The organism is Streptomyces sp. NPDC087845, from assembly GCF_044742755.1.
Lineage (GTDB): Bacteria > Actinomycetota > Actinomycetes > Streptomycetales > Streptomycetaceae > Streptomyces.
The window spans coordinates 1-57154 of record NZ_JBIUVC010000011.1; the positions used below are offsets into that span (position 1 = coordinate 1).

At 71.8% G+C, this 57154-nt stretch carries 46 protein-coding genes, 1 tRNA gene and 2 pseudogenes (1 of these 49 cut by a window edge); 26 read left to right on the plus strand and 23 right to left on the minus strand.

What is annotated here, in order from left to right; all coding sequences use genetic code 11:
• Positions 1-191: 191 nt before the first annotated feature.
• Positions 192-1163, minus strand: a complete 972-nt coding sequence (locus ACIOMQ_RS26605) for an EamA family transporter (protein WP_362208349.1) — start codon at positions 1161-1163, stop codon at positions 192-194.
• Between the two features lie 127 nt (positions 1164-1290).
• Between ACIOMQ_RS26605 and ACIOMQ_RS26610 the strand changes: the two genes are divergently transcribed.
• Both ACIOMQ_RS26610 and ACIOMQ_RS26615 read left to right on the plus strand, forming a co-directional pair.
• Positions 1291-2199 (plus strand): LysR family transcriptional regulator, encoded by a 909-nt coding sequence (locus tag ACIOMQ_RS26610; protein ID WP_362208346.1) that lies wholly within the window; start codon positions 1291-1293, stop codon positions 2197-2199.
• A gap of 175 nt (positions 2200-2374) precedes the next feature.
• The gene (locus ACIOMQ_RS26615) at positions 2375-4240 is read left to right on the plus strand and encodes a glycoside hydrolase family 3 protein (RefSeq protein WP_402190680.1); all 1866 of its coding nucleotides are present in this window, start codon (positions 2375-2377) and stop codon (positions 4238-4240) included.
• Positions 4241-4373: 133 nt separating this feature from the next.
• Here the strand turns inward: ACIOMQ_RS26615 and ACIOMQ_RS26620 are convergent, their stop codons facing one another.
• On the minus strand, positions 4374-5843 hold the full coding sequence (locus ACIOMQ_RS26620) for a S28 family serine protease (protein WP_402190683.1): 1470 nt from the start codon (positions 5841-5843) through the stop codon (positions 4374-4376).
• Positions 5844-5941: 98 nt separating this feature from the next.
• Complete coding sequence (locus ACIOMQ_RS26625; protein ID WP_362208336.1) at positions 5942-6367, minus strand: hypothetical protein; 426 nt, start codon at positions 6365-6367, stop codon at positions 5942-5944.
• Between the two features lie 175 nt (positions 6368-6542).
• Here ACIOMQ_RS26625 and ACIOMQ_RS26630 point away from each other — a divergent pair, with 175 nt between their 5' ends.
• The gene (locus tag ACIOMQ_RS26630; protein ID WP_402190686.1) at positions 6543-7046 is read left to right on the plus strand and encodes a hypothetical protein; all 504 of its coding nucleotides are present in this window, start codon (positions 6543-6545) and stop codon (positions 7044-7046) included.
• Between the two features lie 21 nt (positions 7047-7067).
• On the opposite strand, the gene ACIOMQ_RS26635 is transcribed toward ACIOMQ_RS26630, so the two are convergent.
• Both ACIOMQ_RS26635 and ACIOMQ_RS26640 read right to left on the minus strand, forming a co-directional pair.
• Positions 7068-10880: an ABC transporter ATP-binding protein gene (locus ACIOMQ_RS26635; protein ID WP_402190689.1), complete on the minus strand. Its 3813-nt coding sequence runs from the start codon at positions 10878-10880 to the stop codon at positions 7068-7070.
• Positions 10881-11113: 233 nt separating this feature from the next.
• On the minus strand, positions 11114-12061 hold the full coding sequence (locus ACIOMQ_RS26640; RefSeq protein ID WP_362208329.1) for a serine hydrolase: 948 nt from the start codon (positions 12059-12061) through the stop codon (positions 11114-11116).
• Positions 12062-12270: 209 nt separating this feature from the next.
• Here ACIOMQ_RS26640 and ACIOMQ_RS26645 point away from each other — a divergent pair, with 209 nt between their 5' ends.
• On the plus strand, positions 12271-12642 hold the full coding sequence (locus ACIOMQ_RS26645) for a hypothetical protein (protein ID WP_401941132.1): 372 nt from the start codon (positions 12271-12273) through the stop codon (positions 12640-12642).
• Between the two features lie 88 nt (positions 12643-12730).
• Here the strand turns inward: ACIOMQ_RS26645 and ACIOMQ_RS26650 are convergent, their stop codons facing one another.
• The 3 genes from ACIOMQ_RS26650 to ACIOMQ_RS26660 form a co-directional block, all read right to left on the minus strand.
• On the minus strand, positions 12731-14416 hold the full coding sequence (locus tag ACIOMQ_RS26650; RefSeq protein WP_402190691.1) for a thiamine pyrophosphate-binding protein: 1686 nt from the start codon (positions 14414-14416) through the stop codon (positions 12731-12733).
• The gene (gene speB / locus ACIOMQ_RS26655) at positions 14413-15381 is read right to left on the minus strand and encodes an agmatinase (protein ID WP_362208320.1); all 969 of its coding nucleotides are present in this window, start codon (positions 15379-15381) and stop codon (positions 14413-14415) included. Before speB ends, ACIOMQ_RS26650 begins: the two co-directional genes overlap by 4 nt.
• Before the next feature lie 78 nt (positions 15382-15459).
• Complete coding sequence (locus tag ACIOMQ_RS26660; RefSeq protein WP_401987965.1) at positions 15460-16935, minus strand: sodium:solute symporter; 1476 nt, start codon at positions 16933-16935, stop codon at positions 15460-15462.
• A gap of 121 nt (positions 16936-17056) precedes the next feature.
• On the opposite strand from ACIOMQ_RS26660, the gene ACIOMQ_RS26665 reads away from it, so the two are divergent.
• On the plus strand, positions 17057-18550 hold the full coding sequence (locus ACIOMQ_RS26665) for a PucR family transcriptional regulator (protein ID WP_401268155.1): 1494 nt from the start codon (positions 17057-17059) through the stop codon (positions 18548-18550).
• Positions 18551-18607: 57 nt separating this feature from the next.
• Here ACIOMQ_RS26665 and ACIOMQ_RS26670 read toward each other — a convergent pair whose 3' ends face one another.
• From ACIOMQ_RS26670 to ACIOMQ_RS26690, 5 genes are all read right to left on the minus strand, one after another.
• Positions 18608-19828, minus strand: coding sequence for a lanthionine synthetase LanC family protein (locus ACIOMQ_RS26670; RefSeq protein ID WP_402190694.1), 1221 nt, complete (start codon positions 19826-19828; stop codon positions 18608-18610).
• Between the two features lie 102 nt (positions 19829-19930).
• Positions 19931-20074 (minus strand): hypothetical protein, encoded by a 144-nt coding sequence (locus ACIOMQ_RS26675; RefSeq protein ID WP_362208310.1) that lies wholly within the window; start codon positions 20072-20074, stop codon positions 19931-19933.
• Positions 20038-22908 (minus strand): lantibiotic dehydratase, encoded by a 2871-nt coding sequence (locus ACIOMQ_RS26680; protein WP_402190697.1) that lies wholly within the window; start codon positions 22906-22908, stop codon positions 20038-20040. The genes ACIOMQ_RS26675 and ACIOMQ_RS26680 overlap by 37 nt, the downstream gene beginning before the upstream one ends.
• A complete protein-coding gene (locus ACIOMQ_RS26685) occupies positions 22909-23742 on the minus strand; it encodes a thiopeptide-type bacteriocin biosynthesis protein (RefSeq protein WP_362208305.1) in 834 nt (277 codons plus the stop codon). It lies immediately after the preceding gene.
• A 478-nt stretch (positions 23743-24220) separates the two neighbouring features.
• Positions 24221-24580 carry a VOC family protein gene (locus tag ACIOMQ_RS26690; protein WP_401756971.1) on the minus strand — a complete coding sequence of 120 codons (360 nt, stop codon included), beginning with the start codon at positions 24578-24580 and terminating at the stop codon, positions 24221-24223.
• Between the two features lie 264 nt (positions 24581-24844).
• Between ACIOMQ_RS26690 and ACIOMQ_RS26695 the strand changes: the two genes are divergently transcribed.
• From ACIOMQ_RS26695 to ACIOMQ_RS26710, 4 genes and pseudogenes are all read left to right on the plus strand, one after another.
• Positions 24845-25249: a peptidase inhibitor family I36 protein gene (locus ACIOMQ_RS26695; RefSeq protein WP_402190699.1), complete on the plus strand. Its 405-nt coding sequence runs from the start codon at positions 24845-24847 to the stop codon at positions 25247-25249.
• A 264-nt stretch (positions 25250-25513) separates the two neighbouring features.
• Positions 25514-26671 (plus strand): acyl-CoA dehydrogenase family protein, encoded by a 1158-nt coding sequence (locus tag ACIOMQ_RS26700; RefSeq protein ID WP_401268165.1) that lies wholly within the window; start codon positions 25514-25516, stop codon positions 26669-26671.
• A 19-nt stretch (positions 26672-26690) separates the two neighbouring features.
• Positions 26691-27605: an acyl-CoA thioesterase II gene (locus ACIOMQ_RS26705; RefSeq protein ID WP_362208295.1), complete on the plus strand. Its 915-nt coding sequence runs from the start codon at positions 26691-26693 to the stop codon at positions 27603-27605.
• A gap of 108 nt (positions 27606-27713) precedes the next feature.
• A pseudogene (locus ACIOMQ_RS26710) lies at positions 27714-27851 on the plus strand (cation transporter); the annotation flags it as partial.
• Between the two features lie 40 nt (positions 27852-27891).
• Here the strand turns inward: ACIOMQ_RS26710 and ACIOMQ_RS26715 are convergent.
• The 5 genes from ACIOMQ_RS26715 to ACIOMQ_RS26735 all read right to left on the minus strand — a co-directional run bounded on the left by ACIOMQ_RS26715 (position 27892) and on the right by ACIOMQ_RS26735 (position 34181).
• Entirely contained in the window at positions 27892-28671 is a 780-nt protein-coding gene (locus tag ACIOMQ_RS26715; protein ID WP_362208291.1) for a phosphatase, read from the minus strand.
• Positions 28672-28751: 80 nt separating this feature from the next.
• Entirely contained in the window at positions 28752-30266 is a 1515-nt protein-coding gene (locus ACIOMQ_RS26720) for a DUF6056 family protein (RefSeq protein ID WP_362208288.1), read from the minus strand.
• A gap of 64 nt (positions 30267-30330) precedes the next feature.
• On the minus strand, positions 30331-31800 hold the full coding sequence (locus ACIOMQ_RS26725; protein ID WP_362208285.1) for a glycosyltransferase: 1470 nt from the start codon (positions 31798-31800) through the stop codon (positions 30331-30333).
• Positions 31801-31995: 195 nt separating this feature from the next.
• A complete protein-coding gene (locus tag ACIOMQ_RS26730) occupies positions 31996-32601 on the minus strand; it encodes a TetR/AcrR family transcriptional regulator (protein ID WP_362208283.1) in 606 nt (201 codons plus the stop codon).
• A 299-nt stretch (positions 32602-32900) separates the two neighbouring features.
• Positions 32901-34181: a bifunctional GNAT family N-acetyltransferase/ATP-binding protein gene (locus ACIOMQ_RS26735; RefSeq protein WP_362208280.1), complete on the minus strand. Its 1281-nt coding sequence runs from the start codon at positions 34179-34181 to the stop codon at positions 32901-32903.
• A gap of 360 nt (positions 34182-34541) precedes the next feature.
• Between ACIOMQ_RS26735 and ACIOMQ_RS26740 the strand changes: the two genes are divergently transcribed.
• The 5 genes from ACIOMQ_RS26740 to uppS all read left to right on the plus strand — a co-directional run bounded on the left by ACIOMQ_RS26740 (position 34542) and on the right by uppS (position 41426).
• Positions 34542-36149 carry a carboxyl transferase domain-containing protein gene (locus ACIOMQ_RS26740; protein WP_401268173.1) on the plus strand — a complete coding sequence of 536 codons (1608 nt, stop codon included), beginning with the start codon at positions 34542-34544 and terminating at the stop codon, positions 36147-36149.
• A gap of 13 nt (positions 36150-36162) precedes the next feature.
• Positions 36163-38241: an acetyl-CoA carboxylase biotin carboxylase subunit gene (locus ACIOMQ_RS26745; protein WP_401988093.1), complete on the plus strand. Its 2079-nt coding sequence runs from the start codon at positions 36163-36165 to the stop codon at positions 38239-38241.
• Positions 38238-39176, plus strand: a complete 939-nt coding sequence (locus ACIOMQ_RS26750; RefSeq protein ID WP_362208273.1) for a hydroxymethylglutaryl-CoA lyase — start codon at positions 38238-38240, stop codon at positions 39174-39176. Before ACIOMQ_RS26745 ends, ACIOMQ_RS26750 begins: the two co-directional genes overlap by 4 nt.
• A 29-nt stretch (positions 39177-39205) precedes the next feature.
• On the plus strand, positions 39206-40372 hold the full coding sequence (locus ACIOMQ_RS26755) for an acyl-CoA dehydrogenase family protein (RefSeq protein ID WP_362208271.1): 1167 nt from the start codon (positions 39206-39208) through the stop codon (positions 40370-40372).
• 277 nt (positions 40373-40649) lie between these two features.
• On the plus strand, positions 40650-41426 hold the full coding sequence (gene uppS / locus ACIOMQ_RS26760) for a polyprenyl diphosphate synthase (protein WP_401268177.1): 777 nt from the start codon (positions 40650-40652) through the stop codon (positions 41424-41426).
• A 158-nt stretch (positions 41427-41584) separates the two neighbouring features.
• Here the strand turns inward: uppS and ACIOMQ_RS26765 are convergent, their stop codons facing one another.
• Together ACIOMQ_RS26765 and ACIOMQ_RS26770 are read right to left on the minus strand one after the other, a co-directional pair.
• Positions 41585-41824 (minus strand): hypothetical protein, encoded by a 240-nt coding sequence (locus ACIOMQ_RS26765; protein WP_401268180.1) that lies wholly within the window; start codon positions 41822-41824, stop codon positions 41585-41587.
• Positions 41825-42291: 467 nt separating this feature from the next.
• On the minus strand, positions 42292-43071 hold the full coding sequence (locus ACIOMQ_RS26770) for a GntR family transcriptional regulator (protein ID WP_401268182.1): 780 nt from the start codon (positions 43069-43071) through the stop codon (positions 42292-42294).
• 58 nt (positions 43072-43129) lie between these two features.
• On the opposite strand from ACIOMQ_RS26770, the gene ACIOMQ_RS26775 reads away from it, so the two are divergent.
• The 6 genes and pseudogenes from ACIOMQ_RS26775 (at position 43130) to ACIOMQ_RS26800 (ending at position 47645) form a co-directional block, all read left to right on the plus strand.
• Entirely contained in the window at positions 43130-43546 is a 417-nt protein-coding gene (locus ACIOMQ_RS26775; RefSeq protein ID WP_401268185.1) for an NUDIX hydrolase, read from the plus strand.
• Between the two features lie 202 nt (positions 43547-43748).
• On the plus strand, positions 43749-43916 hold the full coding sequence (locus tag ACIOMQ_RS26780; protein WP_401268188.1) for a hypothetical protein: 168 nt from the start codon (positions 43749-43751) through the stop codon (positions 43914-43916).
• Positions 43917-44137: 221 nt separating this feature from the next.
• Complete coding sequence (locus ACIOMQ_RS26785; RefSeq protein ID WP_402190703.1) at positions 44138-46111, plus strand: Ig-like domain repeat protein; 1974 nt, start codon at positions 44138-44140, stop codon at positions 46109-46111.
• Between the two features lie 79 nt (positions 46112-46190).
• Positions 46191-46313, plus strand: a pseudogene (locus tag ACIOMQ_RS26790) (GNAT family N-acetyltransferase); the annotation flags it as partial.
• Positions 46310-46669 (plus strand): hypothetical protein, encoded by a 360-nt coding sequence (locus ACIOMQ_RS26795; protein ID WP_402190706.1) that lies wholly within the window; start codon positions 46310-46312, stop codon positions 46667-46669. The pseudogene ACIOMQ_RS26790 and the gene ACIOMQ_RS26795, both read left to right, overlap by 4 nt.
• A gap of 109 nt (positions 46670-46778) precedes the next feature.
• A complete protein-coding gene (locus tag ACIOMQ_RS26800; RefSeq protein ID WP_401268197.1) occupies positions 46779-47645 on the plus strand; it encodes a siderophore-interacting protein in 867 nt (288 codons plus the stop codon).
• A 94-nt stretch (positions 47646-47739) separates the two neighbouring features.
• On the opposite strand, the gene ACIOMQ_RS26805 is transcribed toward ACIOMQ_RS26800, so the two are convergent.
• On the minus strand, positions 47740-49374 hold the full coding sequence (locus ACIOMQ_RS26805) for a beta-N-acetylhexosaminidase (RefSeq protein ID WP_362208259.1): 1635 nt from the start codon (positions 49372-49374) through the stop codon (positions 47740-47742).
• Positions 49375-49505: 131 nt separating this feature from the next.
• On the opposite strand from ACIOMQ_RS26805, the gene ACIOMQ_RS26810 reads away from it, so the two are divergent.
• The 3 genes from ACIOMQ_RS26810 (at position 49506) to glmS (ending at position 52727) form a co-directional block, all read left to right on the plus strand.
• A complete protein-coding gene (locus ACIOMQ_RS26810; protein WP_402190709.1) occupies positions 49506-50408 on the plus strand; it encodes a DUF4429 domain-containing protein in 903 nt (300 codons plus the stop codon).
• Positions 50409-50578: 170 nt separating this feature from the next.
• Positions 50579-50854 carry a hypothetical protein gene (locus ACIOMQ_RS26815; protein ID WP_072489218.1) on the plus strand — a complete coding sequence of 92 codons (276 nt, stop codon included), beginning with the start codon at positions 50579-50581 and terminating at the stop codon, positions 50852-50854.
• 43 nt (positions 50855-50897) lie between these two features.
• Positions 50898-52727, plus strand: a complete 1830-nt coding sequence (glmS, locus tag ACIOMQ_RS26820) for a glutamine--fructose-6-phosphate transaminase (isomerizing) (protein ID WP_362208255.1) — start codon at positions 50898-50900, stop codon at positions 52725-52727.
• Positions 52728-53171: 444 nt separating this feature from the next.
• Here the strand turns inward: glmS and ACIOMQ_RS26825 are convergent, their stop codons facing one another.
• Positions 53172-53693: a universal stress protein gene (locus ACIOMQ_RS26825; protein WP_362208252.1), complete on the minus strand. Its 522-nt coding sequence runs from the start codon at positions 53691-53693 to the stop codon at positions 53172-53174.
• Between the two features lie 982 nt (positions 53694-54675).
• On the opposite strand from ACIOMQ_RS26825, the gene ACIOMQ_RS26830 reads away from it, so the two are divergent.
• The 3 genes from ACIOMQ_RS26830 to ACIOMQ_RS26840 all read left to right on the plus strand — a co-directional run bounded on the left by ACIOMQ_RS26830 (position 54676) and on the right by ACIOMQ_RS26840 (position 56716).
• Positions 54676-55905 carry a helix-turn-helix domain-containing protein gene (locus ACIOMQ_RS26830; protein WP_362208249.1) on the plus strand — a complete coding sequence of 410 codons (1230 nt, stop codon included), beginning with the start codon at positions 54676-54678 and terminating at the stop codon, positions 55903-55905.
• Positions 55906-55914: 9 nt separating this feature from the next.
• Positions 55915-56517, plus strand: a complete 603-nt coding sequence (gene orn, locus ACIOMQ_RS26835) for an oligoribonuclease (RefSeq protein ID WP_362208246.1) — start codon at positions 55915-55917, stop codon at positions 56515-56517.
• 126 nt (positions 56518-56643) lie between these two features.
• Positions 56644-56716 (plus strand) — tRNA-His (locus tag ACIOMQ_RS26840).
• 80 nt (positions 56717-56796) lie between these two features.
• Here the strand turns inward: ACIOMQ_RS26840 and ACIOMQ_RS26845 are convergent.
• Positions 56797-57154, minus strand: partial view of a LacI family DNA-binding transcriptional regulator gene (locus tag ACIOMQ_RS26845; protein WP_362208243.1) — the 3' portion only. It continues 674 nt past the right edge of the window; the window shows 358 of its 1032 coding nt (coding positions 675-1032); its start codon lies off the right edge, out of view; the stop codon is at positions 56797-56799.

Consider the following 57154-nt stretch of genomic DNA (forward strand, 5'->3'; position numbering starts at 1 on the left):
ACCGGCGCGTTCGTCGCCTTCCTGGCGCTGACCGGCCGACTCCAGCCATCCTTCTACGCGGCCCGGACCGTCCCTCACCCCGCATCGACCCGCAGACTGTAAGTGCGTGTTCTGCGGGCCCGACCACGGGCCGAGCCACCAAGGCCCGGACCGGGGGCGCCGATCGGGGTCCGGCGGTGCGCCTGCGCCTGTCACCGGCCGGCCGCACCGGACCCGTGGTCTCCCGCGGCCGCCAGTGCGCCGGCCTTCGGGCCCGCATCCGCGTCAACCGCCGCGTCCGGCTGCGGCGTCGCCGTCGCACCGGCCCGGCGCGCCCCGGCGAGCGAGGTGAGGGCCACCCCGCCCACCAGCAGCGCCGCCGCGCACCACCGCAGCGGGCTCACCGACTCGCCGAGCAGGAGCGCGGCCGAGGACATCCCGAAGACCGGGACGAGCAGGGTGAACGGGGCCACCGAGGAGGCCGGGTGGTGGCGCAGCAGGAAGCCCCAGGCGCCGAAGCCGAAGACGGTGGTGATCCAGGCGACGTAGACGATGATGCCGACGCCGCTCCAGTCGAGGGCGGCAAGGGCGTCGGCGTCGCGGTCCCAGCCCTCGAAGAGGAGGGACAGGCCGAGCAGTGGCAGCACCGGCACGGTCGACACCCAGACCATGAAGTTGAGGGAGTCGGGCGGGGATGCCTTGCGGGTCAGCACGTTGGACACGCCCCAGCAGGCCGCGGCCACCAGCACCAGGACGAAGGCGAGCACCGGCCCGCCCGCGCCCTCGTCGATCGCGGCCACCCCGATCCCCGCGAGCGCCACGCCCATCCCCCACACCCGTGTCCTTCCCGGACGTTCGCCGAGCGCCAGGGCCGCGAAGAGGGCGGTGAAGACCGCCTGGACCTGGAGCACGAGGGAGGAGAGGCCGGCGGGCATGCCGCGGTCCATGCCGATGAAGAGCAGCCCGAACTTCGCCACTCCGAGGACCAGCCCGACGCCCGCGATCCACTTCCAGGCGACCTTGGGCCGGCCGACGAAGAAGACCGCGGGCAACGCGGCGACCAGGAAGCGCAGGGCGGAGAAGAGGAGCGGCGGGAAGTGCCCGAGACCGACCTCGATGACGACGAAATTGACACCCCAGACGGCGGCGACCAGCGCGGCCAGGGCGATGTGGAGGGGACGCATGCACCGAGGATCACCCGCCCCGACCATGTAGCACCAGCACGGTTTTCTTCATGGTGGAATTGAGCATCGCTAACGAATCACCAAGGGGTCCACGCGGGATCGGCCCCTCGCCCTCCGGGAGGTTCCGGTGCTCGATCTGTCCCGGCTGCGCGCCCTGCACGCGGTCTTCGTCCACGGTTCCGTGGCGGGCGCCGCCGCGGCGCTCGGCTACACCCCGTCGGCGGTCTCGCAGCAGATCACCAAGCTGGAGCGGGAGACGCGCACGACCCTGCTGGAGCGGCAGGGGCGCGGTGTCGCACTGACCGAGGAGGCGCTCCATCTCGCCGCCACGGCCCAGCAGTTGCTGGCGATCGTGGAGCGTGCGGAGACCACACTGGAGGAGCGCCGGGGGCTGCCGACGGGACGGCTCTCGATCGGCGCGTTCGCGTCGGCGGCGCGCGGGCTGCTGCCCGGTGTGCTGGCCGGGCTGGATCGGGAGCACCCGGCTCTGGACGTGCGGATGACCGAGGTCGACCCCCACCTCTCGGTCGACCTGGTGGCCAAGGGCGTGATCGATGTGGCGGTCGCGCACGACTGGGACATCGCCCCGCTGCCCGCCCCCCAGGGCGTGGCGCAGGCGGTGATCGGTGACGACCGGTGCGATCTGCTGGTGCCCGAGGGCCACCGGCTCGCGGGGCGGGACGCGGTGCGGCGGGAGGAGCTGGCCGAGGAGCGGTGGATCTGCCAGCCGCCGGGCACGGTCTGCCACGACTGGCTCGTACGGACGCTGCGCGCGGCGGGTTACGAGCCCGACATCCGGCACCAGGCGGAGGAGAACCACACCCAACTGGCCCTGCTCGCCGCCGGACTCGGGGTCGCGATGATCCCCCGGCTGGGGCGGGGGCCGCTGCCCGTGGGGGTGGTGGCGGTGCCGCTCGATCCGGTACCGGTGCGCCGGCTGTACGCGCTGTGGCGCACCGGGGCGGCGCGGCGGCCCGCGATCACGGCGGCGGTGTCGGCGCTCCAGGCGCGCGGGGCCGCGGTGGGACTGGGGTAAGGGCTGTCCCGGATTCGCCCGCTCGCCCGGACTGGGCCGCGTGGCGCATGCGGGCCGCACGGCCCCGAAACGGTCCGGACCCTTGACCGGAAGTTATTTTCTGTATATCCGTGCTCCTTGGAAGTTTCTTTCACCACCCCCCTCTCGTCCCCCGAGTACGGCCGAAGGAGCTCACGTGCACCACCGCACCTCCAGACGCACCCTCCTCACCGCCACCGCCGCGACCGCCGCAGCCGCCGTCACGGGCGGGGTCCTCGCCCCCGGCGCCGTCGCCGCCCAGAGGTCCGCCGGCAGCGGGCCCGGTGCCGGGCACCACACCTCAGCCGCCACCACCAGGCGCCTCAAGCGGCTCATCTCCCGGATGAGCCTGGAGGAGAAGGTCGGGCAGCTCTTCGTGATGCGGGTGTACGGACACTCCGCCACCGAGCCCGACCAGGCCGACATCGACGCCAACATGGCCGAGATCGGGGTCCGCACCGCCGCCGAGATGATCGCCAAGTACCACGTCGGCGGAATCATCTACTTCGCCTGGGCGCACAACACCCGCGACCCGCACCAGATCGCCGACCTCTCCAACGGCATCCAGCGGGCCGGTCTCGCCGGCCCCACTCCCCTGCCGCTCCTCGTCTCCACCGACCAGGAGCACGGCATCGTCTGCCGCGTCGGCGAGCCCGCCACCCTGATGCCGGGCGCGATGGCGCTGGGCGCGGGCGGTTCGCGCTCCGACGCCCGCCGGGCCGGGCAGATCGCGGGCGCCGAACTGGCCGCGATCGGCATCAACCAGAACTACGCCCCGGACGCCGACGTCAACGTCAACCCGGCCAACCCGGTGATCGGCGTGCGCTCCTTCGGCTCCGACCCGCAGTCCGTGGCGGGGATGGTCGCCGCCCAGGTGAAGGGGTATCAGAGCAGCGGCATCGCCTCGACGGCCAAGCACTTCCCGGGCCACGGCGACACCAGCACCGACAGCCACACCGGCCTGCCCGTCATCCGCCACACCCGGGAGCAGTGGGCGGAGCTGGACGAGCCGCCGTTCCGGGCCGCGATCGCCGCGGGCATCGACTCGATCATGACCGCGCACATCGTCGTCCCGGCCCTGGACCCGGCGGAGGACCCGGCGACGCTGTCCCACCCGATCCTCACCGGCATCCTGCGCGAGGAGCTCGGCTACGACGGCGTCGTGGTGACCGACTCGCTCGGCATGGAGGGCGTGCGGACGAAATACGGCGACGAGCGCGTCCCCGTGCTCGCGCTGAAGGCCGGGGTCGACCAGCTGCTCAACCCGCCGGACCTGAGCGTCTCCTGGAACGCCGTCCTGGAGGCCGTGAAGAGCGGTGAGATCAGCGAGACCAGGATCGAGGAATCGATCCTGCGCATCCTGCGGCTGAAGACGAAGCTCGGGCTGTTCGACGACCCGTTCGTCAGCCACAGGGGTGTGGACCGCACCGTCGGGACGCGGGCCCATCTCGCCGAGGCCGACCGGATCGCCGAGCGGACCACCACGCTTCTCGCCAACGACGGCGCGGTGCTGCCGCTCTCCCGCCGCTCCCACAAGAACCTGCTGGTGGTCGGCGCCGACCCGGCCTCCCCGTCCGGCACCACCGGACCGCCGACCACCACCCTGGCCGCCGCCTTCGGCGAACTGGGCCACGTGGCCACCGCGTTGTCCACCGGCACCGCCCCCACCAAGGCGGTGATCGGCGAGGCGGTGGCCGCCGCACAGGGCAAGGACGCGGTGATCGTGGGGACGTACAACGTCTCGGCGGCCAGCTCGCAGCGCACCCTGGTGAGCGCGCTGGCCGCGACCGGCATCCCGGTGATCACGGTCGCGATCCGCAATCCGTACGACATCGCCCAGCTGTCCGGGACCGGGTTCGCGGCGAGCCTGGCCGCGTACTCCTGGACCGATGTCGAACTGCGGGCCGCCGCCCGGGTGATCGCGGGCCGCGCCGAACCGGAGGGCACCCTGCCGGTGCCGGTGCAGCGCGCGGACGATCCGGCGCGGGTGCTGTACCCGGTCGGCTACGGGCTGAGGTACTAGGGCGACGCCCGGCACGCACGCTCGCGGCGTTGCAGAAATGCCCTGGAAGAGCCGCGGAAGAGCCGCGGAACCGGGAAAGGGGCCGTGCACGAGCACAGCCCCTTTCCCGGGCACGACACGGCGCGGGGAGCGGTTACGGCCGCAGCCCGCGCTCGTTCATCACGTCGCGCTTGTCGAGCCTCGCGTCGAACGCGGCGAGCGGCTTCGCCTTCGCCGGGTCGTCCCGCACGGCGGCCGGGGCGACGCCCGCCCAGCGCAGGATGGCCGCGGTGGCCTTCGCCTTGTCGTCGTCGGCGAGCCCGGCCACGTTGGAGCCGTGGTTGCCGCCCGCCACGGTCATGACGTAGCTGTCACGGGCGCCCTTCCCGAGCCGGAAGCGCTCCGCGCCCCACGGGTCGTTCTGCCCGTACACGTACAGCATGTGGTGGGCGTGGTGCTTCACCCAGCTGTCGACGTCGCGCATCACCGACGGCTGGAACTTCATCGGGATGGAGCGGGGTACGAAGTTGCGCGGCGGCTGATACCCGTACCGGCTCAGCTTGCCGAGCCACGGCTGCGTGATGCTGGGCGAACCGAGCTGGGTGCCGGCCTGGTAGTAGTACGGGGTGTACGTCTCCAGGCCCTGGTCGGTGTAGGCGGAGAAGCCGGAGATCGAGTCGATCGAATCCCAGATCGCCTGGTCGGGGGCGTTCCGGGCGTCGGCCGGGATGGTGTCGCAGTCGGACAGCAGGCTGTACTGCCAGTACGCCCAGACGTAGTCCATGACGACGGCCTCGTACGCCCGGTCGAGCGAGCCGGTGGTCTTGAAGGTGTAGCCGTTCGCCGCGGCGTACTCCTGGTACTTCTTCTCCAGCGGTTCGCGGCGGACCAGTGCCTCGCGCTGCACACCGTTCAGCTTGTCGCGGCACTCCTTGGTGCCGACGTTGTCGAAGAACCGGTCGTACGCCGAGTCCTCCTTGTTGACCACGTCGTTGGGCGCGACGTACGCGACGACGCCGTCCATGTCCTTGGGGTAGAAGCGCTCGAAGTAGGTGGCGGTCATGCCGCCCTTGGAGCCGCCGGTGGTCAGCCAGTTCTTGCTGTAGATCCGCTTCAGCGAGGTGAAGACGCGGTGCTGGTCGCTGGCGGCCTGCCAGATGTCGAGCTTGGACCAGTCGGCGGGCGCCGGGCGGGACGGGGTGAAGAATCGATACTCCAGAGAGACCTGGTTGCCGTCGACGATCCGGGTCGGCTCCGAACGGCTGGGGTTCGTGGAGACGTTGTAGCCGCTGGTGTAGAAGACCGTCGGGCGGGACGTGTCCTTGTGCAGCAGGGTGATGCGCTGCTGGAAGGTGCCCTTGGACGGGTGCCGGTGATCGATCGGCTGGGTGTAGCCGAGGACGAAGTAGCGGTAGCCCGCGTAAGGCTTCTCCTCGATGAGACTCATTCCCGGGATGGCCAGGATGCGGTCCTTGATGTCCGTGCTCGTGCCGCTGTCACTGCCGGCCGTGTTCCCGAACGCGGTCGGTTCCGCGGCGGTGGCCGCCCCGGCCGAGGCGCCCGTCGCACTCACCGTGCCGATGAGCACCGCCAGCGACAGGAACCCTCTGAGCGCCTTGCGCATGCACCCTCCCCATGATTCACAACAGTCGTCGTGAACCTAGCGGCGCAACACCTGCACCGCCAGACCCTGTTGGCACGGGGAAATCACCGGGCAGGCCGTCAGCAGAGAATCCAGCCCGTGGAACCGGACTTTCCGGAGATCGTGGCCGAGGCCCGGACGCACCGGTTCAGCGCGTGCACCGTCACCGGGCCGGCCTGTGCCGTGTACCGGCCGCTGTCGGTGACGGGGCTGCCGCCGCGCGGCTGGAGCGTCACGGACATCGGGCGGCGCGAGCCCGGCTTCTTGGCGACCGCGACGGCGCAGGCATAGGCGCGGCTCTTGAAGATGCGCAGCTCACCGGTCTTGAACGAGACCGTCCTCGCGGGGCGTCCGGCGCAGGCCGTCGCGGCGTCGGCGCTGTTCGCCGCGGTGCCGGTCAGCACCAGGCCGACGGCGGCCAGCAGCGGCAGGACGAACAGCCGCACAAGCGTCCGGCGCGGTCCGCCGCGTTCGTTCCCGCCGGCCCTTCCGGTCCTTCTGGTCACCAGCCGCCCCATCGTCCGATCGAACACTTACACCCTTGCTCGGCGCACGCGCATACACGTGTACGACGCAGGAGGCCATCCGGAGGTTGCACCCGGCGCGCTCCACCTCCCGGGCAACCGAATCGCCACAGCATGGCTCCCACAGGGCAGAGCCACACGAAAGGCAGGATCCGTCATGCTCCAACTCCGCGACGCCCAGGCTCCGCGCGGCCGGCGCGCCATCGGCCGGACGCTGTTCGCCACCGCTCTCCTCACCGCTGCCACCGCCGTCGCCGTGGTCCCGGCCGGCGCGGCGGCCCCGCAGGCCCCGGCGGCCGCCGCGCCGGCCCACAGCGCCGGCGCCCCGGCGTACCAGCAGGTCGCCCACTTCTACGGTGCCTACATCGACGCCGTCACGGCGGAGGGCGGCGGCAAGCTCGCCACCGCGCTGAGATCCTTCTACCTGACTCCCCGTCTGCGCACCCAGCTGGACGCCTGGGAGCGGCACAACCACGCGGACGGCGTGCTCCGCGCCCAGAACACCCCGCTCGCCTTCCGGGTCACCCCGGGCGAGAGCGGCGCCGGCCACACCTGGTCGACGGTGCGGCTCACCTGGAGCACCGGCAAGCATCCCACCTACACGTATCTGACCGTGCGGTCGGACCTGCAGACCGGCAAGATCTCCGGCATCGGCGAGTGAACCGGTGGACGGGCCCGCCGCTCACACCCCCGCGGGCTCGTCCTCCCCGATGAACGTGCGCCACAGCACGGCGTAGTGCCCGTCACGGGCCAGGAGTTCGTCGTGCGTGCCGTCCTCGACGACCCGGCCGTGGTCCATCACCACGACCCGGTCGGCGCGGGCGGCGGTGGTCAGCCGGTGGGCGACGACCAGGGTGGTGCGGCGGCCGGTGAGCTGGTCGGTCGCCCGGTTGACCAGGGCCTCGCTGGCCAGGTCCAGGGAGGCCGTCGCCTCGTCGAGCAGCAGGACGTCCGGGTCGACGAGTTCGGCGCGGGCGAGGGCGATCAGCTGACGCTGTCCGGCCGAGAGGTTGCGGCCCCGTTCGGCGACCCCGTGCAGGTACCCGCCGTCCAGGGTGGCGATCATGTCGTGGGCGCCGACCGCCCGCGCCGCCGCCTCCACCTCGGCGTCGGTGGCCTCGGGCCGCCCGTAGGCGATGGCGTCGCGGACCGTACCGGCGAAGAGGTACGCCTCCTGCGGTACGACTCCGAGCCGGTGCCGGTACGCGGTGAGGTCGAGGCGGCGCAGATCGGTGCCGTCCGCCGTGACCCGGCCGCCCGTCGGATCGTAGAACCGGGCGACGAGCTTGACGAGGGTGGACTTCCCCGCGCCCGTCTCGCCCACGAAGGCGACCGTCTGACCGGCCGGTATGCGCAGGTCGACGCCGGTGAGCGCCTCCTCCGCGTCCTCGCCGGAACCGTACGCGAAGGACACGTCCTCGAAGGCGATCTCGCCGCGCAGCGACAGCACGTCCAGCGGTTCGTCCGGGGCGTCGGTGGAGGTCGGCTCCCGCAGGAGTTCCTGGATGCGGCCGAGGGAGACGGTGGCCTGCTGGTAGCCGTCGAAGACCTGGGAGAGCTGCTGCACCGGGGCGAAGAACAGGTCGATGTAGAGGAGGTAGGCGACCAGCGCACCGGTGGTGAGCGTGCCGTTGTCGACCCGGCCCGCGCCGACGATCAGGACGGCGGCGGCGGCCACCGACGACAGCAGCTGCACGAACGGGAAGTAGACGGAGATCAGCCACTGACCGCGGACCCGGGCCTCGCGGTAGTGGTCGCTGCGCTGCGCGAACCGGTCCGCGCCGTCGCGCTCGCGGCGGAACGCCTGCACGATCCGCAGCCCGGAGACGGATTCCTGGAGGTCGGCGTTGACGGCGCTGATCCGTTCCCGGGCCAGTTCGTACGCCTGGACGCTCTTGCGGCGGAAGAAGAACGTACCGATGGCCAGCACCGGCAGCGTCGCGAAGACGACGAGGGCCAGCTGCACGTCGAGGACGAGCAGCGCGACCATGATGCCGAAGAAGGTGACGACGGAGACGAAGGCCGTGACCAGACCGGTCTGCAGGAACGTCGACAGCGCGTCCACGTCCGTCGTCATCCGGGTCATGATGCGGCCGGTCAGCTCGCGCTCGTAGTAGTCCAGGCCGAGCCGCTGGAGCTGCGCGAAGATCTTCAGCCGCAGCGAGTACAGCACCCGCTCGCCGGTGCGGCCCGTCATCCGGGTCTCGCCGATCTGAGCCGCCCACTGCACGAACACGACCACCAGGGCCAGCGCGGACGCCGCCCAGACGGCACCGAGGGCGAGCTGCGAGACCCCCTGGTCTATGCCGTGCCGGATCAGTACGGGCAGCAGGAGCCCGCCGCCCGCGTCGACCGCCACCAGTGCCAGGCTCACCAGGAGCGGCAGCCCGAAGCCGCGCAGCAGCCTGCGCAGCCCGTAGGACTCCTCGGCCCGGACGGCCCGTGCCTCGTCGATGTCGGGTGTGTCGGTGGCCGGCGGCAGTGCCTCGACCTGGGCGAGCAGCTCCGGGGACGCGGGCATGCCGGCCGCCCCGGTGTCACGCGGCTCGTCCTCACGGACCCACAGGTGCGGGCTGATGCCGCGCTCGGCGTCGAACTCTGCATCCAGTTCTTCCTGGAGGGCGCGGTCGTCCTCGGCGGTCGAGTCGGTGGCGACGGCCGGCGGCCGGTGTCCGGGCGAGGTGCCGCCCAGCTCGTCCGGGTCGGTGAGCAGCCGCCGGTAGAGCGGGGAGCGGCGCTCCAGCTCCTCGTGCGTGCCGATGTCGGCGAGCCTGCCGTGCTCCAGGACGGCGATCCGGTCGGCGAGGCCGAGGGTGGAGCGGCGGTGGGCGATCAGCAGGGTCGTCCGCCCGGCCATCACCTGGCGCAGCGCCTCGTGGATCTCGTGCTCGACGCGGGCGTCGACGGCGGAGGTGGCGTCGTCGAGGAGGAGCAGCCGGGGGTCGGTGAGGATGGCGCGGGCGAGCGCGACGCGCTGGCGCTGGCCGCCGGAGAGGGTGAGTCCGTGTTCGCCGACCTTGGTGTCGTAGCCCTCGGGCAGGGCGGCGATGAACCGGTCGGCCTGGGCGGAGCGGGCCGCCTGCTCGATCTGTTCCTGCGTGGCGTCCGGGCATCCGTAGGCGATGTTGGCGCGGACGGTGTCGGAGAACAGGAAGCTGTCCTCCGGTACGAGGCCGATGGCGGCGCGCAGGGATCGCTGGGTCAGCTCGCGGACGTCGTGGCCGCCGACCAGGACGGCGCCGTGCGTCACGTCGTAGAAGCGGGGCAGCAGCAGCGAGACGGTGGACTTGCCGCTGCCGGAGGCTCCGACGACGGCGACGGTCTCACCGGGCTCGATGGTCAGCGAGAACCCGTCGAGGACGGGGCGGTCCTGGGCTCCGCCTCCGAGCTCCTCGTCCGGAGCGGAGCCGGGGCGCAGCGGAGCGTAGCCGAACCGCACGTCGTCGAATTCGACGCTCGCGGGGGCGTCGGCCGGGAGTTCCTTGGTGCCGTCCTTCATGGTCGGCTCGGTGTCGATCAGCTCCAGTACGCGTTCGACGCCGGCCCGCGCCTGCTGTCCGACGGTGAGGACCATGGCGAGCATCCGGACCGGGCCGACGAGCTGGGCGAGGTAGCTGGAGAAGGCGACGAACGTGCCGAGGGTGATCTCGCCGCGGGTGGCGAGCCAGCCGCCGAGGGCCAGCATCGCGACCTGGCCGAGCGCGGGGACGGCCTGGAGGGCGGGGGTGTAGCGGGAGTTCAGCCGGATCGTCCGCAGCCGCCCGGCGAACAGCTTCCGCCCGACCTCGCGCAGCTTGCCGGTCTCCTGCTCCTCCTGTCCGAACCCCTTGACGACCCGGACCCCGGAGACGGCCCCGTCGACGACCCCGGCGACGGCGGCGGCCTGCCCCTGGGCGTACCAGGTGGCGGGGAAGAGCCGGGCGCGGGAGCGGCGGGCGATGTACCAGAGGGCGGGGGCGACGGCGATGGCGACCAGGGTGAGCAGGGGCGAGAGCCACGCCATGATCACCAGGGAGAGGAGGAAGAGCAGCACGTTCCCGATGGTCATCGGGAGCATGAACAGGAGCCCCTGGATCAGCTGGAGGTCGCTCGTGGCCCGTCCGACGACCTGTCCGGTGGACAGTTCGTCCTGGCGCCTCCCGTCGAGGCGGGTGATCGTGCCGTACATCTCGGTACGGAGGTCGTGCTGTACGTCGAGGGCGAGCCGGCCGCCGTAGTAGCGGCGGATGTACGTGGCTATGTACACCAGCGCGGCGGCGGCTATGAGGAGCCCGGTCCAGACGGCGAGTGACCGTGTGTGGTCGCCGACGACGTCGTCGATGATCACCTTGGTGATCAGCGGGACGAGGGCCAGCACCGCCATGCCGGCGAGCGACGAGCCGAGCGCCAGCAGCACATTGCGCCGGTAGCGCCACGCGTAACCGCTCAGCCGCCGGGCCCAGCCGGGCGCGCGCCCCGCGCGCCCCGCGCGCTCCGCGTCCTCTGCTTCCGTCACCGGTGCCTCCCCGTTCGACCTGGTCTACCGGATGGCACCAACGCGGTGGGCAGCGGATTTCATCCCGCCGTTACAAAGACGGGTCCTTCGGCGTAGGGCGGTCCGCCGACCGGCCTACGCCCGGCTGCGTCGAACCGGTGGGACGTGCCCACCCGTCCGGACCGGGGCTGCCTCCCTCGACCGCCGGGCGCGGCGCCGCGTCCGGCGGTCGAGGGAGGCTCCGGACGCGTCCGCTACGACCGCGGCGCCGCGGTGAGCATCCGTACAGCCGGTGCCTCCGGCACCGCGGGCACCGCTTCCTGCGGGGCGGCGGGCGGAGCGACGGTCGCCTTCGCGGTGGCGGCCGGGCTGAGGTCCTTGTGCACGGCGCGGGCGACGGCCTGAACGGTGTTGATGCCGTCGTTCATCGTCTTGTTGTCCTGGGTGAGCACGGTGATCGCGTAGTCGTGCCCCTTGCCCGTGAACGCGCCGACGCTGTGCACCCGCCAGCCGTGGGTGGCGCGCGGCAGCCAGCCGTTCTTGACCTGGACGGTCACCCCGGACGGCGCACCGGTGGGCGTGCCCCAGCGCTGGGAGGAGACGACCTTGCGCATCAGGCCCAGCTCGTACGTCCGCGCGCTGTCGCTCAGCACGGAGTTCTCGGCGGTCAGCAGGGTCAGCAGCCGCTGCTCGTCCTGGGCGGTGATCTGGGTCAGCCCCCAGTAGCCACCGGAGCCGGGCACGGTGTGCGTCATCCCGGCGGCCTTCAGGAACGCCTTGACCTTGGTCGCTCCGAGCTGCTTCCACAGGCTGGTGGTCGCGTTGTTGTCGGACTTGGTGATCATGGCGGTGGTGAGGTTGATCTCGCGCTGGGTGAGATAGCGGTTGTGCTTCTTGTTGTCCCAGAGGAGCGTCGCCAGCACGGTCGCCTTCACGACGCTGGCGGAGTCGTACTTCGTCGTCGCCCGCAGGGAGCAGTTCGTCCGGGTGGTCCGGTCGTAGAGCGCGACGGCCGTCGTGGACTTCCGCCCCTTGAGCGCGGCGGTGATGTCCTTCGACAGCTTGGCGGCCAGCCCCGCCTTGCCGGACGTACAGCTCACCGTCGGCGTCGCGGCGGCGGCGGGCACGGCGCCGAGCGCCACGGGTGCCAGTACGCCTGCGGCGAGCGCGAGGGACACCGCACCCCGCGCACGGCCGGGCATACGGGATATACAAGGCTTTTTCACAGGACATTTCCCCCTTGGTGCATGTACGCGGTGTGCCCCCGGCACACCCGACACTGATGACTTCTGGCGGACGGAAAGGTTGTACGGACGGAAGGGGTCGTACGGCGCGAGCCGGTGTTCCCCTGCCGCGCGGGCCGGGTAGGGATGGCCCCCGTCATCGCAACGGCGCGGAACAGGGAGGAATCATGCCGGACGACCGGCCGACCGACGCCCATCTCTGCGGGCAGCTGTACGCCGCCCTGGAGGTGCTGCAGCGGCTGGGCGACATCGGTTTTCGCGCGCTGGGGCGCGAGGAGTCGAGGCAGCGGGCCGCGAGGAGGCCGCGTACGGAGATGACCGTGCCTCTGCACACGGTCGGCAAGTCCCTGTACTGGGCGCGGCTGCGCGGCCACGGCGCCGAGGCAAGCGCCGTCTTCAGGTCGGTCCCGGACCTGATGCCCGCCGCCAGGGACCTGCCGGCCGCGCTGAGCCCCGATCAGCAGAAGGAGTTCTTCCGGGGCCGGCAGGAGCAGCTGGACGCCATCGCGAAGGCCGCGGCGGAGACCGCCGGCCGCTGAACCGTCCCGTGCCCCCGGCGGCCGGGGGCACGGGACGGGCGGGACGGGCGGGACGGGCAGGTGCCCCGCGGACGCTCCGGCGCGTGCGTCACAGATGCGTCGGCTCGAACATCCTCAGCAGGGCCGGGAGCACGACCACCGAAGGGCCGGGCTCCGCGAGGGACTTCGCCAGGTCGTCGGCGAGCGTCTCGGGGGTCGTACGGACCGCCGGGACGCCGAAGGACTCGGCGAGGGCGACGAAGTCGGGGCGGGCGAGTTCCGTCGCCGTGGCCTCGCCGAAGGCGCCCGTCATGTACTCGCGCAGGATGCCGTAGCCGCCGTCGTCGACGATCAGCCAGGTGACCGGGAGGTCGTACTGGCGGGCCGTCGCCAGTTCCGCGATCGAGTACATCGCGCCGCCGTCGCCGGAGACCGCCAGGACCGGCTTCGTGCGGTCGGCCGCCGCCGCGCCGAGGGCGGCCGGGAAGCCGTAGCCGAGGCCGCCCGCGCCCTGGGCCGAGTGCATCGTGTTCGGGCGGCGGGCGTCGAAGGCGGACCAGGCCCAGTAGGCGAGGATCGTCATGTCCCAGAAGCTGGGGGACGTGTCGGGCAGCGCCTGGCGGACCGAGGCGACGAGCCGCTGCTCCAGGCCGAGTTCCTGGCCGGCGAGCCGGTCGCGTACCGCTTCCAGGACCGCACGGACCCGGTCCGGCGCCGACGGGTCCTCGCGGCGGTCGACCGCGTCGAGGAGGTCGGACAGCGCCTCGCGGGCGTCGGCGTGGATGCCGAGCGCGGGGTGGTTGGACTCCAGTTTCCCGGCGTCGGCCTCGATCTGGATCACCCGGCCGCGCGGACTGAAGGTGTGGTAGTTCGAGGAGAGTTCACCGAGCCCGGAGCCGACGACCAGCAGCACGTCGGCGGACTCCAGGAAGTCCGTCGTGTGGCGGTCCTCCAGCCAGGACTGGAGCGAGAGCGGGTGCTCCCACGGGAAGGCGCCCTTGCCGCCGAAGGTGGTGACGACGGGGGCGTCGGTCTTCTCCGCGAGCGCGAGCAGCTTGCCGGCGGCGTCGGACCGTACGACTCCGCCGCCCGCGATGATCGCCGGGCGCTCGGCCCTCGACAGCAGATCGGCTGCCACGGCGGTCAGTTCGGGGCGGGCGTGCAGGGCGCGCGGGGTGGCGTCCATCGCCGTGACGACGGGCAGGGTGGTCTCGGCGAGGAGTACGTCCTGCGGGATCTCGATCCAGACCGGTCCGTGCGGGGCGGTCAGCGCCGACTCCCAGGCGGCGGCGATCGCCGACGGGATCTGGGAGGCCGTACGGACCGTGTGGACCGACTTCACGACATCGCGGAACGACGCCTTCTGGTCCCTCAGTTCGTGCAGGTAGCCGTGGCGGCCGCCGCCCAGGCCCGCGGTCGGGATCTGGCTGGAGATGGCGAGGACGGGGGCGGAGGCGGCCGCCGCCTCCTGGAGCGCGGCGAGGGAGGTGAGGGCCCCCGGCCCGGTGGAGAGCAGCAGCGGCGCGACCTCACCGGTGATCCGGCCGTACGCGTCGGCGGCGAAGCCCGCGTTGTTCTCGACGCGCAGGCCGAGGTAGGTCAGGGACGAGCGGCGCAGCGCGTCGAACATGCCCAGCGCGTGCTGGCCGGGCAGTCCGAAGACGGTGGTCGCGCCGAGGCCCTGGAGGGTCTCGACGACGAGGTCGCCGCCGTTGCGTCCGGGCGGGGGGTTCAGGGCGGCCGCGACCTGCTCGGGGGTGAGCTGCGGCCGCTCGTCGTGGTGGTCGTGGCTCACTTCGAACGGGCCTCTGCGATCTGGCGGGACATGACCGTCGTCAGCTCGTACGCCGTGTGGGAGGCGGCGACGGAGGTGATCTCGGCGTGGTCGTAGGCGGGGGCGACCTCGACCAGGTCGGCGGAGACCAGGTTGCAGGAGGACAGCCCGCGGACGATTTCGAGCAGCTCGCGGGAGGTCAGGCCGCCGGCCTCCGGGGTGCCGGTGCCGGGCGCGTGCGCCGGGTCCAGGACGTCGATGTCGATGGAGATGTAGAGCGGCCGGTCGCCGATGCGCTGGCGCAGCTGGTCGGCGACCTCGTCGACACCGCGCCGCATGACGTCGGCGGAGGTGACGATGCCGAAGCCCATCTTGGCGTCGTCGTCCAGGTCCTGCTTGCCGTAGAGCGGGCCGCGGGTGCCGACGTGGGAGAGCGCGGAGGTGTCGAGGATGCCCTCCTCGACGGCGCGGCGGAACGGGGTGCCGTGGGTGTACTCGGCGCCGAAGTAGGTGTCCCAGGTGTCGAGGTGGGCGTCGAAGTGGAGCAGGGCGACCGGGCCGTGCTTCTTCGCGACGGACCGCAGCAGCGGCAGCGCGATGGTGTGGTCGCCGCCGAGCGTCATCAGGCGGGCGCCGGTGGCGAGGAGGTCGTCCGCGGCGGCCTCGATCGTCTCGACGGCCTCGTTGATGTTGAACGGGTTCGCGGCGATGTCACCGGCGTCGGCGACCTGCGCGAGGGCGAACGGCGAGGCGTCCTGCGCCGGGTTGTACGGGCGCAGGAGGCGCGACGCCTCACGGATCGCGTTGCCGCCGAAGCGGGCGCCGGGGCGGTAGGAGACACCCGTGTCGAAGGGCACGCCGACGACGGCGACATCGGCGGTGCCGACCTCGTCGAGGCGGGGCAGCCGGGCGAACGTCGCGGGTCCGGCGTACCGCGGGACGCGGGAGGAGTCGACGGGACCGCGCGGCGTTTCGTTGCTGCTCATGGTGGGTGCCTTTCCTTCGGGTGTCATACGTTGTTCAGTGTGCGGGGTGCGACGGCGCGCGGAACACGGGGGCCTTGCTCATGTGGCGACCGGCTCCTCGGCGGGCGCCGGGTCGTCCGCACCGCGCCCCGCCAGCCGCTCGCGCCAGGCGGCGAGTACGGCCGCGTCGGTCGGCTTCGTCGCCAGGGAGACGATCACGTACACCGCGAGCGAGGCCAGAAGCCCGTAGTAGACCGGTTCGTTGGCGAGGATTCCGTACGTCGCCATCAGGCCGATCACGGCGACGCCACCGACCGACACCGCGGCCAGCGCGCCCGCCGCGGTGCCGCGGCGCCACAGCAGACCGCCGAGGATCGGCACCAGCAGCCCGCCGACGAGCAGGTTGTACGCGACGGTCAGGGCCTCGACCACGTTGTTGAGCGCGATGGCGATGGCGATGACACCGACGCCCATGATGAGGATGAAGACCCGGTTGCCCTTCACCTCGTCGTGCGCCTCGTCGGGTGCTGCCCCGCCCCGGGACACCACGCCCCGCAGCCGGGACCAGATGTCGTTGTTGGCGACGGTGGCGCAGGCGATCAGCGCTCCGGAGGACGTGGACATCACGGCGGCCAGTGCGGCGGCCAGGACCAGCCCGCGGACGCCCACCGGCAGTTCGTCCTTGACGATGGTCGCGAACGCGGCGTCGGCGCTGGGCAGCTTGGGGTACATGACCTTGGCCGCGGTGCCGATGACGGCGCCCGCGATCGCGTACACCAGGCAGTACGTACCGGCGACCGTGCCGCCCCAGCGCGCCGTCCGGTCGCTCCTCGCGGTGAACACCCGCTGCCAGATGTCCTGGCCGATCAGCATGCCGAAGGTGTAGATCAGCACGTACGTGAAGATCGTCTCGCCGCCGATGCCCAGCGGGTCGAAGTACTCGGTGGGCAGCTTGGCCTTCATCTCGCTGAAGCCGCCCGCCTTGATCACCGCGATGGGGAGCAGGAGCAGCAGCACGCCGATGGTCTTGACGACGAACTGCACCATGTCGGTGAGGGTGATCGACCACATGCCGCCGAGCGTCGAGTACGCGACGACGATGGTGCCGCCGAGGATGATCGCGACGGTCCGGTTCAGGTCGAAGAGGACGTCGAAGATGGTGGCGTACGCGATGGTCGAGGTGACCGCCAGCATCAGCGTGTACGCCCACATGACGACGCCGGAGATGATCCCGGCCCGGCCGCCGTAGCGCAGGTCGAGCATCTCGGAGACGGTGTAGACCTTCAGCCGGGCGATGCGCGCCGAGAAGAAGACGGAGAGGGCGAGCAGTCCGAGGCCGATGGTGAAGACCATCCAGGCACCGGAGAGCCCGTACTGGTAGCCGAGGCCGACACCGCCGATGGTGGAGGCGCCGCCCAGGACGATGGCGGCCATCGTGCCGGAGTACATCCAGGGACCGAGCCTGCGGCCCGCCACCAGGAATTCGCTCTTGGACTTGGCGCGGCGCATGCCCCACCAGCCCATGGCGAGCATGCCGGCCAGATAGACGATGATCACCGCGTAGTCGACAGCCATGGGCTTCCTCCGTTCCCGTCAGGTGTGCACGTCGTACACGGTGAAGACGGTAGGTGGCCCGCAGGCGGCGCTGAAGTGTACGTTTCATCCATCATCGCAGCCACTGATGGATGGACCATCCATGCCGGAAGCCTCGTCCGGGTTCACCCCGCCCACTCCCCCGTCCGCCGTCTCCCCCTCCGCTCCCCCCACACCCCCGATCCGGCTGACCGAGCTGCTCGCCCGTGAGGAGCTCCGGCTGCGCCGGATCGCGGGTCCGGCCGAGGCGGATCTGCTGTGGGTGCACACCTCGGAGATGGCCGACCCGTACCCGTATCTGCTCGGCGGTGAGCTGCTGCTGAGCGCCGGGGTGCTGCTCAAGGACCCGGACGCCTATGTGGCCCGGCTGATGGAGGCGGGGGCCGCGGCGCTCGGTTTCGGGGTGACGCCGGTGTTCGACACGGTGCCGCAGGCGTTGATCGAGGCGTGCGACCGGCAGGGTCTGCCGCTGGTGGAGGTGCCGCCCGAGACGCCGTTCACGGCGATCGCGCGGGCGGTGTGGCGGCTGATGGCCGAGGCCCGGCACCGCGAGCTGCGCCGGGTGACCCGGGCGCAGCAGGCCCTGGCCACGGCGGCGGCCCGGCCCGACCCGGTCCCCGCGGTGCTGCACCAGCTGGCGGCCCAGCTGGGCGGCCGGGCGGTGCTGCTCGCCGCGGACGGGGAGGAGCTGCACACGGCGGGCCGCCGCCCGGCCCCCGACGTCGGCGCGGCGCTGGCCCGGCTCACCCGGGTGGTCTCCGCCGTGACGCGCCCCGCGCCGACGTCCGCCACCGACACGGTGCGCGACGCGCACCTGTCCGCGTACGCGCTGGGCGGCGGCCAGGGCCTCGTCCTGGCACTGGCGACGGACCGGCGCGAGGCGAGCGACCACACCATCGCCGGGGTGGCGGTCGTGCTGCTCTCCCTGCTGGCCGCCCCGCACCAGGGCGCGGACGCGGCGGGCCGGTCCGCGGCCCTCGTACGGCTGCTGCTGGGCGCGGACCCGCAGGACGTCGCCCCGCTGCTCGGTGGCGCCGAGCGGTGGACGGTGGTACACGCCCGCCGCAGCGGCGACGGCCCGGTGGACCCGCTGACCGCCGGAGCGCTGGGCGCCGCCCTCGGATCGGCCCTGGTCGACGCGGGCCGGGGCGGCGACGCCGTCCGGGTGCTGGTCCCGGGCGACGAACGGATCACTCCGCAGCCCGGCTGGACGCTCGGCGCCTCCGCCCCCGCCCCCATCACCGCACTCGACCTCGCCGACGGCCAGGCGTCCCGCGCCCTGGGCCGTGCGGCGGCCACCCGCACCCCGCTGGCCCACCACCACGCCGGCCCCGGCCTCGGCCTGACCGCTCTGATCCCGCCCGACCAGGCGGAGGCCCACGCCCGCGCCCTCCTCGCCCCGCTCACCGACCCCCTGGCCGAGACCCTGCGCTGCTGGCTGAGCCTGCACGGCAGCTGGGACCGCACGGCCACGGCCCTCCAGGTCCACCGCAACACGGTCCGCCAGCGCATCGCCCGGTGCGCGGCGCTGCTGGACATGGACCTGGACGACATGGACGTACGGACGGAGCTGTGGTTCGCGCTGCGGCAACGGTGACGGGCGGAGTGGGATGGATCGGGATAAGGCGCGGCGGGGCGGGGTGCGGATGTGCCGCTATCGCAGGCCGAGGCAGGGCAGCCAGTCGCGTGAGGTGCCGTGGGTGACGGTGAGGAGGACGCTCAGGGCGCCCGGGGCTCCGTCGAGCAGTGAGGTCCGCGCGCCCGGGGCTCTCCCGGGCGGGGTGGTCCGGGGTCCGCCGGAGGCGAGGGCCGCCGGCAGCCGGTGGTTCAGGTGCTCGACCAGACGGGCGCTGAGCGTCGCCGCGGCCGGCAGGCGGGCCCACCGGTGGAAGGCGTCCGCCACCGCCAGCACGCCCGCGGCTCCGTGGCACAGCCCGAGCCGGTCCGTCAGGGGATCGCCGAAGAGGTGGAAGTCCTCGTCGTACCGCTCCGCGAGGGTGGTGAACGCGGCTGCCGCCCAGTCGGCCGTCACCCGGTCCCCCAGCGCGTCGGACGCGTCCCACAGCGCCCAGGTGATGCCGGGGGCGCCGTAGCACCACGCCTGGCGGGCCCGTGCCCCGGCGGGCGGCGGGCCGTCGAGCCCGGCGCCCTCCCAGCTCCGGACGGACCGGGCGTCGTCGAAGGACTGCCGCACCAGCCAGTGGGTGGCGTGACGCAGGGGGGTCAGCAGCCGCGGGCGCGGCCCGACGCGGCGGACCGCGGCGGTGAGCCCGGCGGTGAGCCCGGCCACGCCGTGGCCCATCCCGGTGTTCACCCGGCCCTGCAACCAGCCCAGAAGCGGGTGGCCGAGGTACTGGCCGGTGCGCAGCCGGCGCAGGTCCCCGCGGTCGCAGAGCACGGCCAAGTGCTCCGCGAACGGCCGGAGTTGACCGCGTGTGGGCTGCGGTGTACCGGCACAGAGCGCGAGGAGCGTGCCGGACGGTCCGCTGATGAGGTCGTAGTCGGGCAGGCCCACGTCCGCCGTCCGCCAGGGGCGCGTCGAGGCCCTGTCCAGCAGGTGGTCGCGGAGCCGGTCGGCGGCGCGGTGCAGCACGGGGTGGATGCGGGCGCCCAGTCGCAGGCCGACGAGGGTTCCGGCCAGCCCGCCGTCGTACAGGCCGTTGTGGCAGGGTCCGCGGCCGACGGTCCGCGCCCACGCGGCCACCGCACGTCCGGCGGTCACCACCGCGGCCGGGTCGTTCGTCTCCGCGAGCAGCGAGGCCAGTACGGGGATGCCGGGGTCGGACGTCGCGCCCCGGGCCTCCAGGAAGTCGTCGAGGATTCGGATGGAGATGTCGAGAGCCGCACGGTGCGGGGCGTGGCCGCGTGGGGGCATCGGGCCTCCTCGTCGGGGAGCCACCCGGAACCGGTCCGGATGGCTCCGTTCAACTCAGCGGTGGACGCGTGACGTCCGGACGGGCGCGGTCATCCGGTGGCATCAGCCACAGATGACCGAGCCGCACACGATGATGGTGCACAGGACGCTGTAGCTGCCCGTCGCCGCGGGCAGCTCGGTGCCGGTGATCCTCTCGTCCAGTTCGTCGATCAGGGTGTCGAGGTCGGTGAGTTCCATGGTGGACATGGTGCTTCCTCCTGTTTCCTTGGTGTTCCTTGTTGGGTGTTGGCCGCCCCGGCAGCCGCCGCACCGGGTGCGGGCGGGCCGGGGACGTCGTGGATGAGCGCGGCGGCGGACGCCGCCAGCTCCTCGGCGGTCCGGTCGAAGGGGAGCCTGAGCAGCAACCCGGCGGCCACCGGTTCGCCCCGGTGCAGCGCGTCGCGCAGCACCGGCCCCTGCGGACCGGGCAGCATCTCCTCGAAGACCAGCTCGTCACCGGGCAGCGCGGCACAGGCCCGCTCGATGACGTTCAGCGCGGTCAGCGCGTCGAGGTCGACCGGTACCGGCTTGGCGTCGAACGCGGGCCGTACGAAGCAGAATCGCGGCAGGCCGGCGGACCGCCTGAGCGAGGCGAGCACCCGCACCCGGTCGAGGTCCCCGTCGTCCCGCCGCCACAGGCGGGCGCGGGGTACCCGCCACGCGGCCGGGGAGACGACCAGGTCCGTGCCGACCGTGAGCCGCGGCGTGCGGGTGACGGCGGGCTGCGCGGGAAAGGCCGCGGCGAGACCGCCCAGGCAGAGAACGGTCCCCGCCCAGGGGTGCCCGGCGGACAGCAGCAGCCGCACCAGCCGGTCGTACGGCGGCATCGGGTTGCGGGTGGCGTGGTGGACGGGCACCACACGCTCGCCGTCCGCCTCGGCGATGATCCGGTGGCCCGAACGCCGCAGGGTGATGCGGTCCAGCGGCAGGTAGCGCTGTTCGGGTCCACCGGGCCCGAAGTACGCGGACGGGTTGGGATCGCCCGTCCACCAGCGGGTGATGACGGGCCGTCGGACGGTGTTCGCGGCGTGGTCCGTGACCGGCGGCACCAGCAGTTCGACGAACCGCACACCGGATCGCCGCTCCACGGCGGCCAGGAAGTCCCGGTAGGCGTCGACGGTGTCGTAGCCGCCGTGCAGGGCCTGGAGCGCTTCGGCGAACCGGGCGTCGATGATTCCGGCGGGCGAGGCCGTCTCCAGCACCGCGACCGGTCCCGGGCCGGACAGCGGGCGCAGCAGGCAGTCCAGCGGCCAGGGCGGCACCGCGTCCTCGGCCGGCGGCGCTCCGAGGGCGTCCAGGAGGTCGTCGTCCACGTCCACCCGCGCCTCGTCGCGGCGGGAGGCGAGATGGGCGAGGAGCCGGGCGTATCCGGATCCCGGGCTGCGGGCCGGGTGCCATCGCGGGTAGCTGCGCGGTCCCGGTGCCGGGGACGGCGCCTGCTCCGACGACAGCAGAGCGGTGAGGATCTCGCCGACCGGTCGCGGACGCCCGTCCAGCTGCTCGGTACCCGGCGCGGGCGCCCGCGTACCCGCCGGCGCCGCGCCGCCGTCCGCCCCGCGCAGCCCGGCCAGGCGATGGGCGGTCCGCAGCGCGCGCTGGACGCGGGCCGCGGCCTCGGCGGGTACGCGGGCGTCCAGGCGGCGGTAGGAGTCGAGGAACCAGCCGTCCGGCTCGCGGCCGCCGGGGCCGGTCCCCGTACATCCGGGCAGTCCACCGACTCCGGCCCCCTGGGCGGCCGGGGACCAGCCGCTGTGCCGACGGCGCGGGGCCACGCAGGACTGGAGCACGCCCAGGCCCACCAGGTGGGCGAGGAAGCCGCGCAGCACGACGGGATCGGCGGCCGGCAGTGCGCCCTCCAACTCCCCCAGCGCGCACGGCCCTTCGGCGAACAGCGTGAGCAGCAGATCCAGCAGCGCGGTGCGCCGGACCGCGATCTGCCGCAGCCGTCCCGGCACGCCCGGATCGATCACGTAGCAGCGCAGCGTTCCGGGCGTTCCTGCCTCGCCACCGCCGTCGGTGAGGTACAGCGGAGCGGGCGCGAGCAGGGTCGCAGGGTCGGCGGTCCGCAGGTCCGGCGCACCGGACCGGGCACGTACCTCGTGGACGTTCTCCATGGCGGTGGCGGCCAGCGCGTCCAGCGCGGCGCCACGGACGAGGAGCCGGGCACCGGTCCCGTCCGCCCCGCTCCCCTCCGCGCCATTCCTTTCCGCGCCGCTCCCCTCCGTACCGTTCCTTTCCGCTCTGCTCCCCTCCGCATCGTTCCTCTCCGCACCGGCCCGGTCCGCCGCTGCGCCGGTGGCCGGGCCTGCGGGGCCGGACCGTGGTCCCGGACGGCCGACCGGGACCATGGCGACCTGACCGACCCAGCCCCTGGGCGTGGTCTTCGCCGCCGCCCGGCCCACGATCCGCCACAGATGGGCGGAGCGCTTGCGCAGCCGCTTCCCGCTCCACGGCTCGCCGGCGGCCAGGCGCGTGGTCACCTCCTCCGCCAGCCCGGGAGTCGCGGTCTCCAGGAAGGCCCGCAGTACCGGGTCGGACGTCACCAGCTCCCAGGCCAGCGCCGCCACCCGCGCACGCTCGTCACCGAGCGCCCGCTCCAGCTCCGCCCGGGCCGCCGGTCCCGACTCGGCCGCACGGCACAGCTCCCCCGCCTCCCGCACGAGCGGCCCGGGTACGGCGGACAGCCCCGCCAGGAACCCGCAGTCCGCCGGACCGGGCGCCGCACCGGAGTGCAGTCGCCGCCGGAGCGCCAGCACGGCACGGCGCTCGGCGCCCGTCAGCCGCGGGTCGGGGACGACGGGCCCCAGCCGTTCGGCCAGGCGCCGGGCGTGCGCGGACTGCCGCCCGACGGTGTCGGCGTGCTCGACGACCCGGTCGAACAACCCCGAACCGCCCGCACCGGTCCACGCCGACCAGGGGACTCCGGAGGCGCGCACCAGGGCGGTGCCGCCCAGGACCCGGCCGCCGATCGCGTCACGCGGGGCACGGGCGTTGGTGCCGGGTTCGGCGGGGCCGGTGTCGTTCCGGGCCGTCCCGGTCATTCAGTCCACCGCCCCGTCGCAGGCCAGGGCTTCGGTGACCAGGCTCTGCCGGGCGTACGAGAGCCGTCCCCGGTTCCAGTGGAAGATCACGGCGTGGGCGGCAGCGCGGCGCGGGCCGCGCGCGGCGTCTCCGGATTCGAAGTAGCCGGTCCGCCAGCGGTCCGCGGCCCGGCGCACCGCCTCGCCATGAAGCTCCTGCGCCGTACGCCAGGCCTCCGGCACACCGTCGAGCAGCCGGGCGCGAGGCTGGTCCCAGTAGGTACGGATGCCTTGGGCGGCCCGGCGGAGCGCGTCGTCCCGCAGGCCGCCGGGAAGGGTGCGTCCGGTGTCGGTGCGCACCGCCTCCCAGACGCCCCGGTGTTCCCAGCCGACGATGTGCAGGCCGTCGAACATCTCGCGGAGCAGGGTGAGGGAGAGCCGCCAGTCGGGCGGTGCCTGCCCGTCGCCGTTCCCGCGCCGTACGTGGTGGTCGAGCCAGGCCAGCGAGTCCGCCGTGAACAGCTCGTGCACCCACGGCATGGAAGCGGGACCGCCGAAGAGATAGGACTCCGGCTCGTACACCACGCACACCGGCGGCCCGGCCAGCCCGTCGAACCTCCCGATCCGGTCCAGGAGTTCGGCCCGCAGCGCCATGGTGCCGTCCGCTCCGGACGCCTGGAAGCGCACCCGCAGCCCCGGCGGCTTGTGCATGAAGAAGAAGGCGCGCGCGGTGTGCGCGTCGAGGAGGTCGTGTGCGGTACCGACGAGCCATGCGTACACGCCCGGCCAGGATCGCGACCGCGGGGCCAGGTTCACCTGTACCCAGCTCGCCTCCGGGTGCTCCACCCCCAGCATGAGACCTCCGTGTGTCGTGGGTCCGGCACGGCAGGGCGTCTCACGGACCGCGGCATGCCGCCGCGGACTCGCTCAGATGTCGTGAGCAGCCCCTGGTTCGTTCTGCCTGATGTCGTCCTGATGCCGCCCGCGGATTCACGCGCTGTGCGCGGAACGCCCGTGGCGCCTGCCGGTCGAGCCGGGTGCGCCGGACGGAGATCGGAATTCTCTTGCCCTGGTGAGGGCCCGATCGGGCCCTCACCAGCTCATTTCCCGCGTCGTCACCAACTGAAAGAGAAATTTCAATTAGTCATATGATGAATGGGTGTGCGCGTGGCGTAGTTCGCACGTCATACGCGCATTCGACCGCGCCGTCGCACAGCCCGAGCACAACGGCGGACCGGAAACAGCGGGCCGGGAAAGGCGAGTGCTTCCCCGCGGCGGAGTATTCCTGCGGCCGCACCGGCCGCCGGCCCCTTGCGCACCGCCTGCGTGCCGCCTACGCGCCGTCGATGCCGATGATCGTGCCGAACGGGTCGCGGAGCTGCGCGATGCGACGGCCGGGCTCGATCGTCAAGGGACCGCGATGGTGCTCGCAGCCGGCGGCCAGCAGCCGCTCCCGGACTCCGTCGACGTCGTCCACCTGCCAGTACACGACCGGGCTGCCGCCCCTCGGGTTGCGCGCGTCGTCGGCGGGGTGGAAGCCGAGTTCGGTCCCGCCGATCTCCACCCAGGCGTAGACCGCACCCGTGTCGCCGACATCGAGCCGCACCGGGACGTCGAGCAGTTCGCCGTACCACCGGGCCGAAGCCTCGGGGCTGTCCGCGAAAACCATCACGGTGCGTACGCCACTGAACATGATCCACCTCCCGGAAGGATCTTCACCCTACGGGCACGGCGGCCAGGCTCCTCAGCCATGCCCCCGATCGCACCGATCACACCGGGCATGCCTCCGATCGCGCCCGCCGCGCGTTCGCGCCGGTGCGAGGAGGAGTGCCGCGACTCCCGGCGCGGGCTTCGAGCGCCCTCCCTTTCCGCCTGTCTGCGCAGGTCGCAGCCGTGCCACGCTGCTGGTGATCGGGGAGCAGAGCCCTGATCACCGTCGGGAGAAGGGGTTTCCGCCATGAACCGCATCACCGCGCTCGCCGTCACCTCGATCGCCTTGGCCCTGGGGCTCGGCACCGGGCCCGCCGCGGCCGGAGCCGCCAAGAACGCCGCCACCGGGAAGGCCGCCGTCGAGCGCGCGCGGGCCTCCTACAACTGCAGCCCCGGACATTTCTGTATCTACAGCGACTGGAAGGGAGGCGGTACCCGCTGCCAGTGGTCGGACAAGCAGCGGGCGAATACCGCCGACGACTGCTCCTTCATCCGGAAGGGCCACAACGTCCGCTCCGTGTGGAACGCGACCGGACACCGCGTTCAGTACTACAAGCAGACCAACTACAACGGCCGGGTCGGATCCACTCCCGCCGGAAACGGCGGCAACCTCATGGGGAATTACCAGATCCGCTCGTTCAAGCCCCAGTAGGCAGGAGCGGAGAAGGCGCGATGAGCCCTTTCCGGCCGGTGGCCGGCGAGGGCTCATCGGCGTCCGCGACCGGACCGCCCACCCGACCGCCGACCGGACCGTCGACCGAACCGCCCACCGGACCGCCGGAGCGGGCGTGCTCAGCATCACCCTGGACAGCCCCGATGACCGCCGGGTAACTTTTGACCGGAACTGAGCAAGCGCTTAGCCAGCCTGGCCGAAGCTCGCCCGAAGCCGATCGAAGCTGACCAAGGAGGCACCCCCGTGCGCCGTACGGTATTCAACGAGGACCACGAGGCGTTCCGGGAGACCATCCGCGCCTTCATCGAGGCCGAGGTCGCCCCCGTCTACGACGAGTGGTTCGCGGCGGGCCAGGTGCCCCGCGACTTCTACTACAAGCTCGCCGAGCTGGGCATATTCGGCATCGAGGTGCCGGAGGAGTACGGCGGCGCCGGGGTCGAGTCGTTCAAGTTCGAGGCGGTCATCTCCGAGGAGTGCGCCCGCGCGGCCGTGAACTTCGGCGGCTCCGGTGTGCACGTGCTGCTCTGCCTGCCGTACATCAAGGCGTACGCCACCGAGGAGCAGAAGAAGCGCTGGCTGCCGGACTTCGTCAGCGGCCGGACGATGTACGCCATCGCCATGACCGAGCCGGGCACCGGTTCCGACCTGGCCGGCATGAAGACCACCGCCAAGCTCTCCGAGGACGGCACGCACTACGTCCTCAACGGCGCCAAGACGTTCATCACCGGTGGCGTCCACGCCGACCGGGTCATCGTCTGCGCCCGTACGGACGCGCCCAAGGCGGACGACCGCCGGCACGGCATCTCCCTCCTCGTCGTCGACACCAAGGCCGAGGGCTACTCGGTCGGCCGCAAGCTCGACAAGCTGGGGCTGCGCACCTCCGACACCGCCGAGCTGGCGTTCGTCGATGTGAAGGTGCCGGTCGAGGACCTCCTCGGCGAGGAGAACAAGGGCTTCTCCTACCTCGGCCAGAACCTGCCGCAGGAGCGCCTCGGCATCGCCGTCGGCGCGTACGCGCAGGCCAAGGCCGCCGTCCGGTTCGCCCAGGCTTACGTGCAGGAGCGCACCGTCTTCGGCAAGACCGTCGCGTCGTTCCAGAACACCAAGTTCGAGCTGGCCGCCTGCCAGGCCGAGGTGGACGCCGCCGAGGCCGTCTGCGACCGCGCCATCGAGGCCCACGACGCCGGTGAGCTGACCGCCGCCGAGGCCGCCTCCGCGAAGCTGTTCTGCACCGAGGTCGCGCACCGCGTCATCGACCGCTGCCTCCAACTGCACGGCGGCTACGGCTACATGAACGAGTACCCGATCGCCCGCCTGTACGCGGACAACCGGGTCAACCGCATCTACGGCGGCACCAGCGAGGTCATGAAGTCGATCATCGCCAAGTCCATGGGCCTGTGAGAGCGGTTACGTTCTCTCCATGAGCTCAGCACTCGACTCCCTGCTCGATCTGCTCGACCTGGAGCAGATCGAGCAGGACATCTTCCGGGGCACGAGCCGTTCGGCGGTCGTTCCCCGTGTCTTCGGCGGCCAGGTCGCGGCCCAGGCCCTGGTCGCCGCGGGCCGTACGGTCCCCGCCGACCGCCCCCGAGTTCCCGGCTCCGCCCAGGCGGGGGAGATCCCGTCCGCCCACTCCCTGCACGCGTACTTCCTGCGGATGGGCGACCCGGGCGCGCCGATCGTCTACAGCGTCGACCGCATCCGGGACGGCCGGTCCTTCACCACCCGCCGGGTCGTCGCCGTCCAGCACGGCCAGCCGATCTTCCATCTGTCGGCGTCGTTCCAGCGGCACGAGGAGGGTCTGGAGCACCAGGCGGCCATGCCGCCCGCCCCGGACCCGGAGACGCTGCCCACGGCCGCGCAGATGCTGCCCCGGTACGCGGACCGCTTCAGCGATCCGCAGGTCGTGGACCGGCTGATCGAGGCGCGGGCCGCGGTCGACCTGCGGTACGTGGACGCGCCGCCCTTCGGCACGGTCGGCGAACCGCGCGAGCCCCGCTCACAGGTGTGGTTCCGCACCAACGGCAAGCTCGCGGACGACCCGCTGCTGCACGTCTGCATGGCGACGTACGTCTCCGACATGACGCTGCTCGACTCGGTGCTCCTCGCCCATGGGCGCGGGGGCTGGGCGGTCGGCGACGTGGTCGGGGCGAGCCTGGACCACGCGATGTGGTTCCACCGGCCGTTCCGGGCCGACGAATGGCTGCTGTACGACCAGGAGTCGCCGTCCGCGTCCGGCGGGCGCGGGCTCGGCCAGGCCCGTATCTACACGCAGGACGGCCGGCTGGCGATCACCGTCATCCAGGAGGGCGTGGTCCGCGTCCCCCGGGACTGACCCCGCCCCGTACCGAACAGGCCGCGGTCCGCCGATCCGGACAGGCTCCCCACCATGAGCGACGAGAAGGCCGCCGGTGGGGAGTCCATGTTCACGGTCGTCGTCGAGCAGATCGAGTGGGCCTGCGAGGAGGCCGAGGAGCAGCTGCGGGAACGGTGTCCGTCCATCCGCCGGGTCCATCTGGACCCGACGCCGGGACGGGACCAGCGGCGCCGGGCGGCGGTTTCCCGGCCGCCCGGCGGATGAGCCGCCGGAGCCGCACCGGCGCCGCACCGCCCGGGTGGCGTCAGAGCAGCCCCGCCGCGTCCAGCAGATAGTCCGTCAGCGGGTCGTAGAACCGCGGGTCCAGCACATGGTCGTCCAGCGGCACGGCCACCTGGAGCGTTCCCTCCGCCTCGCCGAGGAAGAGCGCCGGGTCGTTGCAGTCCGCGTACCCCACCGCGTCCAGCCCGCGCTGCGCCGCGCACCCCGCCCATCCGTGGTCGGCGACCACCAGGTCCGGCAGCGGCCGGCCCTCCCGCTCCAGACCGTCCAGGATCGCGGCCATCGGGGCGGGCGAGTGCGTGTGCCAGAGCGTCGCGCCGCGCTCCTGCACCGCGACGTCCGCGAACTGGAACACCATGCCCTCGTCGGCCACCAGCCCCGAGGGGATCCGGACGATCTCGCACCCGGCCGCCCGCAGCGCCTGCGCGGTCTGCCGGTGCACATCGAGGAGCCCTCCCGGGTGCCCGGTCGCGAACAGCACGCGCTGCCCGCCCTCCGCCGCCTTCCGCAGCCGCGCCGCCATCCGGTCCAGGGCGTCGATTGTCAGCTCCGGGTCGATGGTGTCCTGGCCGAACCGGTGCTCCGGGTCGTCGCTGACCCCGCAGCGCTCGGCCATCACGGCCAGCACGTCCTGCTCGTCGCGCCACCGGTCCCCGAGCTCCAGGCCCAGCCAGTAGTGACGGTCGCCGTTGGCGAGCTTGCGGTAGTGGGAGAGATTGTTGTCGCGGGGTGTGGCGACGTCTCCGGCGATGCGCGTACGGACGAGGTGTTCGACGAGGGCGGCACGGCTGGGTATCGGCATGAACCCATTGTGCCGTCAGGTGTGCGCAGTGTGCCGGGTGTCCTGCAGGGCGGCCGGTCCGATCCGGACCGGCCGCCCGCTCAGGGAAGCCGGGTCGAGTACGTGATCTTGTCCAGGTGGTAGTACGTGGCGACGCACTGCGCCGGCCATGGCCTCTTGCCGTGGCCGCCGAACGGCTCCCCCATCCCGCTGACCGACACCGGTGTGTACGGAAGCACCCGGGCACCCTTGGCCACCTGTCCCCTCAGCCACCGGTCCTGCCGGTCCCAGTGCTGGGCGCGCACGTCCATCTGCCGTTCCAGCTGGAGCAGCGGGACGGCGAGACCGGCACAGGCCGCGGCGCACGCGACTGCGGCGGCCACCGCCGTCGCCGCGCGGATTCCCCGCCTGTTGCCCCGCAGCGCCCGTCCCAGCAGGGCACCGACGCCGACCAGGAGCAGCACGAACAGCAGGAGGAAGTCGCCCCAGATCCGCGACGCGGTCACCACGCTCGCCCCGAAGGCGGGGTGGGCGACGACGATGCAGAGGTAGCCGGAGACCAGGAAGGCGAGGAACCCGGCAAGGACCAGAAGGAGGGGCTTGCGGCGCAGTGACCCCTCCGGCCCGCCCGTTCCCCGCCCGCCTCCGCGCACCAGCAGGCCCAGCAGCACACCCACGGCGACCGCTCCCAGGTACTGCCAGGTCGTGAAGATCGTCCCCAGGATGTGCCCGAACGCCCGCAGCGCCGTGGTCAGCGCCTCCGGACCGAACATGGAGGAGCTGTCGGCGCCGAACCGTTCACGCCGGGCGCGTGCGCCGGGCGACACGTACAGGATGGCCGTCCCGACGGCGACCCCGGCGAAGGCCACCACGCACCAGACGCGGGTACGGGTCCGGCCGGCCCCGGGAAGGGCCCACCGGCTGAGCAGCAGGGCGGCGGCGAGCACGACGAACGCGACGACCGCCGTCTCCTCCGACAGGGTGCCGATGAAGATCCCCGCCAGGTACGCGACGCCCAGCGCGAAGGCGCGTCCCCGCCGTGTCCGTGCGCGCAGCAGGGGGATCACGGCGGCGCAGGCCAGCACCGGTGCGACGGTGTGCGAGACGGAGGAGGCGGGCCAGTAGAACGCCTTGTACGGGTTGGGCGACGCGAAGAAGAAGAGCGCCGCCGTCGTCGCGCCCACCAGCAGCGCGAGCCCGCGCGGCGCGGTCAGCCCGGCCTTCTTGAGCGCGGAGGCGATCAGCGCCCAGAGGATGCCCAGCATGAGCACCCCGCTGACCAGCGCGAACCATTGGTGGCCCGGGACGCCGAAGGCCCCGTACGCGATGACGAGCAGCGCGTTGGCGATGCGTCCGTTGTCGTGGAGGAAGAACTTCCCGATCATCCCGGAGGCGCCGTCGTCCCGGATGACCGGGAGGAAACACCAGTCGTCCCCTCCCGGGCGGACCAGCCGGCCGATCCAGAAGGCCGCGCCGAGCAGGGCGAGCGGCAGCAGGGCGAGGCCCGCCGTCCCGATCGTCGCCCACCGCCTCCCGGGGCCCGGCCGGGCTTGCGGCCGGGGGGATTCCTCGCTCGCCGCCTGGGTGCCGGCGGATTTCGACGTGTCCGTGGTCATGTGCACTGGTGCCCTTCGTACGTTGCTCGCGTCTTGCGGGCCAAGAGGTTCAGGCGGTGTGGGTTCACGGTGTGGTGTGTCCGGCACTGCTCTCGGCCGGGCCGGCGCCCTGCCGGGCCAGGGCGGCACCGGAGTCGATGGCCCAGCGGGCGAGCAGGAACGAGAAGGGGGTGGCGAGGATTCCCGCGGCCACGGCGGCGATGTTCTTGTCCATGCCCAGCCTGCTCACGCCGAGGTAGAGCAGGACGCCGGTGAGGACGAGATTGACGACGCTCGACAGCGGATACCGGACGAAGGCGTGCCAGGTCGGCTTCGTCCGGCAGGTGATGTAGGAGTTGAGCAGGAACGATCCCACGATGCTGACCGTGTATCCGATGACGTGCGCGGCCAGGTAGGGAATCCAGGTGTTCAGCGAGACGTACACCCCGAGATATACCGCCGTATTGACGATTCCGATCATCCCGAAAGCGATGAACTGGCGCACGGTGCGGAACCGGGACGCTCCGAGCGCGGTCGACCCGGTGCGTCCCGCCAGTGGCCGCCTGGCCGCGGGGCCGGACGGACCCGAACGGCTCTCTGCCGGAATGTCGGCCGGTGCCGCCTTCGGGGATTCGCTCGTCTCGCGCACCACATAGTGCGGGCGGCGTTTCACTTCGTAATAGATGCGTCCCACGTATTCGCCGATGACGCCGAGCGTGGCGAGTTGGATTCCACCGAGTGCCACGACGGCGGTCAGCAGGGTGGTGTAGCCGGGTACGGCGACACCGTGGAGCACGACGCCGGCGATGGTCCACAGGGCGTATCCCAGCGCCGCCAGCGCGAGCGCGAGGCCGATGTGGATGGCCAGCCGCAGCGGACGGCTGTTGAAGGAGATCAGCCCGTCGATCCCGTAGTTGAGCAGGCGTCTGCCGCCCCATTTCGAACGTCCCGCCGCGCGCTGGGTGTTCCGGTAGGTGAAGCCGACGGTGTCGAAGCCGATCCAGGAGAAGATCCCCTTGGAGAACCGGTTGGTCTCGGGCAGCGCGAGCACGGCGTCCACGGCGGTGCGCGACAGCAGCCTGAAGTCGCCCTCGCCGTCGACGACCTCGACGTCCATGCACCGGCCCATGGCCCGGTAGTAGAGGGCGCTGAGAAAGGTGCGCAGGACTCCGTCCCCCACGCGGTCGCGCCGCGCGACGACCTGGTCGTAGCCGTGCTGGCGCAGCTCCAGCATGCGGGGCAGCAGTTCGGGCGGGTGCTGGAGGTCGGCGTCCATGAGGACGACGGCGTCGCCGCGGGACATGCGCAGTCCCGCGAGCATGGCGGCCTCCTTGCCGAAATTACGGCTGAAGGAGGTGTAGCGGACCCGTCGGTCCGCGGTGGCGAGTGAACCGATCCGGAGCCTGGTCCGGTCGCTGCTGCCGTCGTCGACATAACAGATCTCGAAGGTCCGCCGAGTCGGTTCGAGGGCGGAGATCAACGCACGGTGGAATACCTCGATGACCTCGTCCTCATTGAAACAGGGGACAACGATCGAAACCTGACATGTTTTCATTTAAATTCCCCATCAGGCGTGGGCGAGACAGCTCAAACCATATGCCTGGGGGCCACTCGACACTGCGACCGACGGAGCTCGTCGAGGAAAAGGAGAGGGAATATGAGGAAGCACCTCGCCCTTCTCGCATCAATTCATATATTCACAGCCGGGCGGAAAACGCGGACGCACCCGCCGGGCACCCGCCGGCACGCCCTATGGGCGGGCCGCCGCCTCGAACGCCCCGCGCGCCAGCCGGTGCAGCAGCGCCGCCGTGCCGGCGCGGTCCGGCTGTGCACCGGGACGGCCCAGGTGAGGGGTCGAGTTCAGCAGCCCGAAGACGGCGTGGACGGCCGCGCGGGCCTCGTGCTCGGGCAGGTCCGGATACAGCTCGCGGACGACCTCCACCCACACCTCGACGTACTGCCGCTGGAGCTGGCGGACCCGCTTGCGGTCGGCGTCCCGGAGACGGTCCAGCTCGCGGTCGTGGAGGGTGATCAGGGGGCGGTCGTCGAGGGCGAAGTCGATATGGCCCTCGATGAGCGCGTCGAGCAACGCCTGCGGCGAACCGTCCCCACGGGCCGCGTCCTCCGACACACGCAGCTGCCCGCCCGCCAGCAGCCGCTCGCTGATGCCGACCAGCAGCTCGGCGAGCATCGCGTCCTTGCCGGGGAAGTGCCGGTAGAGACCGGGGCCGCTGATACCGACGGCGGCGCCTATCTCGTCGACGCCGACGCCGTGGAAGCCGCGCTCGGCGAAGAGGCGGGCGGCCTCCTTGAGGATCTGCTCGCGGCGGGTGGGAGCGTCCGTCCTGGTGGTCATGGATTCGATTCTAGACAGTCGGGTTAGCGAGCGTTAACCCAAGCGCGGCCGGGCGGCGGCCGGACCGGTGTCCGCGGCAAACCGGGCCGCACCCCCGGTTCCGAACCGGTCCGCGCCCTCCCGGTGCCGGGCCGGTCGGCGCCCTCACGGTGCCAACCCGGTCCGCGCCCTCGCGGTGCCGGGCCCGTCGGCGAAGCCGCCGCCGCGCTCCGGCCGCGCACAGGCTCCGTGCGGGCCGGGCACCCCGGCAGCGCGGGGCGGCGGGCCAGGAGCACGCGGCGACACGGGCGCGCGTGGCGTCACAGGCGCGCGTGGCGCTCGATGTCCTCCCCGAACTCCGCGAGCGCCTGGTCGGTGAGTGTGGGACGGGTGTCCGCGATGGCAGCGAGGTAGTCCCCGGTGCCGGCCGGAGCGCCCTTGCGGTCGGTGACTTCGCGTTCGAACGCGGTGTGGGAGCCCTTGCGGGCGGCGAACTCGATGTCGGCAGGCGTGAACATCTCGCTGGCCGACACCAGTCGGTGCAGCTCGATGCGGTCGGCGGCCGTGCCGAGGTAGCGCCGCCAGATCGCCGCTCGGGCTGCCGGGTCGGGGGGACCGACCGGGATGACGTAGTCGAACCGGCCGTGACGCAGGAACGCCGGATCGAGGGAGCGGACGGAGTTGGTGGCGCAGATCAGCAGGCGGTCGTCGTGGTCGCGGAAACCGGGGATCAGTTTGAGCAGTTCGTTGGTGACTCCGTGTACGGGGTCGACGGCCCGGCCGGACCGGACGCCGGCGATCTCCTCGACCTCGTCGATGAACAGCAGAACGGATTCCAGCCCCGCCAGATCGGCGAACGCGTCCCGCAGCGAGGCGGCCGGGCCACCGGAGGAACCCGCCGTGAGCCGGGAGGGGAAGAGCTCCACGAACGGCCAGGCCAGCCGGGAGGCGACGGCCTTGGCGAAACTGGTCTTTCCGGTGCCCGGGGGGCCGAACAGGACGACCGCCTTCGGCGGCGTCACCCCGTACCGGTCGGCCAGCACGGGCTCGGCCAGCGGCAGCACGATCCGCCGCTCGATGGCCTCCTTCTCCCGCTCCATGCCCGCGAGGGCACCCCAGAGACCCTGCGGCAGCACCCTCCCGCCGAGTTCCGCGAGCAGACCCGCGTCGCTCGCACCGAGATGCTCGACCTTCTCGTAGAAGGTCAATCCGTCACGTGCGTGGTAGCCGGAGTTCTCCAGGGCCGTGCAGCCGACGACCCCCGGAGCGAGCAGCGCACCGATCCGGCGTATCCCCTGGGTGTGCAGGCGCCGCTCGATCTCGGCGATCAGGGCGCTCCCGATCCCGCGGTTGCGCCACATCCTCGCGAGCGCCACCAGCGTGATCCAGGCCCGCTCACCCTGGGCCTGCGCCACCGCCATACCCACCGGCTCGTCGCCGACCACCGCGACGACCGCGGTCCCGCCGCTCCGGGCCGCGGCCATGACCTCGGAGACGGGGAACACGGGAGGCGTGTCGTCCGCCTGCCGGTCCTGATCCCAGATCTGGATCGCCTGGTCCAGGTCGTCGTCACGGAAGTCCCGCAATCGCCACGTCGGCATCATCGCCACCTTGTCAGCAGGCCGCTCCCGCCCCGCCGCCGCCCAGGTCGCGGGCCGCCCGGCCGCCCCGCCCGCTTCCGGCCCTCCTCATTCTCCGCGCCGATCGGACACCCGTCGACCGGTCGGGCAGGCGTCCACCCCCCGGGGAAGCCCCGGCGGCCGACAGCACCCCCCGCCTCCTCGCCCCCTCTCTCCCGCCTCCCGGCCTCCCACCTCCCGCGGGGCATGCCCGACCGCTGCCCGCCGAAGCGCCGCACGCGACGGCCGAGCGGCCTGGACAAGCCTGTTAGCGGTCGTTAACCTTGAGGCGGACGTTAACGGTCATTAACCACTGCGGTACGGGCAAGGGGGCTCGACAGGATGCAGCAGGCACCGGTGCTGGCGAGCGCGGCCGATCCCGCCTCCGAGGCCTGGCAGGCCAACGAGGCGGCGCATCACGCGCTCGCCGACGAGCTGCGCACGCGGCTCGCCACGGCCAGGCTCGGCGGAGGTGAGAAGGCGCGCGCCCGGCACGTGGCACGCGGCAAGCTGCTGCCCAGGGACCGGGTGGACACCCTGCTCGATCCGGGTTCCCCGTTCCTGGAGCTGGCCCCGCTGGCCGCCGAGGGGCTGTACGGGGGCGCCGCCCCGGCGGCCGGGGTGATCGCCGGAATCGGCCGGGTCAGCGGCCGGGAGTGCGTGATCGTCGCCAATGACGCGACCGTCAAGGGCGGCACGTACTACCCGATGACCGTGAAGAAGCACCTGCGCGCCCAGGAGGTGGCGCTGGAGAACCGGCTCCCCTGCCTGTACCTCGTCGACTCGGGCGGCGCGTTCCTGCCGATGCAGGACGAGGTCTTCCCGGACCGGGAGCACTTCGGGCGGATCTTCTACAACCAGGCCAGGATGTCGGGGGCCGGCATCCCGCAGATCGCGGCCGTGCTGGGGTCGTGCACGGCGGGCGGGGCGTACGTCCCCGCGATGAGCGACGAGGCCGTGATCGTACGGAACCAGGGCACGATCTTCCTGGGCGGACCGCCGCTGGTGAAGGCCGCCACCGGCGAGGTCGTGACCGCCGAGGAGCTCGGCGGCGGCGAGGTGCACTCCCGCACGTCGGGGGTGACCGACCATCTCGCCGAGGACGACGCGCACGCGCTGCGGATCGTGCGGAACATCGTCGCCACCCTGCCGGACCGCGGGGCGCTCCCGTGGTCCGTGCAGCCGGCCGAGGAGCCGAAGGTCGATCCCGCCGGGCTGTACGGGGCCGTCCCGGTCGACTCCCGGACGCCGTACGACGTGCGCGAGGTGATCGCCCGGGTGGTGGACGGCTCGCGGTTCGCCGAGTTCAAGGCGGAGTACGGCACGACGCTGATCACCGGCTTCGCCCGTATCCACGGCCATCCGGTCGGGATCGTCGCCAACAACGGCATCCTGTTCTCCGAGTCCGCCCAGAAGGGCGCCCACTTCATCGAGCTGTGCGACCAGCGCGGCATCCCGCTGGTCTTCCTGCAGAACATCTCGGGCTTCATGGTGGGGCGGGACTACGAGGCCGGCGGCATCGCCAAGCACGGCGCCAAGATGGTGACGGCGGTCGCCTGCACCCGCGTGCCGAAGCTGACGGTGGTGGTCGGCGGGTCGTACGGGGCGGGCAACTACTCGATGTGCGGGCGCGCCTACTCCCCCCGCTTCCTGTGGATGTGGCCCAACGCCAAGATCTCCGTCATGGGCGGCGAGCAGGCCGCCTCCGTCCTCGCGACGGTCAAGCGCGACCAGTTGGGCGACGACTGGAGCGCGGCGGACGAGGAGGCCTTCAAGGCCCCGATCCGCGAGCAGTACGAGACCCAGGGCAACGCGTACTACGCCACGGCCCGGCTCTGGGACGACGGTGTGATCGACCCGATGGAGACCCGGCAGGTGCTGGGGCTCGCTCTGACCGCCTGCGCCAACGCCCCACTGGGCGAACCCGGCTTCGGCGTCTTCCGGATGTGAGGAACAGATGACGATGTTCGACACCGTTCTTGTCGCCAACCGCGGCGAGATCGCGGTACGTGTCATCCGTACGCTGCGCGAGCTCGGCGTCCGCTCGGTCGCCGTGTTCAGCGACGCGGACGCGGACGCCCGGCACGTCCGGGAGGCCGACACGGCCGTACGGATCGGGCCCGCGCCCGCCTCGATGAGTTATCTGAGCGTGCCCGCGCTGCTGGACGCGGCCCGTCGCACCGGCGCGCAGGCCGTCCACCCCGGGTACGGGTTCCTCGCCGAGAACGCGGGTTTCGCGCGGGCGTGCGCGGAGGCGGGGCTGGTCTTCATCGGCCCGTCCGCCGACGCCATCTCGCTGATGGGCGACAAGATCCGGGCCAAGGAGACGGTCGCGGCAGCCGGCGTCCCGGTGGTGCCCGGCTCCTCGGGGAGCGGCCTCACCGATGCCCAACTGGGCGCGGCGGCCCGGGAGATCGGGACACCGGTGCTGCTGAAGCCCTCGGCGGGCGGCGGCGGCAAGGGCATGCGGCTGGTGCGCGACGAGACGCTGCTCGCGGACGAGATCGCGGCCGCCCGGCGCGAGGCGAGGGCCTCGTTCGGCGATGACACGCTGCTGGTGGAGCGGTGGATCGACCGGCCCCGGCACATCGAGATCCAGGTGCTCGCGGACACCCACGGCAACGTGGTCCACCTCGGCGAGCGCGAGTGCTCGCTCCAGCGCCGCCACCAGAAGATCATCGAGGAGGCGCCGTCCGTCCTGCTCGACGAGGAGACCCGGGCGGCGATGGGCGAGGCGGCCGTCCAGGCGGCCCGCTCCTGCGGATATGTGGGCGCGGGCACGGTGGAGTTCATCGTCCCGGGCAACGACCCCGCCTCGTACTACTTCATGGAGATGAACACCCGCCTCCAGGTCGAGCACCCGGTCACCGAGCTGATCACCGGCCTGGACCTGGTGGAGTGGCAGCTGAGGGTCGCGGCGGGCGAGCCGCTCCCGTACGGGCAGCGGGACATCGGGCTCACCGGCCATGCGATCGAGGCCCGGATCTGCGCCGAGGACCCGTCCCGCGGCTTCCTGCCCTCCGGCGGCACCGTGCTCGCGCTGCGCGAGCCGCAGGGCAACGGCGTACGGACGGACTCCGGGCTCGCCGCGGGCGGCGAGGTCGGCAGCCTGTACGACCCGATGCTGTCGAAGGTCATCGCGTACGGCCCCGACCGCGCCGCCGCCCTGCGCGGGCTGCGCGCGGCGCTCGCGGACACGGTGATCCTCGGCGTCCCGACGAACGCCGGCTTCCTGCGCCGGCTGCTCGCCCACCCGGCGGTGGTGGCGGGCGACCTGGACACCGGGCTGGTGGAGCGCGAGGTGGCCGGGCTGGTGCCGGAGGGGGTGCCGGAGGAGGTGTACGCGGCGGCGGCGCTGCTGCGGCAGGGCCTGTCGGCGCCCGAACCCGCCACGGGCTGGGTGGACCCGTTCTCGGTGGCGAGCGGCTGGCGGCTGGGCGGCACCCCGGCCCGTACGGTGCGCCACTTCCGGCTGCCGGGCCATGACCCCGTGCAGGTCTTGCTGCGCTCCTGCCCGGAGGGCGCCGAGCTGACGTTCGGCCACGTCGGGGAGGGCGCGCAGCCACCGGAGCCCGCGACGGGCCCCTGCGGCCCGCTGGCCCCGATGCCCGGCGGCAAGGAGACGGCCCGGCTGGTCGAGCTGTCCCCGCACCGGCTCACCCTCGAACTGGCCGGTGTCACGCACACGTTCACCCATGCGGCGTCCCCGGAAGGGACCTGGCTGGGCCGTGACGGCGACGCCTGGCACGTGCAGGACCACGACCCCGTGGAGGCGTCGCTGGCCGGCGGCGGCCGGTCCGGGGCGGACACCCTCGCCGCGCCCATGCCGGGCACCGTCACCGTCGTGAAGGTGGCGGTCGGGGACGAGGTCGTGGCCGGGCAGAGCCTGCTCGTCGTCGAGGCGATGAAGATGGAACACGTCATCTCCGCCCCGCACGCCGGGACCGTGACCGAGCTGGACGTGACCACCGGTGCCACGGTCGCCATGGACCAGATCCTGGCCGTGGTGGCCCCCGCCGACGCCCCAGGGGAGGACGCATGACACCCCGCACCCTGCCCATGACCGTACCGGCCCAGGATCTGCCCCCGCGGGTGCGCATCCACGAGGTCGGCGCCCGCGACGGGCTGCAGAACGAGAAGGCGGTCGTACCGACCGAGGTGAAGGCGGAGTTCATCCACCGTCTGGCCGCGTCGGGCCTGTCCACCATCGAGGCGACCAGTTTCGTGCACCCCAAGTGGGTGCCCCAACTCGCCGACGCGGAGGACCTGTTCCCCCGGCTCGCCGACATCGGGGGGGCCGCTCTGCCCGTACTCGTACCGAACGAACGCGGTCTGGACCGGGCCCTGGCGCTCGGTGCGCGGCGCATCGCCGTGTTCGGCTCGGCGACCGAGACGTTCGCCGCCCGCAATCTCAACCGCACCGTCGACGAGTCGCTCGCCATGTTCGAGCCGGTCGTCGCCCGTGCCAAGGCCGACAAGGTGCATGTCCGGGGCTACCTGTCGATGTGCTTCGGCGACCCGTGGGAGGGGCCGGTCCCCGTCCACCAGGTCGTTCGCGTGGCCAAGGCGCTGATGGACCTCGGCTGCGACGAGCTCTCCCTCGGCGACACCATCGGCGTCGCCACGCCCGGCCATGTGCAGGACCTGCTCTCCGAGCTGAACGAGGAGGGTGTGCGCACCGACGCCATCGGCGTGCACTTCCACGACACGTACGGCCAGGCCCTGTCCAACACCCTTGCCGCGCTCCAGCACGGTGTGACCACCGTGGACGCCTCGGCGGGCGGCCTCGGCGGCTGCCCGTACGCGAAGAGCGCGACCGGAAACCTCGCCACCGAAGACCTCGTGTGGATGCTCGACGGCCTCGGCATCGAAACCGGGGTCGACCTCGACGCGCTCACCGCCACCAGCGTGTGGCTCGCCGAACAGCTGGGCCGACCCAGCCCGTCCCGTACCGTCCGCGCGCTCTCGGTGCGGTAAACCCAGTCCCACAAGGAGTGACACCTGCCATGTCCCTGGACCACCGGCTGACCGCCGAGCACGAGGAACTGCGTCGCACCGTCGAGGAGTTCGCGCACGATGTGATCGCCCCGAAGATCGGCGACTTCTACGAGCGCCATGAGTTCCCGTACGAGATCGTGCGGGAGATGGGGCGGATGGGCCTGTTCGGGCTGCCGTTCCCCGAGGAGTACGGCGGCATGGGCGGCGACTACCTCGCCCTCGGGATCGCCCTGGAGGAGCTGGCCCGGGTCGACTCGTCCGTGGCGATCACCCTGGAGGCCGGGGTCTCGCTCGGCGCGATGCCGGTCTACCACTTCGGTACGGAGGAGCAGAAGCGGCAGTGGCTGCCGAAGCTCTGCTCGGGCGAGGCGCTCGGCGCGTTCGGCCTGACCGAGCCGGACGCCGGCTCGGACGCGGGCGGCACCCGGACGACGGCGGTGCGCGACGAGGCGACGGGCGAGTGGGTGATCAACGGCTCCAAGTGCTTCATCACCAACTCCGGTACGGACATCACCGAACTGGTCACGGTCACGGCGGTGACCGGCCACAAGGCGAACGGCGCCCCGCTGATCTCCTGCATCATCGTGCCGTCCGGCACCCCCGGCTTCACGGTCGCCGCCCCGTACTCCAAGGTCGGCTGGAACGCCTCGGACACCCGCGAGCTGTCCTTCACCGACGTCCGCGTCCCGCTGGAGAACCTGCTGGGCCAGGAGGGCCGCGGCTACGCCCAGTTCCTGCGCATCCTCGACGAGGGCCGGATCGCCATCGCCGCCCTGGCCACGGGCCTGGCGCAGGGCTGCGTCGACGAGTCGGTGAAGTACGCCAAGGAGCGCCACGCCTTCGGCAGGCCGATCGGCGCGAACCAGGCCATCCAGTTCAAGCTCGCGGACATGGAGATGCGGGCCCACATGGCCCGTACCGGCTGGCGCGACGCGGCGTCGCGCCTGGTGACGGGCGAACCGTTCAAGAAGGAGGCGGCGATCGCGAAGCTGTACTCGTCGACGGTCGCGGTCGACAACGCCCGCGAGGCGACCCAGATCCACGGCGGCTACGGCTTCATGAACGAGTACCCGGTGGCCCGGATGTGGCGCGACTCCAAGATCCTGGAGATCGGCGAGGGCACGAGCGAGGTGCAGCGGATGCTGATCGCCAGGGAGTTGGGGCTGCCGGCCTGACGTTTCGCGGCGGTACGGGGCGGGTCCGGGTTGCGGGCCCGCCCCGTCCGGCTTTCCGGACCGCTTTCCGGGCCGCCTTCCGGACCGCCTTCCGGACCGCCTTCCGGGCCGCCTTTCGGACCGCCTTCCGGACCGCCTTCCGGACCGCCTTCCGGACCGCCTCGGTCGTGCGGGAGAGCGTCCCGGTGATCCGCCGGGCGGATTTCGGGTCGGGGGAGGTTCCGGCCCGAGGAAGGGCCTAGCGTGGCCCGTGGCCCGTACATACCGAAGGGACACCATGCAGCTGACCGCACCTTTCTACCCCTTGTACGCGGGACGCCTGCGCCGTCAGGTCATGCGCGGACAGATCCCTGGGCACATCGGGCTGATCATGGACGGCAACCGTCGCTGGGCCCGCCAAGTGGGCCTGTCCAGCCCGAGCCTGGGGCACAAGTACGGGGCCGAGCACGTGGCGGACGTCCTGTCGTGGTGCGAGAATCTCGGCATCCGGCACGTCACCGTGTTCGTCTGCTCGACGGAGAACCTCGGCCGTCGCGGCGACGGCGAAGTGTCCTACCTGATGGATCTGATCGAGCGGGTCGTCACCGACGAACTGGCCCGCCCCGATGCCCGTTGGCAAGTCCACGTCGCCGGAACGCTCGACGTACTCCCCGCCCACACCGCAGAGGCCCTCAAGAGCGCGGTCGAGGCCACCCGCGCATGCACCACCGGCGCCCATGTCACCCTGGCCATCGGCTACGGCGGGCGTCAGGAAGTCATCGACGCGTTGCGCGACCTGCTGCAGGAACGCTCCGCGGCCGGGCAGTCGTTGCGCGAACTGGCGGACAGCCTGACGGTGGACGACCTCACCAGGCATCTGTACACGGCCGGGCGGCCGGACCCGGACCTCATCATCCGCACCAGCGGCGAACAGCGGATGTCCAACTTCCTGTTGTGGCAGAGCGCCTACTCCGAGCTGTACTTCTGCGAGGCGTACTGGCCTGCCTTCCGCGAGATCGACTTTCTCCGGGCCCTGCGCAGCTACTCCGCCCGCCGACGCCGCAGTGACCCGTAAAGGATTCGACGCAGCACCGGGCGTTCCGGGAGGTTCCGTCGAGATGCGGGCCGCCGCCCGGCACCTCGCCTTCGCCGGACTCGGCACCCGGACGGCGATCTCGTCCGCCACGACCGACAACCCGCGCCCGCGCCCGCGGGAAGGAGTGGCCAGGCCGGTCACCTGGCCAAACCCTTGCACCGCAGCCGATGCAGCGCGCCGATCGCCCGCAACTGCCGCCGCTCGTACGCGGTACCCGGCCGCACCGAGGCCGAACGGCTCTGCCAAGTGAGGCCGGTGGGGCGCGACAGACTCACCAGCGGACCGACGAGGCCGTCCACCACGCCCACCATGTCGTGGGCCCGGTCGAAGACGACCATGCCCATGCAGAGCGCCGACGAGACCGGCCGGGGCGTCATTCCCCAGGCTCCGGCGGAACATAATCGGGGCACAGAGAGTGCCCGCATTCGCACGGCGGCCAGCGAAGAGCGGCACCGGGCACGAGGTCCGCACCATCCCCGCCGGGTTCGGGGTTCGGAACGATGAGGGCGCCGTCCGTACCAAGTTCGTCTGTCAGCCGGGACAGAGCCCGTCGCGCCTTACTGCTGCCTGTCATTCCGGCATCCTTTTCAGTCCGTGAGGTACGCGCGTCATGAGCTCGGCCGTCACCGGGGCGTACAGCCGAGGTACGGGGTCAGGCACCAGGCGCCCGGAACCTCTGAGGTGAGCCACAGCTTCCGGCTCGCTCAGGCTGCCGCGGTCTCAGCAGACCAGAGGCTCCTTCACTCATGTACATGAGTTACGAGAACAGAATGCCCAACTCCTGCACATGAGTCAACCTCCGCGCGAGTGAGTCCATCACGGCGACCGCACAACTGACCGACCTTCAGTCTCCGGCCGGGATGCGGTAGTCGAGTACGAACTGTTCAGCGGCCATGACCGTTTCGCACACCTCCACAACGCGGCCCGACTCCGCCAAGGCGCCACGCGTGAGGTGGAGGATGGGAGAACCGGGGCTGAGACTCAGCGCGACAGTCTCCTGTTTGGTGGCAAGGCGGGCACGGACCGTCTCAATGAACTCCGCCAGTACGTGCCCGTGTTCCTCCAAGCGCGCATAGATGCCGCCGCCGCCCGGATTCTCCGCGAACAGCTCCGGAATGTCCTTCGCGATGTCCCACGGAAGGTAGGAGGTCGCCTCCTCCGTGGGCGTACCGTCGCTGAAATACAGACGGCGGCGCGAGAGGACCCGGCTGCCCGGAGGCACACCCAGCCGTTCCGCGATGCCGCTCGGCACTTCGACAGGCCCGACGAACAGCACCGCCACCGTCGGGGCTCTGCCCGCCTGTTCGGTCTCGGCGATGTACGCGGCCTTCCCCGCTCTACGGTGCGAACGGCGGAACCGGTCCGAGGATTTTCGGAGCACCGGCGGCCGGCTCTTCACGAACGAGCCCTTGCCGTGATGCGTATCGATCAGACCCATCGGCCTCAGTTCCGCGACCGCTCTACGTGCGGTTCCCTGCGAGACCGCGTAGCGGGCCATCAGCACCGATTCGCTGGGCATCTTGTCCCCGGGCGCCAGCACACCAGCCCTGATCTGCTGCGCCAGATCCTCAGCGATCTGCAGGTACCGAGGCTTGCCGGAGTCCCTGGGGGCTGTGGTCACCATGTTCTTCCGTTCCTCCTATGCTCCTATACATAAGCACGCTATCCAGGAAGGTATACGCATGGCGCTCCACTCGGTCTCCGTGGCCGGCATCGTCGTCCGCGAGGACGGCCGGGTCCTGGTGATCCGCCGGGCGGACAACGGAGCTTGGGAAGCGCCGGGCGGTGTACTGGAGGTCGATGAGCGGCCGGAGGACGGCGTCTGCCGCGAGGTCCTGGAGGAGACCGGGGTAAAGGTCGCCCCCGTGCGCCTGAGCGGCGTCTACAAGAACATGGAACGCGGGATCGTGGCCCTGGTTTTCCTGTGCCGTCCGGTCGGAGGCGAGGAACGAACCTCGCCCGAGTCGGCAGATGTCCGCTGGTTCACTCGCGAAGAGGTCCGGAGCCGGATGCTTGAGGCGTACTCGGTCCGCGTACTCGACGCGTTCGACCACGGCGCCCCGCCCGTACGCTCACACGACGGACGCCGACTGGTGTAGGTCCTCGAACTCGGCAGTCCTCGTCCCGACCGGGACTGGAAGGGGAGATCGGTGAGCACAGATTCGTTCGAGGTACCGGCTGTACGACAACAGTCGCACCCGGCAGTCTCTGCACAGGCGTGGGCCGACGCCCGGCTCCTCTGGGACCACCACCTGATGCACCACGACCCCCGCCCCTGCGTCCATCCAGGACGACCGACTGGTGATCGACATGCTCGTCGGCGCGCTGCTACGCCTGATGATCTACCCGGCCCAGGGCTTCATGGTCGCCGACGCCGTTCCCGACGAGGTGACGGCAGCGTACGAGCGGCTGTGCCACGCGGGCTTCACAAGCCGGCTCGTCGCGGGCGGCGCGGGGACGGGCCGCTGAGTCCGGCGCCCCGGGAACAACGCGGCTCCGCCGCGGAGTTCGTCCGGCGCGGCTCCCCCGACCCCGCACACATATCCCGTCCCACCTGTCACCGCCATGACATACCCTTCACAACAGCGGCCGCGCCCTGCACACCGTCTTCACACAGTGGTGTCCGGATGTCGCGCGGCCGACTCGTCACCCGGCCCATCCGCCGGGTTTCACTGTGGGGGTACATCAACGTGCGTACGCGCACCGTGTCGACCGCGCTCGCGGTCCTCTTCAGCTCGACGGCACTGGCCGTCGGCACCACGGGGTCGGCCATGGCCGACTCCGCCAAGGCCCTGCCGATCTCCTCGTACGGCGACATGACCGTGGACGGCGTCCACAAGCGGGTCTACATCAGCGATCCGAGCGGCAACAAGGTCGTCGTCACCGACTACGCGGGCAAGGTCGTGGCGACCGTCCCGAACCTTCCCGGCGTACAGGATCTGGCGATCGCGCCCGATTCCCGTTCCGTCTACGCGGCCGTTCCGGGCAGCGACGCCGTCGTGGCCATCGAGACGGCCACCTCGACGGCGGCCGCCCGGTACGGCACCGGTGAGAACACCCGGCCGCAGACGGTGGCGGTGGCGGGCGGCCGGGTCTGGTTCATGTACGGCGATCAGCCTTCGCACCACCTGGGCTCGTTCGACCCCGCGCAGGGCAGCCCGGAAGTCGCCCTCGACCAGCTTCCCGGCATCGGCTGGTACGACGCCCCCGAGCTGGAGTCCGCCGGGAACACCCTGGTGCTCGGCGTCCACGGCACCTGGTCCGGTCTGGCCGTGTACGACGTGTCGACGAGCACGCCCGTCCTGCGCAAGCAGGGCATGCCGTCCGGGGCCACGAACTACATGAACGACTTCGCGCTCAGCGCCGACGGCAAGAAGATCGTCGCCGCCTCGGGCGAGTCCCCCTACGCGGCGACCGCGATCAACACCGACGACCTCACCCGTACCGGTGGCTACCGCGTCGAGGCGGGCAACCCCGACTCCGCCGCGATCGCGCCGGACGGCACGGTCGCCGTGTCGTTGTACGCCCCGTACGACAAGGACATCTACGTCTTCAAGCCCGGGGCGACGGCGCCGTACCGCACGTACACGTACGCCCAGGGCACGGCGGGCGGCGACATCATCAGCTCCCGAGGACTGGCGTGGGCCCCCGACGGGACCAAGCTGTTCGCCGTCTCCGGGGGCTACGGCGGACCGTTCCTGCGGGTCCTCGACGACGCCACCAGGTTCCCGGTCAAGGCCACCGTCTCCGCGCCCGCCAAGGCGGCCCGCGCCAAGAAGCTCAACGTCACCGGCAAGCTGACCTCCGACAAGTCCTTCCCCGCGGGCTCGAAGGTCACCGTCACCCGGACCGACATCGACTCGCCCAAGGGCAAGTCGCTCGGCACGAAGACGGTCGGCTCGTCCGGTGCGTTCTCCTTCAGCGACACCCCGCCCGCCGGCGGCAACGTGACCTACACGGCGCGGTACGCGGGCGACGCCACGCACGCGCCCGCCTCGGGCAAGGACACGGTCGCCGTCTCGCGCACCACCACCTCCCTCAGCCTCAACCGCAACGGCGCCCTCTACTCCTACGGCGCCGACGTCTCCTTCACCGCCCACCTCGGCAAGACCTACAAGAACCGCACCGTCGAGATCTGGGCCGACCCCTTCGGCGCCGACAAGCCCAAGAAGCTGCTGAAGAAGGGCAAGGTCAACTCCAAGGGCAACCTGTCGGTCACGGTGGACATGACCCGTGACACCACGGTCACCGCGGTCTACGCGGGCGATGCCCGCTCGGGTTCCAAGACGGCGAAGTCGACCGCGTACGCCAAGGTGAAGGTCTCCACCTCCGTCTCCAAGCACTACAAGACGGGCAAGATCGGCTCCACGACGTACTACTGGTTCCACAAGAACACCGACCCGGTCCTCACGACGTCGATGACGTACTACAAGGGCCGCCAGCAGCGCTTCGGGATCCAGGTCTACTACCAGGGCCGGTGGTACGACGCGGACCCCGAGTACTTCGCGCTGGGCAGCAACGGCAAGTCCGTGGTCCGCCTCGAAGCCCCCGGCCAGTCCGGCATCCGCGCCCGGATGCGCTCCTCGTACATCAACGGCTCCTCGGGCGACAGCGTGAACTCGACGACGCACGGCGCGTGGAAGTACCTGTACTTCACGAAGTAGGCAGCAACAAGGAGCAGCACCGCACCGGCGCATGACGGAGAAGGGCCCCACCGGGGCCCTTCTCCCCGGGTGCGGCGCGGTACGGGGCGCGCCCGTCACCCTCCAGCGGCTGCGGCTGGACCGCGCCCGCTGGGAGGAGCACCGGGACGTCGACGTCACCGTGGAGGGGCTCGACGGCTGCCGGGAGGAGTTCGGGGCATGACGCTTCTGGTACACACCTTCGTCTACGACGAGCACGGCGGATCGCGTCTGCTCGACGACCCCGAGGACGGCAGCGACATGGCCGGGACCGAGGTCTGCCGGACCGCGTTGTGGGGATCGGACGCCGCGCGGGCGCTCGGCGCCCGGTTCCTCCCGGAGCCGGCCACCGGCGATCTGTACGTGGAGCCGGAGGACGTCGACGACTTCCTCGCCGAGTGCGCACTGCTGCACCGCAACGCCGCGGCGCTCGCCGGAGGCGGCGGCGACCGGCGGGACTACGTGGCGGCCCGGCTCGCCCACCTCACCCGCGCCGCCCTGCGGACCCGGACGGTGGGCGGCGGGGTCCTCGTCTGGTGAGTGGCGGGGAGGCCCCCTCGAACGCTCAATGAGGTTAGGCTAACCTTCCTTCGAACGTACCGGCGGCCGTTTCCCGGCTTCGCATCCGGTTCCTGGGAGGAGCCCCCGCATGACGACGTCCGTCGCACCCCCCGTCGCATCCCCCGCCGCCCCCTTCCGGTTCTTCGACCTGGCCGTCCTGCGGACCCGGCGGCTCGGGCCCACCATGCTCCGGGTCACCTTCGGCGGCCCGGGACTCGACGGCTTCGCGGCCGGGGGCCGCGATCAGAGCCTGTCGCTCTTCCTGCCGCACCCCGGCCAGCCGGAACCAGTCGTTCCGGTCGATGGGGACGGCGACTGGTTCACCGCCTGGCGCGCCCTTCCGGACGACATACGGGCCGTCATGCGCTCCTACACCGTGCGCGCCCGGCGCCGCGCACCCGACGGGTCGACCGAGATCGACATCGACTTCGCGCTGCACGGAGACGGCGGGCCCGCCTGCCGCTGGGCCGCCGCGGCCGCCCCCGGCGATCCGCTCAAGGCGCTGGGCCCGGCCGTCGAGGACAACACCGCCGTCCGCTTCCGCCCTCCGCGGGACACCGACTGGGTCCTGATCTGGGCCGACGAGACCGCACTGCCCGCCGCGGCCGCGGCACTGGAGTGGCTGCCGGCCGGCACGAAGGCCCGGGTCTGGCTGGAGGTCCAGCACACCGAGGACCGCCAGGCCCTCAACACCGCCGCCAAGGCCCGGATCACCTGGCTCGTGCGGAACGAGGGCGCACCCGCCGCCCTGGAGGCCGTCCGCGCGGCCGAGCTGCCCGAGGGGACGCCGTACGTCTGGATCGCGGGCGAGTCGTCACAGGTACGCGCGCTGCGCCGCCACCTCGTCCAGGAACGCCGATTCGACCGCGGGCGCGTGACGTTCGTCGGGTACTGGCGTCGCGGGCTGAACGAGGAGCAGCTGCGCGAGGCGGCGGCGGCCGACGCGGGCGAGTAGACCGGCGCTCGGCCGCGCGCGGGCGGGCACCGGACCTGCGGGGCCCGTCCGGCGGCCGGCCGCGCGGGCGGGCACCGGTCGGGCCCCGCTCACCTCACTGGGCGGACCAGGGAACCTGCGGCGCCCGGTAGTAGGAGATGCCGAGCGCGGAGAACCGCGGCCCCTGCGCACCGAGCCGCACCTTGTACGCGTCCCAGTCGTGCGTGGACGCGGGGGACCAGCCCAGCTCCGCCACTCCCGGCAGCCTCGGGAAGGCCATCTGCTCGATCTCGTCGCTGTCGGTCAGGGTCTCCGACCAGAGCGGCGCCTCGACGCCGAGGATCGAGCGCTCCGGGGCGCCGTCCAGGTAGGTCGCCGGGTCCCAGTCGTAGGAGCGCTGGACGGAGACGTAACCGGCCCAGGCCAGGCCCAACTTGGTGTCCTTGTCGTACTTCATGTCGAGGTAGCTCCGGTCGGCCGGGGACAGCACCAGCTTCGTGCCGTTCACGGCGGCGTCCACCACCTGCTTGCGCTCGGCCGCGCCCGTCCGGTCGTAACCCCAGTACTGGGCGACCGCGCCCTTGACCGGCGTGGCCCCGGTCAGCTGGTGCCAGCCGATCACGGTCTTGCCGTGCCTGCCGACGACGGCCTGCGCCTTGTTCATGAAGGCCACGTAGTCCGCGTGGCTGGTGGAGTGCGCCTCGTCGCCGCCGATGTGCAGGTACGCGCCGGGGGTGAGCGCGGCCAGCTCGCGGACCACGTCGTCCACGAAGTGGTACGTGACGGACTTCGGGACGCAGAGCGAGCTGAAGCCGACGGCCGTGCCGGTGTAGAGCGGCGGCGCGACGCCGTCGCAGTTCAGCTCCGCGTACGAGGCGAGCGCCGCGTTGGTGTGGCCGGGCAGGTCGATCTCCGGCACGACCTCCAGATAGCGGGAGGAGGCGTACCGGACGATCTCCTTGTAGTCGTTCTTCGTGTAGTAGCCGCCGGCTCCCCCGCCGACCTCCGTCTGCCCGCCGTAGGTGGCGAGGCGCGGCCAGGAGTCGATGGCGATCCGCCAGCCCTGGTCGTCGGAGAGGTGCAGGTGGAGCTTGTTCATCTTGTAGAGGGCGAGCTGGTCGATGTAGCGCTTGACCTCTGCGACGGAGAAGAAGTGCCGGGAGACATCCAGCATCGCGCTGCGGTAGGCGTAGCGGGGCGCGTCCTTCACCGTGCCGCCCGCGATTTTCCAGGGGCCCTTCTGGCGGCTTTTCTTCTCCACGTGTGCCGGGAGCAGCTGGCGCAGTGTCTGGACGCCGTGGAAGAGCCCCGCCGGGGCGCGCGCGGTGAGGGTGACGGAGCCGGGGCCCGACTTCAGGGTGTAGCCCTCGGCGCCCGACCCGCTGTGGCGGGGGTCGAGCCGGAGCCGGATGCCGTCGCCGCCGCGGCCGGTGACCGGCAGGGCGTAGCCGGTGGACGGGCGCAGCACGCCCGCCAGGTAGTCGCCGACCCGCCGGGCCTCGCGGGAGTCGTCCTCGACGCGGATCCTGGTGTCCGCGGTGATGGTGTACGGGGAGCCGCCGGGCTTCGCCTCGGCGGGGGCGGGCAGTATCTGCCCGAGCGGACGGGGTGAGGGGGCTGCGGCCGGGCTGCGGCTCGCCGCATGGCCTTCCGGCGCCGCGCCGACACCGGAGATACCGGCCGCCGCGACGAGCAGCAGCGAGCCGAGGAGACGGGGAAGGGCGGTGCGCTGTGTCCTGTGCAGTCTCACAAGCCGGGTCCTTTTCGACGGGTTCACACCTGTGGATCTCCTGACCGAGCCATCACCATGCGTATCGCCTGCCTCACACATGGTCAAGGCGTAGACCACTTCCCCGTTCTGCGGCTGCGAGAATCTGGCTCATGGCGGAAATAATCCAGCGCGACGGAACGTGGACCTTCGACGGCGAGACGGTGCGGATCGTGCCGGGGCGGGGCAAGGGCACCCATCCCCTCCGGCAGGAACTGGGCGAGCGCGCCGTCCCGCTGCGGGCGCTGGCGGGCATCGCCTTCGAACCGGACCGCCGGGGCGGCCGGCTGCGACTGCGGCTGCGCGACGGCGCCTGCCCGGTCCTGCGCGCCGCCGACGGCCGGCTCAAGGACGCCGCGGATCCGTACCAGCTGGCCGTGGAAAAGGACCGCGGTGGCGTAGCGGAGTACTTCGCCGAGGAGGTGCGCGGCGCCCTGCTGATCGAACAGGTGCCCGCCGGTCCGGTGGACGGCTTCCTGTTGCCCGGTCCCGTGGTGCCGGTCGCCGGGGGCGGCGGGGACGGCACGGCCTCGTTCGACGGGGAGACCATCCGCCTCACCTGGAACTGGAAGGCCAGTGAGGCCAAGAGTTCGGGCGGCCCGGTCGCCTTCCCGGTGTCGGAGGTGACCGGAGTGCACTGGCTGCCCGCCATCGGCCTGGAGAACGGGCACCTGCGCTTCGTACGGGGCGGGGACCGGGCGTCGGCCCCGGCACCGGCGGCGGAGTTCGACCCGTACGCGCTGGATCTGTGGGGGCTGTCCAAGAAGGAGTACACGGCGGTGCTGGTGGCGGCGGCGGTGCTGGTCCGGCTGCCGGACACGGCGGAGGCGCGGACGGGGGCGGAACCGGTCGCAAAGGCCGCGGGCGCCCGGCCTGCGGAGATCGCCCCGCCGCCCGCCGAGGACCACGACGCGCTGCTGCGCCGGCTGCGGGAGCTGGGCGAGCTGCGGCAGGCGGGGATACTCACCGACGAGGAGTTCGCCGCCGCCAAGCAGGCCGTCCTGAAGCGCTTCTAAGGGCTGTCCCGTAATCCACGCCCGCCAGGGGTGGCGGGACAGCCCTTAGGCGCGCCCGAAGACCGTCCCGGATCGCTTCCGGGCCCGCCCGAGAGCCTCATCACACCCCCGCCTGCCCGATATCGGGCAGAATTGTTGCGTAAGTGCCCCGTTCACCGCAATATCAACGAGTGCTCGAACGCCGCCCGTCACATGACGACCTCATCGACCACCTGGTGCGCAGCACCGCGCTCCAGCGCGGTGAAGCCGCCCGGGTGATCCTCGACGTGCTGGCGTACTTCGACGAGACGACCGACGACTTCGTCCGCCGCCGCCACCGCGAACTGCAGTCCGGCGGCCTGGTGAACGCGGAGATCTTCGAGCGGATCGCGGCCGAGCTGCCGCACCGGGCGGTCGCGCCGCCGGAGCTGTCGCTCCGCCAGCTGCGACGCATCGTCTACGGCTGAGCAACGGGCACTACAGGTACGTCGATGGAGGGGCAGAGACTCTATGTGCGGAATCGTCGGATACATCGGGAAGCGTGATGTGGCACCGCTGCTGCTGGAAGGGCTGCAGCGGCTGGAGTACCGGGGTTACGACTCCGCGGGCATCGTCATCACCGGCAAGGCGTCGGCCGGGAAGCCCGCCGCCCTGAAGATGGTCAAGGCGAAGGGCCGGGTCCGCGAGCTGGAGGCCCGCGTTCCCAAGCGCTTCACCGGCACCACCGGTATCGCCCACACCCGCTGGGCCACCCACGGCGCCCCGAGCGACGAGAACGCGCACCCGCACCTGGACGCCGAGAACAAGGTCGCCGTCGTCCACAACGGCATCATCGACAACGCCTCCGAGCTCCGTGCGAAGCTCGTCGCCGACGGTGTCGTCTTCCTCTCCGAGACCGACACCGAGGTGCTGGTCCACCTGATCGCCCGCGCCCAGGCGGAGACCCTGGAGGAGAAGGTCCGCGAGGCGCTGCGCTCGGTCGAGGGCACGTACGGCATCGCCGTCCTGCACGCCGACTTCAACGACCGCATCGTGGTCGCCCGCAACGGCTCCCCGGTCGTCCTCGGCATCGGCGAGAAGGAGATGTTCGTCGCCTCCGACGTCGCCGCGCTGGTCGCCCACACCCGCCAGGTCGTCACGCTCGACGACGGCGAGATGGCCACCCTCAAGGCCGACGACTTCCGTACGTACACGACGGAGGGCTCGTCCACGACGGCCACGCCGACCACGGTGGAGTGGGAGGCCGAGTCGTACGACATGGGCGGCCACGACACGTACATGCACAAGGAGATCTCCGAGCAGGCCGACGCCGTCGACCGGGTGCTGCGCGGCCGGATCGACGACCGGTTCGCCACCGTGCACCTGGGCGGCCTCAACCTGGACGCCCGCGAGGCGCGCGGGGTACGCCGGATCAAGATCCTGGGCTGCGGCACCTCGTACCACGCGGGCCAGATCGGCGCGCAGCTGATCGAGGAGCTGGCCCGCATCCCCGCGGACGCCGAGCCCGCCTCCGAGTTCCGCTACCGCAACCCGGTCGTCGACCCGGACACCCTGTACGTCGCGGTCTCCCAGTCCGGTGAGACGTACGACGTGCTGGCCGCCGTCCAGGAGCTCAAGCGCAAGGGCGCCCGGGTGCTCGGTGTCGTCAACGTGGTGGGCTCGGCGATCGCCCGTGAGGCCGATGGCGGTACGTACGTCCACGCCGGCCCCGAGGTCTGCGTCGTCTCCACCAAGTGCTTCACCAACACGGTGGTCGCGTTCGCGCTGCTCGCCCTGCACCTGGGCCGGATCCGGGATCTGTCGGTCGCCGACGGCAAGCGGATCATCGAGGGGCTGCGCAGGCTGCCCGCCCAGATCAGCGAGATCCTGGCGAACGAGGACGAGATCAAGAAGATGGCCGCGGAGTACGCGGACGCCAAGTCGATGATGTTCATCGGCCGGGTCCGCGGCTACCCCGTCGCCCGTGAGGCCTCGCTGAAGCTCAAGGAGGTTTCGTACATCCACGCGGAGGCGTACCCCGCGTCCGAGTTGAAGCACGGGCCGCTGGCGCTGATCGAGCCCGCGATGCCGACGGTCGCGATCGTGCCGGACGACGACCTGCTGGAGAAGAACCGCGCCGCGATGGAGGAGATCAAGGCCCGCAGCGGCCGCATCCTCGCCGTCGCCCACCAGGTGCAGGAGAAGGCCGACCACACCATCGTCGTGCCGAAGAACGAGAACGAGCTGGACCCGATCCTGATGGGCATCCCGCTCCAGCTCTTCGCGTACCACACGGCCCTGGCCATGGGCCGCGACATCGACAAGCCCCGCAACCTGGCGAAGTCCGTCACCGTCGAGTAGGGCCCGGCCGGCAGAGCGGCCCCGCACCCACCACCGTGGGTACGGGGCCGCTCCCGTACGGGGCCGGTGGCCGATGCCCGGGAGCAGCGGCATGTGCGCCCCGGCGAACAGGGCGATACCGCGGGCGGGACGGCGTCGGCCGCCGTCGCATCGTCCACGCCCCCGGTGTGACCGATACCGAACGCCAACAGGGCGATTCGCGGGGCGAGATGGCCGACGACAGAGGTGCCGCGCTCCCGCAGAGACGTCGTCGTGCACGGAGGGCTCTCTTCACATGCGGTGGCTCCGCTTCCTCATGCCCCTTATGCACGCTTCACAAGCGCGCAATCCACCTCTGCGCCTCAGCGGATTGCCGGTTTCCACAGACGAGTTGACGCCATGTCGACCGCGCGGGTCCACCCCGGCGACAGGGGTGACGACAGGGGTGGACGGAACGGGGGCCGCTCAGGGGATGACGACGACCGGACGCTGCGCGCGGCGCGCGAGGCGCCCCGCCACCGAGCCGAAGATGCGGCCGACGATGCCGTGCGTGGAACCGACGACGATGGCGTCGGCCGAGTACTCCCGGCCGACCTCCTCCAGCTCGTGGCAGATGTCCCCGCCGCGCTCGACGAGCACCCAGGGGACCTCGGAGAGGTAGTCCGCGCAGGCGAGCTCCAGGCCGAGCACCTCGGTGCGGTGATCGGGCACGTCGACGAAGACGGGCGGCTCGCAGCCTGCCCAGACGGTGGTCGGCAGCCGATTGGCGACGTGGACGATGATCAGACCGGAGCCCGATCTTCGGGCCATCCCGATGGCGTACGCGAGGGCGCGCTCACTGGATGTCGAGCCGTCGAAGCCGACCACCACCCCATGGCGGAAGGCCGGATCGCAGGAATGACGTGTTTCTTCGGCCGCCTGCGGGCCCGACATGGGGTCGGCTACCTGCTTGCGGTCGGCGGGTTCGGGGATTTCGTGACCGGCCATCGGTGTCTCGGCGAAGAGAGTCCTCGTGAGGAGAGCGACGTGGGGAAGGTGCGTCAGCGGGCGGTGTTGCGGTGTCCGGGAATCATCTTCCCAACCCCTTACCCCCAAGGGTACGGCGCCACTCCTCCACTGCCCAGACCCGCGCAAAGCGCGCGCGACGTTTCACGGAGCATGCCCGAGGCGGACCCGTATGGCAATGCCGGTTGCGCTGTACATCGACGCCGAAGGGGCGAGATAGCTCCCCTGCGTGACCGAAGGGACCGTTTCCGTGACTGCCCGCACCCCGCTGCGAACCGCCCCGGAACCCCCGCAGAACGCCCGGGAAGCCGTCGCGGAACGACCGCGCTCCGGAGCGGCCGCCGCTTCCCCTCCGACCGTCGGCGCGACGATCCGTCCCCCGGGAGTCACGCCGCACCCGTCCCGGCCCGTCCGCCCCGTCCGCGGCCCTCCACCCGGCCGACGGACCGATACCGGCCCGCCGGTCGGGATCCGGCTGCCGCCGACGCCGGCGCACCGGTCCTCGCGATCGGCCGCCCGACCTGCTCAGGGGGCGCAAAGAAGCAGTCGTTCATCGGGGTTGTGCGCCGGTCCACTGACTGAATCACGTACGCACAACCATCTATTTTCAGCCAACTTCACACCCCTGTCGCTTCCTTGCCGAATTGGCCGATCAACCCCCTTGCCACCAGGCAGGAAGAGACCGCGCGGTACGCTTCCACCCGACGGGGACGGGCCATCAAGGCGAGGCGCACTTCCCTGCGCGGCCGCTGAGTGAAACCCTTCGTGATCGAATGCTTCCCGCCAAGTTGCCTTGTCGACATAACGCCGGTTGGTGAACTTGTCACGACGGCGTCGTGGGACGCAGTAGATTCGATCTTGGGTATCGAAGACGGGGGTCTCGTGCAGGACCGAGGGGAAAAGTGCAGGAGCGACAGGCCCGTAAGGACCAGGGAGACGCGAACACCGAGGGGGGCTTAGCGTCATGAGCCAGGACTCCGCCGCCGCAACGGAGGCTGTACGGAAGCTCAGTGGACGACGACGACGGGAAGTCGTCGCCGTGCTGCTGTTCAGCGGCGGCCCCATCTTCGAGAGCTCGATCCCGCTCTCCGTGTTCGGAATCGACCGACAGGACGCGGGAGTTCCGCGGTACCGACTCCTCGTCTGCGGCGGGGAAGAGGGACCGCTGCGGACCACCGGGGGACTCGAACTCACCGCGCCCTACGGGCTGGAGGCGATCAGCAGGGCCGGCACCGTCGTGGTGCCCGCCTGGCGTTCGATCACCTCGCCACCGCCCGCGGAGGCACTGGACGCGCTGCGCCGCGCCCATGAGGAAGGGGCCCGCATCGTCGGGCTGTGCACCGGGGCGTTCGTGCTCGCCGCGGCAGGTCTGCTGGACGGCCGCCCGGCGACCACGCACTGGATGTACGCACCGACGCTGGCCAAGCGATATCCGTCGGTGCACGTCGATCCGCGCGAGCTCTTCGTCGACGACGGCGACGTGCTCACCTCCGCGGGTACGGCGGCCGGGATCGACCTCTGTCTGCACATAGTCCGCACGGACCACGGCACGGAGGCCGCCGGGGCACTGGCCCGCCGGCTCGTCGTGCCGTCGCGGCGCAGTGGCGGCCAGGAGCGCTATCTCGACAGGTCTTTACCCGAGGAGATCGGCTCCGACCCGCTCGCCGAGGTCGTGGCCTGGGCACTGGAGCATCTCCACGAGCAGTTCGACGTGGAGACGCTGGCCGCGCGCGCCTACATGAGCAGGCGGACCTTCGACCGCAGGTTCCGCTCGCTCACCGGCAGCGCACCGCTCCAGTGGCTCATCACCCAGCGGGTGCTGCAGGCGCAGCGGCTGCTGGAGACGTCCGAGCACTCGGTCGACGAGGTCGCGGGCCGCTGCGGCTTCCGCTCGCCGGTCGCGCTGCGCGGACACTTCCGGCGCCAGCTGGGCTCCTCCCCCGCCGCGTACCGGGCCGCCTACCGGGCCCGCCGTCCGCAGAGTGGCGGCGTGGAGCCCCTCTCCCCGGGGATCGATCCGATCGTGCCGGCCCAGGGCTCCTCGGCGGGCCGGCGGGCCGCGGCCACCGCGTCGGGTCCCCCCGTCTTCACGTCGGCGGCGGTCGGGGCGGGGCACCCGGAGCACGGGAAACCGGGCCCCGACGTGTACGCCGCCGGACGCCCGACCCTGCCGGGTCAACGGAGTGCCCCGTAGGCTGGGGCCATGAACGACCGCATGGTGTGGATCGACTGCGAGATGACCGGGCTCTCGTTGACGGAAGACGCACTCATCGAGGTGGCCGCACTGGTCACCGACTCGGAGTTGAACGTGCTCGGCGAAGGGGTGGACATCGTGATCCGCCCGCCGGACGCGGCCCTGGAGACGATGCCCGAGGTGGTGCGCCAGATGCACACCACCTCGGGTCTCCTCGACGAGCTGGCCCGGGGCACCACCCTGGCCGACGCCGAGGCCCAGGTGCTGGCCTACGTCCGCGAGCACGTGAAGGAGCCCGGCAAGGCCCCGCTCTGCGGAAACTCGGTCTCCACCGACCGCGGCTTCCTGGCGCGGGACATGGCCGCCCTGGAGGGCTACCTCCACTACCGGATCGTCGATGTGTCCTCGATCAAGGAGCTGGCGCGCCGCTGGTACCCGAGGGCGTACTTCAACAGTCCGGCCAAGAACGGCAACCACCGGGCACTCGCGGACATCCGTGACTCCATCACGGAGCTGCGCTACTACCGCGAGGCGGTCTTCGTGCCGCAGCCCGGTCCGGACTCGGAGCACGCCAAGGCGATCGCGGCACGCGTCGCGCCGCCCACGCCGTAGGAGTGTGTGAAGCCGCTGGTCATGGGCCTTTCGGGGGTTGTGGTCAGCGGCGGAACAATGGGGGCGCGAGCACCCTCTCGGACCCTGTACACTTTTTCTCGGCCGGTCAGAAAAAGACCGGGCGTGGTGGGTATAGCTCAGATGGTAGAGCACCTGGTTGTGGTCCAGGATGTCGCGGGTTCGAGTCCCGTTACTCACCCTGAAGGGAAGGGCCCCGGTCGATGACCGGGGCCCTTCTCGTGTCTGAGCCACCCTCACCGGGCGGTCGTGTGACGGCCGTCACGAGGAGTCGCGGACGACCAGTTCCGTGGGGAGCACGATCTGCGGACGTTCCTGGTTCTCGCCCGCGATCTCCTGGAGCAGGACGCGGGCCATCGTGCGGCCCATCTCCTCGATCGGCTGGCGCACGCTGGTGAGCGCCGGGTCCATGTGACGGGCCACGGCCGAGTCGTCGAAGCCGATCAGGGCCACGTCGTCCGGGATGCGCCGGCCTGCCTCACGGAGCACCTGGCGGGCTCCCGCGGCCATCACGTCGGAGGCGGCGAAGACCGCGTCGACATCGGGGCGGCGGGCCAGCAGGTCACGCATGGCCTGTGCACCGCCCTCCTCGCTGAAGTCGGCCGGCGCGATCAGCTGC

Excerpts from the sequence above, each read along its gene's own strand:
- ACIOMQ_RS26680 (WP_402190697.1), bottom strand. The coding sequence starts at position 22,908 with ATGACCGGGACGGCCCGGAACGACACCGGCCCCGCCGAACCCGGCACC.
- ACIOMQ_RS26670 (WP_402190694.1), bottom strand. The coding sequence starts at position 19,828 with ATGCCCCCACGCGGCCACGCCCCGCACCGTGCGGCTCTCGACATCTCC.
- ACIOMQ_RS26675 (WP_362208310.1), bottom strand. The coding sequence starts at position 20,074 with ATGTCCACCATGGAACTCACCGACCTCGACACCCTGATCGACGAACTG.
- ACIOMQ_RS26660 (WP_401987965.1), bottom strand. The coding sequence starts at position 16,935 with ATGGCTGTCGACTACGCGGTGATCATCGTCTATCTGGCCGGCATGCTC.
- ACIOMQ_RS26830 (WP_362208249.1), top strand. The coding sequence starts at position 54,676 with ATGAGCCAGGACTCCGCCGCCGCAACGGAGGCTGTACGGAAGCTCAGT.
- ACIOMQ_RS26800 (WP_401268197.1), top strand. The coding sequence starts at position 46,779 with ATGACGACGTCCGTCGCACCCCCCGTCGCATCCCCCGCCGCCCCCTTC.
- ACIOMQ_RS26685 (WP_362208305.1), bottom strand. The coding sequence starts at position 23,742 with ATGCTGGGGGTGGAGCACCCGGAGGCGAGCTGGGTACAGGTGAACCTG.
- ACIOMQ_RS26695 (WP_402190699.1), top strand. The coding sequence starts at position 24,845 with ATGAACCGCATCACCGCGCTCGCCGTCACCTCGATCGCCTTGGCCCTG.
- ACIOMQ_RS26645 (WP_401941132.1), top strand. The coding sequence starts at position 12,271 with ATGCCGGACGACCGGCCGACCGACGCCCATCTCTGCGGGCAGCTGTAC.
- uppS (WP_401268177.1), top strand. The coding sequence starts at position 40,650 with ATGCAGCTGACCGCACCTTTCTACCCCTTGTACGCGGGACGCCTGCGC.
- ACIOMQ_RS26715 (WP_362208291.1), bottom strand. The coding sequence starts at position 28,671 with ATGCCGATACCCAGCCGTGCCGCCCTCGTCGAACACCTCGTCCGTACG.
- ACIOMQ_RS26775 (WP_401268185.1), top strand. The coding sequence starts at position 43,130 with ATGGCGCTCCACTCGGTCTCCGTGGCCGGCATCGTCGTCCGCGAGGAC.
- ACIOMQ_RS26665 (WP_401268155.1), top strand. The coding sequence starts at position 17,057 with ATGCCGGAAGCCTCGTCCGGGTTCACCCCGCCCACTCCCCCGTCCGCC.
- ACIOMQ_RS26745 (WP_401988093.1), top strand. The coding sequence starts at position 36,163 with ATGTTCGACACCGTTCTTGTCGCCAACCGCGGCGAGATCGCGGTACGT.
- ACIOMQ_RS26725 (WP_362208285.1), bottom strand. The coding sequence starts at position 31,800 with ATGAAAACATGTCAGGTTTCGATCGTTGTCCCCTGTTTCAATGAGGAC.
- ACIOMQ_RS26810 (WP_402190709.1), top strand. The coding sequence starts at position 49,506 with ATGGCGGAAATAATCCAGCGCGACGGAACGTGGACCTTCGACGGCGAG.
- ACIOMQ_RS26825 (WP_362208252.1), bottom strand. The coding sequence starts at position 53,693 with ATGGCCGGTCACGAAATCCCCGAACCCGCCGACCGCAAGCAGGTAGCC.
- ACIOMQ_RS26605 (WP_362208349.1), bottom strand. The coding sequence starts at position 1,163 with ATGCGTCCCCTCCACATCGCCCTGGCCGCGCTGGTCGCCGCCGTCTGG.
- ACIOMQ_RS26735 (WP_362208280.1), bottom strand. The coding sequence starts at position 34,181 with ATGCCGACGTGGCGATTGCGGGACTTCCGTGACGACGACCTGGACCAG.
- ACIOMQ_RS26740 (WP_401268173.1), top strand. The coding sequence starts at position 34,542 with ATGCAGCAGGCACCGGTGCTGGCGAGCGCGGCCGATCCCGCCTCCGAG.
- ACIOMQ_RS26720 (WP_362208288.1), bottom strand. The coding sequence starts at position 30,266 with ATGACCACGGACACGTCGAAATCCGCCGGCACCCAGGCGGCGAGCGAG.
- ACIOMQ_RS26620 (WP_402190683.1), bottom strand. The coding sequence starts at position 5,843 with ATGCGCAAGGCGCTCAGAGGGTTCCTGTCGCTGGCGGTGCTCATCGGC.
- ACIOMQ_RS26690 (WP_401756971.1), bottom strand. The coding sequence starts at position 24,580 with ATGTTCAGTGGCGTACGCACCGTGATGGTTTTCGCGGACAGCCCCGAG.
- ACIOMQ_RS26795 (WP_402190706.1), top strand. The coding sequence starts at position 46,310 with ATGACGCTTCTGGTACACACCTTCGTCTACGACGAGCACGGCGGATCG.
- glmS (WP_362208255.1), top strand. The coding sequence starts at position 50,898 with ATGTGCGGAATCGTCGGATACATCGGGAAGCGTGATGTGGCACCGCTG.
- speB (WP_362208320.1), bottom strand. The coding sequence starts at position 15,381 with ATGAGCAGCAACGAAACGCCGCGCGGTCCCGTCGACTCCTCCCGCGTC.
- ACIOMQ_RS26755 (WP_362208271.1), top strand. The coding sequence starts at position 39,206 with ATGTCCCTGGACCACCGGCTGACCGCCGAGCACGAGGAACTGCGTCGC.
- ACIOMQ_RS26705 (WP_362208295.1), top strand. The coding sequence starts at position 26,691 with ATGAGCTCAGCACTCGACTCCCTGCTCGATCTGCTCGACCTGGAGCAG.
- ACIOMQ_RS26640 (WP_362208329.1), bottom strand. The coding sequence starts at position 12,061 with ATGCCCGGCCGTGCGCGGGGTGCGGTGTCCCTCGCGCTCGCCGCAGGC.
- orn (WP_362208246.1), top strand. The coding sequence starts at position 55,915 with ATGAACGACCGCATGGTGTGGATCGACTGCGAGATGACCGGGCTCTCG.
- ACIOMQ_RS26630 (WP_402190686.1), top strand. The coding sequence starts at position 6,543 with ATGCTCCAACTCCGCGACGCCCAGGCTCCGCGCGGCCGGCGCGCCATC.
- ACIOMQ_RS26765 (WP_401268180.1), bottom strand. The coding sequence starts at position 41,824 with ATGACGCCCCGGCCGGTCTCGTCGGCGCTCTGCATGGGCATGGTCGTC.
- ACIOMQ_RS26750 (WP_362208273.1), top strand. The coding sequence starts at position 38,238 with ATGACACCCCGCACCCTGCCCATGACCGTACCGGCCCAGGATCTGCCC.
- ACIOMQ_RS26770 (WP_401268182.1), bottom strand. The coding sequence starts at position 43,071 with ATGGTGACCACAGCCCCCAGGGACTCCGGCAAGCCTCGGTACCTGCAG.
- ACIOMQ_RS26730 (WP_362208283.1), bottom strand. The coding sequence starts at position 32,601 with ATGACCACCAGGACGGACGCTCCCACCCGCCGCGAGCAGATCCTCAAG.